Raw genomic sequence first — 57671 nt, 5'->3', positions numbered from 1 at the left:
TCATGATGACGCGGGGGCCTGAACCTTTTTATGACGCGCAGAATTGAGAAAAACCGCATGGTTTCGCGGTTTTTCCTGGAGTTTGTGACGATGTGCCGGTACTCGATGACCGGGCGTTACGCTGCTGGTGGCTCAGCCGAGCACTTCTACCCCGAAGCTGGCGACCACCGTGCGGACTTCTTGCAGGTAGCGCTGGGCCTGGTCGGTGAGCGGGATGGCGGCGTGGTCAATCCAGCCAATCTCGATGCGCTCCTCGATGGCCAGCGGGATGGCCACGATGGAGGGATCGAGCTCGTCGCTGATGATGCCGGTGGAGATCGTGTACCCGCCCAAGCCGATCATCAGGTTGAAGATGGTGGCGCGGTCCGAGACCTGGATTTCACGTTGGCTGGAGCGCGTGGAGAGCACCTCCTCGGCGAAGTAGAAGGAATTATTCGCGCCCTGGTCGAAAGTCAGCCGCGGAAGGTCTTCCAGGTCTTCGAGCGTGACCTGGGTCCGCGTGGACAGCGGGTTGCTGCGCGAGATGAAAATGTGCGGATCGGCCAGGAACAGCGGGTGGAAGACCAGCCGGGATTCGCGCAGCAGCTTGTCGATGACCTTCCGGTTGAAGTCGTTGCGGTACAGGATCCCGATGTCGCTGCGCAGCGTGCGCACGTCCTCGATGATTTCTTCGGTGCGGGTCTCGCGCAGCGAAAACTGGTACTCCTCGGCCCCGCTGGCCTGCACCATCCTCACGAAAGCGTCTACCGAGAAGGAGTAGTGCTGGGTGGAGACGCCCAGCAGCCGCCGGGCCGAGGGGCGGCCGAGATAGCGATGCTCAAGAAGCTCCACTTGCTCGAGCACCTGCCGGGCGTAGCCGAGGAATTCTGCGCCTTCGGCGGTGAGCGTCACTCCCCTGGCCGAACGCATCAGCAAGGTGCGCCCCACCCGTGATTCAAGCTCCTTCATCGCTGAGGACATGCTGGGCTGTGCGACGTAGATGAGGTCGGCGGCGGCCGAGATTGACCCCTCCGAGGCGACCGCCACAAAATAGCGAAGCTGCTGCAGTGTCAGACCATTCGTTCCCTGAACCATAGCCAGAGTCTATATGAATCCATAGTTATATCGAGTTACCCGATATCAAGAATCTCCCTGCATGATTGACGCATCGACTTCCCCTCGGCCCACCACGGCCCCCAAAGAAACAGATTGGCCATCATGGCAGACGCGTTGACCTTCAGCATTAGCACCACTAAATTCGATGAGAATTACACCCCCTCAGCAAATTCGCGAACCACCACGAACTTCGCCAATTTGGCACGTGGAGAGCGCCGCGCAGAGAACCTGAACAACGCTTTAACAATGATCAACCGCCGCTTCAATTCCTTGTCTCACTGGGACAATCCCCAGGGAGACCGCTATGCGTTGGAATTGGAAATCATTTCTGCCAATGTGCATTTCACTGCCGATAATATAGACCAGAAGTTTCCCCTTTTAGAAGTCCTTGAAACCACGATCGTGGATAAACTCCTAGGCACTCGAACCCAGGGAATAGTCGGCAATAATTTTTCGTCGTACGTCCGCGACTATGACTTCAGTGTGGTGCTTCCTGCCTCATGTAATGACAGCGGAGCTCCGGTGCTTTCAGAAGATTTTGGTGATCTCCATGGACAGCTCTTCCAACATTTTTTGAACTCACAGGCATACCGTGAACGTTTTGCCCAGCTGCCGGTGATCTGCATCAGCGTCTCGACTTCCAAGACCTATTTCCGCTCCGGCAACAGCCATCCGGTGCTCGGCTTGGAGTACCAGCAAGATGAAAATTCATTGACCGATGCGTACTTCGGGAAAATGGGCTTGCGCGTGCGTTATTTCATGCCGCCAGGTGCCGTGGCACCGCTGGCGTTCTACTTCCGCGGTGACCTGCTCAACGACTACACCAATCTGCAGCTGATCAGCCTGATCAGCACCATGGAGACCTTCCAGAAGATCTACCGCCCCGAGATCTATAATGCCAATTCTGTGGCTCCTGCCGTGTACCACCCGAGTCTCGGCGCCCAGGACTTCTCCCCTACCCGCGTTTTTTATGACCGCGAAGAACGAACCCAGCTAGGCAAGATCCAAGGGAAGTTCACCGAAGAGCATTTCATTATTCCGAACCGCGAGCTGCTCGATCAGTGGTCTTCCTCCTACCCGACTCCTGTCGCCTAAGAATCTGAAAGATAACTCATGACTTCTCTGATTATCCCCACATCGATTGTCGGCAGCCTGCCCAAGCCTTCATGGCTTGCCGAACCTGAAAAGCTTTGGTCCCCATGGAAGCTTGAGGGCGCGCAATTGCGCGAAGGCCAACAGGACGCCATGCGTGCTGCGGTCCTCGAACAGACCCAGCGCGGCATCGACATCATTTCCGATGGAGAGCAGTCCCGCCAGCACTTCGTCACGACGTTCATTGAGCACTTGAGCGGTGTCGACTTCGAGAAGCGCGAGACAGTGCGCATTCGCAACCGCTATGACGCCAGTGTCCCCACCGTCGTCGGTGCCGTTGAACGTGAAAAGCCGGTATTCGTTGAGGATGCGAAGTTCCTGCGCACGCTGACCGACCTGCAGATCAAGTGGACTCTTCCTGGCCCGATGACCATGGTTGATACCTTGTACGATGCGCACTACCGCAGCCGCGAGAAGCTGGCCTGGGAATTCGCGACCATCCTGAACCAGGAAGCCCGCGAACTTGAAGCCGCCGGGGTGGATGTCATTCAGTTCGACGAGCCTGCGTTCAACGTCTTCTTTGGCGAAGTGGCCGACTGGGGCATCGCCGCCTTGGAGCGGGCATGCGAGGGACTCAAAGCCGAGACCGTCGTTCATATCTGCTTTGGCTACGGCATCAAGGCGAACAATGATTGGAAGGCGACGCTCGGAGCCCAGTGGAGCCACTACGAGAAGTCTTTCCCGCTGTTGCAGGCTTCCTCCATCGACACCGTTTCGCTGGAATCCCACCATTCGAATGTCCCGCTTGAGGTCGTCGAAATGGTCCGCGGTAAGCGAGTGATGCTCGGGGCTATCGACGTGGCCAATGACGCCGTGGAGACCGCCGAAGAAGTTGCACAGACATTGCGCAATGCACTCGAATTTGTTGATGCCGACAAGCTAATTGCCAGCACCAACTGCGGCATGGCGCCGTTCCGCCGCGATGTGGCTCTGGCCAAGCTCAGCGCGCTCAGCGCAGGGGCTAGCATCCTGCGCGAGGAGCTTATTGGTGCCCGCCTCTGAAGTGACAGAATCGGCGACACCATCGTTGCCCGCGGAAGACTTCAAAGCGATCTTCCGCGGGCACCCCGGTGGCGTCAGCCTGATTACCGCCGATGCCGGTGACGGACCAGTTTCCCTCACGGCAACGTCCGTGGCTTCGATCAGTGTTGATCCGCCATTGCTCGTCTTCTCGATTTCTGCGCTGTCCTCAGCAGCAGAAGTACTGACCAAGGCAGCAACGCTGGTCGTTCAAAGCCTTGATGTGCACGACATCGAGGTAGCGAAACTCGGTGCAACCAGCGGCACTGACCGCTTTGCGCAAGCACCGACGTAGACCCGGTTGGCTTCCGGCGAACCGGTATTTGACGGAGTCCGTGCTTGGGTGCGCTGCGAGGTCATTCAACGAGTCCAGGCGGGCACATCCACCGTTTTTGTGGCCCGGGCGCTCCAGTCGCACATTGAACGCGACAGCGAACCTGGCCACCCCAGCGACGGTTTGGTGTATCACAACCGCTCCTGGCACCGGTTGGATGTAAATTCACAAATCAACAATTGAAAAAGTTCGGCCGCCGTCTCATAACGGCGATCGAACAAGTTCAGTTGGAATAACACCTCATCGCGTCAGTGCTTGGTCGACTTTCGACGGCCGAGAGCAACCACGAGCGCGCTGCCGAGGGCTAAGAGCAGTACCACCCCGGCTACCACGAAGCCGTCAAATTCGAGACCTGGTTCAACCGAAGAGGTCCACAAACAGCCTATGGTGGGTTGAATCCTCAGATGGTCTTGGACGCACATGAGAAGAGGATTTCCCATGCTGTCGCAGCTTGAAGGTATTGAGGAATATTCACTGATCGCGTCTCAGGAACTTGACCAGCTCGGTTGGCTGGTTTGCAGAATTTGGTACAGGCATTTCGGCCGCGCCATAGTATTGCGCGCTCTGATGTCTACCTAGTTATCTGGTAGTCCTTCCTTGCGGTTGCTGCTTCACAACACACGTATCTCCTAATCTGTCTCGTATTTTTGTTTCCGCGGGAAGTAGACATTACTCGGTAAAATACCAGCATGGGATCACGCTACATTTCAGAAACGTTTCGACGTTATACCCTCCGCACCACTGGCCAACAGTTGGCCAATTTTCTTCAGGCCATGCGCGATCTAGACGAAGTAAACCGCCTGGCCTTTATCGCCGACTCTACAAAGTATGAAAGAAACCATTTGAAGGAGCTCGAATCAGAGGCTGCGTCTCCAAAAACGCAATCGAATTCGTATGCTCAGAAAGCACTTCCCGAAGCTCGCAAGAGGTACGAAGAGGCAACCAGAATCGCAGAGGCTCGTTGCCAGATGTCCGCTACGCTGACAACGTCTCGCGGACGAGTTGTACGATACACGGGGACAGCTGTTGAAATCGTTGAGGAGAATATTTTCAGTAATTACTCATCGATCGATGTCAGGCCCAGTGGATCAATCTATCACCCAGCAATCACTGTCAAATTTAGTGATTTCTCCGGCATATCAGTTGAACTGGTTACTGGAAACATGCAACTCTACGACCAAGCAAGTTTAATCATTCCACGTGAACTATCGAGAGTCAGCAGTAGAACACATTGGACGCACTTTACATGGCTTCCCTTGCTCGTGTGGATTTTCGCCGGGGTAATAACCTTCGCGATCAATGGCGAGAATGCGACTAATCCTGTGGGTCGAGCCATCGAATATACCGTACTAGGCGTCGCTCTGGTCTACTCGATCTACAGATACCTATTATTTCCTACTCTACAAATCTCCGACGAACAAAATCGTCGAAGAATAATCAGGCGAAAACTTTCAAACGTCCTAGGATCATTAGCGATCGGCATTGTTGGAGCCTTCATTTTCGGATGGATTACGGGAACCCTCCCATAACGTTTCAGACTTTTCGCCCATGCCAGAGGACATAAATCCACGTTTGCACCTTGATCCAATGATCCGTCATATTGAAAGTCCCTGTCTAACCGTGGGTCCTGTTGTGTACGCTAATCGCTATGGAAGCACACGAGGAATTTCAAGTAGGGAGCGTAGCTAACGCGTCCCCTACCCTCGGTGTCCATTTGCGTGGTGACCCGGACAAAATCTCAGCAGAAGCCTTGGAAGCCGTAGCTCGTTCGCTTCATGACTTACTGAAGGCGTCCTCAAAAGCGTTACTTCCAGACGATGGCGAACCAGTTTGGGTGGTCGCTAGGCTCGCATTGAACAGTATTTCTGCCGGCTTCAAACCTCGGACAGACTGGGCCGACACCGGAAACCGAGTCATTGGCGAAGTCGCAGAAGGATTAGAGGCTTTCAAAAATGCGGGCGAAGTGCCTGACAGCTGGGATTACGACATGCTGTCGGCCCTTCGGAGAGTAACAAAGCTTGACCGAATCTCCGGTGCCGAAGGTGTTGATTTTTGGATTGGCGACACCGGCCACAAGTTGTCCGTCGACGAAGAATTTAGCCGAATCGTTGAGCGCGCATTGTCACAGGAACAGCCACTTTCACGAGGAAGCGTAACCGGCCATGTCGTTGGATGGAAAGATGACTTTGGCACTGAGATGCTCACCATTCAAGACGAATCTTCTAGGAATCGCGTGCAAGTCCGGCTAACATCGGACTCCGGCCTCACCATCCAAGAAGTTGCTGGGTCAAGACTACGCGTGTGGGGAGATCTGAAAAGGAATAAACAGGGCAAGAAGATCCTGCTTATCATGCATGACTTTGAGACCTTGCCAGACAGGGAAATCGTTAGCATCGAGCTGATCAAAGGCCTTTGGACCGATGATGAGCGGCGCGTTGACTCGGTAGATTTCCAGAGGAGGCTCCGCGATGAAGAGTAGGCAAGAACTTATTGTGATCGACACCTGCGTTTATGTTGATGCGCTGTATGCTGGTCATGCCCGTGCAGACAACGTCGATATGGACAGAGCTCGGCGAAGCGCTAGGCTGATTGAAGCTGTTGACCGTGGCGAGTACTTGGCTGGGCTGCTTCCAATTGTTCTTGTAGAGATTAATTCCTCAACGCAGTTGGGCGCGCATCTAGATTTCAATAAGCGCCAGGCGCGTAAGGAATGTATCGACAAGTACTTCAGAGGGCTTGGGCACGTAGTACTTGAGCATGATGAGCGGGTCGCGCTGCTCGGTGCGAAGTTGGCTCGGCAGGAACAGCGCAAAGCACCAGACATGTTGATAGTTGCCAGTGCAGCGATCCATGAAGCTTCGACTCTCTATTCATGGGACAGCGACGTGCTCAGCTTAGATGGTAATCCACTGGTTAACGGTCTCCGAATCTTAGAACCACCAACAGATGTGGCGACAAATTCAAGAACTCTATTCGACGTGCTCGCAGAAAATGAGAATGAAGAGAAGACGCGCGTCCTCAAAAAGTTCAATAATGACCTGCAGCAATATAAAGGTTAATGTTGCAGGGGTGTGTACAGACAAACACGAGAATTCTAATTACTAGGCAACAGTCGCCTTGAGTCTTGTTTTCCCCATAGACTCGTCGTCTGAGGCCACTATCCGCTGACGTAGATAGCCAATAAGGGAAGCACCCAATAATGCGAATATCCGGTGGTCATCTGGCATGCTTAACCCAATCACCGCTGATCGAAAGCCGAGGTTTGGCGAGCCGCGAACAAATGTTGCACGTTTTGCAAAACGGTGGGCTTACACGACTCGCAAAACGATGGTTCGCAATTGTTTCAAGCTGATTTCATGAAGATCTTTGGCGTTGACCATAAGCAAATCGTGATCTTTGAACATCACGCGCAACGCCTCATTAAGGGCCGAAAGGGCAGGCTTGACGTGTTCTGACCATGCGAATTTCTGATTGAGCAAGAGAGCCTCTGCAGGAACGTAGCAGATTCTACGAGCCCGGTTTTTGATTACCTCGACGGATTGGAGGCTCAATGAACTCGCCAATTGATCAATGCGCCTCCACACTCCCGCCGCGGAATTGAACCATGCGATGTTTTCGTTGCACTCGGCACTATGATCCATGAAAATGTGGCCGATCATCCGCCGATCTCAGTCATCTTCTTGCTCAAGGCCTCGTAACGGCAGATACTTTGTCACGCGATGCGAATGCACTCAAAGCGTGGAAGGACAAGATTTTGAAAGAGAGCCAGGGAAACTCACAGAAGCTGAATTGAGAAGAAGTAATCCTCGCCATTGGTAGTGAACCTGCACCTCATCGAGGCTGAAGGGCTCGGCGTCGTCGAAGCCGCAAGAACGGTTGGCTGGTCGAGAGTAACCTACTGCTTCCATCGGTCGGCGACACGTCCGAGAAGGACTCATTCTTGACCTGAACACGTGCCAACGAAGCATGGGTCCGGAAATGCGCGACAATGAAAATATGAGCAGTCAAATGAATCATTGGGGCCGCGGTCGCGGGCTAAGTCGCCTCCTTGCGCGGGAAACGAACATTTCGGATCTTATCCAGTTCCTCAGTGACCGCGACCCTTCTCCATGGGCCGGGCTCGTCGGCTTCATTCCCGGCGAGATTAAACGTGAGGGGTCCAAAAGCGAGAACTACGCGGATTTGGTGTTGATATCCGATTCTTACAATGCCGCCATCGAAGTTAAGCTCGGACACTCAATGAGCGAAGAGCAACAGGCTGCCTACGAGTCCCACCCAGGCCGATCCGCCTATCTCGCGGCACTTAGCTTCGATGAATCGCGCCTCACGGAAACCGACAAGGAGCTGTGGCAGTTCCTCAGTTTGAGCAATCTGATTGGCAAGTGGGAGCAATCCAAAGACGTTCTCGCACGACTCCTCTCCAGCGAGGCAGCCACAGTCCTGCGCGACTGGGACGACATGATTTCAGGAGTCTTCGAACCACCGACATCAAGTCAATCGTCGCCCTTGAGTGTTCTTGGCGAAAAGTTCTTGGCGAGAGTGGTCACTCGTAGAATTGCCCTCGACCTGAGAGCGACGGGGAATTGGGCCTGGGCTGGCGTCACTAGTGGTGGCGGCCTGCCGATAGTTCAGGCCTGGACTCCTATCCGCGGCGAGACCATTGACCGAGCGTTCATCGCAGAGATCCGCTGGAGTAGTAATCGGTTCCGTGGGGAGCTGCGGTTCGGCGTTGACTTCGATCCTCGGCCACAACAGTCCGAGGACGAGGAAGTGCGCAGAGCTGCGTACGATCTCGCCCACAGCATGGACGCAATCATCAACTACAAGTGTCTCGAAGATCATCTCGCCGAGGTTCAGCCGGGTCTAATTGACCTCTTGGTGCCTAAAAGGGGATCCGGTCGCCCCGAAGCCAAAGGTGATTGGGAAGATGTCATCAAGCATGGCTTCAAAGGTTCCTTTATGGGCAACGGCAAAAAGAATAATCGCAGGCGGACTACGCCTGGATTTTACGGTGATGGAGCCCTTCGATTTGAGGCAGCCGTTGACGTCGACTTCGAACACGCCTCAGCGCTTGATCTGATAGTTCTCATTGACGCGACTTTGGAGTATCTGGGTTCTAACCAGCCTGCACCGATTTAGAACGCTCGGCAAGGTCTTCGAACTCTTGTTCTGGTCCATAGAGCACGCCTCGGTGTCTCTTTTATCCCGAATCACCTGCGACAGATGCGAGACAGGCTCCTGAGACGCAACAATTGGTGCGATGACAAGGAATGACGCATGTCTCGCACAGGTGATGTTTACGAGACGAAGCAGCTATAACTCGAACAACAGAACGCGCTGGCACAAACGCTCGGACGGTTAGTTGGAGACTGTTGATGCTGCAAAGCTGTGTTAAGTTGCGATCTCGCGAGGTTCCCTACTAGGCCTTCACATCGTTAGTGCGGCCCGCTCAGAACGGGCCTCCGTAGCCACGAATCCGACCAACGGCTCCGCATCTTCGGCGAGAGCATCGAGTACCCTGGCCGGTGCACCAGGATTGAGCGCGATGAGAACTGCGAGGTCCACACTGCGACTTGCAAGCCGAACCAGCACCTCAACCGGAGTCGAACTATTGAAGGCAACGGCCTGACGCACTTCGACATCCCGGTCATCGGCGAGCGAAGCAAGCGCATTTGCGGGGGTATTCGGGTTCGCTGCGACGGCTCGTCTGACTCTCGCGCTGCGGCGTTCACCACCAAGCATGAACAAGACGTCACCAGGCGTGCGTGAGTCGTAGGCGACCTGCATGCGCACTTCTGCGCGCGTGCTCGCGACCATTTCGACGAGGTCTGCCCGACTTGGAGCGGACTCCCTCCATGCGCGTTGACGCTCGACATCCACGTCAACTTTGTCTTCGGGCCTGGTTGATGGATTTCTGTACGCGGCAGAACGCACACGGCGGTCGTCATCACGGAGAAGCTTTGATAGAAGCGAGGGGGCAAGCCGCGGGCTCTCGGCCGCGCTGGCACGAACAATAGGCTCGTCATCCTGTGCCAGCACCGTGAGCAAAATGACTTCAAGTGTCCCGTTGCCTGCGACCGACGCACGTACTGCCGGCTCTGAGTCGGCGGCCAACGACGAGAGCGTCTCTGCCGATGCACTGGGGTTCTTCGCCACGGCCCGGCGAACTAAATCGTCGGCGCTTCGAGATAGCCGGTTCAGCGTCCGGGGGCCCGTGCGCGCATCGTCGGCCACGATGCAGCGCATATGGGGATCGCGAAGGCGCGACTTCGACAGACGCTCGAGTGCATCAGCGATCAGTTCTGCCGGTAGCTCAAGGTCATCACGATCTTCAATAGCGCGGAGCGTGCGGAGCAGCTCTGCATCAATGGCGGAAACAAGAAGGGACCTAACGATGGGGGAAGCCAGGTCGACAGATGCCCCCGGGTTCACCGCGACGGCCAAGCGCACGAGCGGCTCCGGATCTTTGGCCAATCTCTCCAAAACTTCGCGCTGCACAACCGCGTTCCCCGCCAGCGCAGCGCGCACCCCAAGATCGCGATCTCCAAGGAGGACGTTTGCCACCGCCGGCGGGAGACTCGTCGAAGTAGCGAGCCGTTCACGAGACTCGTGAGACCTGATCGCCTTCACCCGAGGAATCAGTGCGGTGAGGCAGTCGGTCGTCAGCGCCGGGTTCTCCACGAGGGCCAGGAGAACATCAGGCAACTTCGAAGCCAACAGCCCAACGAGTGCGGCCTGCGGTGTAGAGGGATGGGATGCAACGAATGAAAGGGTTTCGCGTTCGTACTCGGCCGGGGTTCGATCATGCCCCTGACCCAAGCGTCCGCCGCCCTCTGTTCGGAATCGAATACGCTCTTGACGATCTGAGGCCAACTTACCGAGGATATCTGCGAGGGAATCGTCGGGCCAGTCAATCGTGCGCCGGAGCGCCGACCAACGGATCTCAGGATCAACGTCAGTCAGTAGCAGATCGCGCACGGCAGGATCGGAGACGGGAAGATCTTCTGCGACCGCACGACGTACCCAGGCCGGCCGGTGCGCGAGCATCAGGTCGTGTCTCACCTCTTCTGGCAGACCCGCTTTCAACCAGCCGGGAACCTCGAGAGAACGCACCTCCATCAAAGACCACCGCCTGCTCGCTTCTGGCAAGGGCAGACGAGGACTCTGCCCCCAGAGCAGCTCTCCGCGCGCAGCTGTGAGGAACTCGGCGAACCACCGCGTGTCCAATCCATCGTCTTCGCGGACCTGATCGATCCGCAGTGCCTCATTCGCGAGGACGGCAATGCCGGACCCTGCAGCGCAAGGTGCGTCGGTGTGGGATCGGCCCAGCTCTGCCTGCTCGGTTCGGTTATTTTTCGCCTGTTCTTTCAACGTGCGTGGGTTCGCGACAGCGGCGCTCCGGACTACGACACTCCTGTCTTTGGAGAGCGTCGCGAGCACATCGACTGGTGCGTGATCGTTCCTCGCAACGCCTTCGCGGGCCTTCGCGTACCGGTCCCGGGCGAGTTCCCGGACAGTATCTTCGGGGGTCGCGGCGTTCCGACCTACGCGGAAGCGAATGTCGACATCCTCGCTGGACGCCAGTTCGACGAGCATCCGACGCGGGGTGTGCTTGTTTTCCGCGAGGATCTGGTGCTTGCGGCGCTGCGTGGCCATTTCCCGTGCGGCAAGTTGCTTGCCTCCGGCGGCGGAGCGAAATCCTGCGCGCAGCTTCGGCAGCAGCTCTTCGGGGTTCCCGCCGATGAGCTGTTCAAGTGACCAAGTATGTGTTACCCCCTGTCTAGGCAGCCAGATGCCGACAGAGCGGATACCGAGAGCATCATCGAGGTCCAGCATGACGTACCCAAGGAGCTGACGGAGAAAACCCCGCAGGGAGCCCACAGTGAGCTTCGCGTAGGCCTTGCAGTCGATGAGCGCGTCACCCACGATCCAGTCCGCGTCAGCCCCGCCAACGAGAGCGGAACCGGAGAACAAGGGGTTCGGATCATACCGCTTGCCTGCGGCGATTTGAGCCCGCCACTCGTTGACCTGGCCGGAGTTGGCCGTCATCAGTGCACTGAGATCAGCCATTGAAGGACTGTCGATCGCCAAAGCGAAGGCCAGCCCGTCATCGGCTGCATCAAGCGCCTCGCCTAGGGAGCCAGCCAGAGCAGTGACACCAGCGCGGTACACCTGTTCACAGTGTGCAAGCACGAGGCAGGCACGGTCGATTTCACCTTTGTCCAAGGGTGCATCGAGGATCCGCACGGCCATCTCGAATGCTTCGGTGAGCACGCGCGCCCGGCGCTTGCCATTCTCTATCGAACCTTCATACAGCGGCAGCAAGGCCACACCTTGCGCCGCGACCGAGTCGTGAGGGTCGAATCCGCCGAGGTCGATGCGGACGCGGAAGTCGATCGCCGTGCCTGAGCGGGCCGCATCTACGCCGGGTACGGGCGGCACGCTTGTTTGACTGTTTGCCAGTCTAACGAGGCTGAGGGCCTGCGCCATGCTCCGAGCCGCGCGGGACGTCCCCTGTGTGTCAGCAAGCCACGGCGACAAGCCGTCAAGATAAGTGCGGACAGGCGAACCGACAGTCCTGAGGTGCTCTGTGAGACTCATTTGCCGGCGTATGTGGGTGCGAGGGCTGCGGTGCCATCAGACCGATAACACCGACGGAGAATTCTTGAGGAAGTCATCGATTCGAACATAACTCTAACAATATCCCCTATCACGAAAGAGGTTCCCGGCCTTATCGGCAATCGTTTCTTCAGTAGTGCCCGTATGTAGCCCGAACCTGATTTCTTCGCTTAGTTGCCGTCGTAGTTCGCTGATATCGATTTCTCCGATGGCCTGGTCGTCATAGTCGCAGCGTATTCAGATGGCTAGCACCTCGGCGGCCAGTCCACGACGCCTCCAAAATAAACTCACCGACTTCGCGCTATTGAGTTGCTTATGGGGACGTTGATGCTGTCCCGCGCCACGACCACGCCGTCCTTAAGAACGAAGCACTCAACGACGTGCTCGCCACGGAAGGAGGTGCGCTCGGTCCGAACACCGGGTTGACTCGAGCCGATGATCTGCCCTCGGATGATGTTCCGGCGCTCGGCTTCCGGGCCACGGTTCAGCACCTTCCATTTCACCTCGTAGGGGTGCGTGACCGTGCAGGACGTCACCTTGAACGTGAGGTCCTTATTCGGCATGAGCGGGGCTTTGCCGCGCAGCATTTCCCGCAGAGAAGCCGGTCGCCAGCCGGACTGCTCGACCTCGCAGTCGATGGTCACCGAGTGCACGATGTCGATGGGATACCCGTTCTCGATGAACTGCTCGGTGTCGTCGAACGAACGTGCAGACTCACTGGCCTTGAGCGGAACCGAGGTGCCGAACACCTCTCGCCACTTCCTGTTGGCCGAGGCCTTGCCCATATCCTCAATCGCCTCGAGACAGCGGTTGTAGGCCCTCGTAGCTTTCGGCTGGAATTTCGCTTTGACGTGAACCTTCTGTCTGCTTCCCAAGGCGAAGTAGTAGTCCTGTTCAGGCTCATCCTTCAGGAATGCGAAGAAGTCGCGCACCATCAGGTCGAAGGATCCGGTGCCGGCGGAGTCGTAGTCGCTGGTTTGGGAGAAGAACCTGTGCACGAGGGTGTCGATGAGCAGTCCGCCAATGTTGACGCCGTTTTGGTTCTTCCACGCCCGGGTCATCCGCGCCAAGTGGCGCATGTTCTTCGAGGTTCGGTCGTTGCTCTCCTTGGTGGCTACGATCTCCTCACGCGGTTTAGTGACTTTCCAGCTCGCGGCCTTCGTGTCCGGATAGGCGAAGCTGCCGTCGGATTTCTCGAATGCCGGCTGGACCTCGAACTTGAAGGCGTTGGTGGTGAACTGCACGCGCACGACACACTGATCGACCCGAACCGAGGTGTTTGGGTACCGCGTCTTCAATGCGTCGCGGACGCGCTCGAGCATTCTCCGTGAGCCCGTTTCACTGTCGTAGTCCGAGCGGATACCGGACGGGAGAATGAAGATCATGTCGAGGTCGGACACCCCCTTGATGGCTGTGTGTCGCCCGAAGGAGCCGATCATGAGCTTGTAGTCTGTGCAACCATCTTTACTTCGGAAGTCCTTGTTGAGCGCCTTGGCAATCTGGTCCCGGCGCGACGCGACGGTGCTGGCCGTGGCGCCAACCTTGAGGTTCTCGAGTAGCACATCGAAGATCTCTGACGTCTTCATGGTCATCCCTCGCCTTCGTCGAGCCGGAGGGTTTCCGGGAGGAACAGGTCGATTTCGCGGGGCGTGAAGGTCATTTCCTCGTTGTTCTTGAGCCCGTCTTGGGCACGAGCGAAGGCCTTCGAACTGGTCCTGGGCGCGTTAGAGTAGGCATCGCGAGACGCCTGCTGGAGTTCGTCGCGGCGTTCTCGGCCTTCGGTGCCGGAAACTGTACCGGACATCAAGTCGGCGATTAGCGAGATGTAGGACTCACGGACGTCCCAGAGTCGGGAGGCAATGCCCCGATGAGCGTCGGACTCGTCCGCGAATCGGAATGACTTAGCGCCCAGACTGATCCACGTCACCAAGAGGGCTATGAAAGAAGTCGCGAGACTCGTCACCACGGGGTCGCCGAGGAGTCCAACCACTGCGGCTAGGAAGGTACCGGAACTGAGCGCCGTGAGGCCGATGAGCACGCCCTGCTGCCACCGGTGCTTGGTGAAGCAAATATCTGCCTGCTTCTCGTGTGTCTTGTGGCTGTAGACCACGCGTCCGAACGACTCGCGCACCTGCGCGAGCAGGAACGAATCGAGGCTTGCCCTGAGCGTCTCTCCGCTTGTCATTTCACTCCGATCGTCGTCATTCAGGATCGGCGTCCTGTAGCGGACCTTCCGGCACCCGCCGACCGGAAGAGCAACCATGGGTGACGATCGCTGCGCTAATCAAAGTATGCAGGCAACTACCGACATTTAGGAACGTCCGGAATCTCCGACAGTCGGTCGCTGCTGATACCTCGCTCAGGCTTTATGTCAAGACAATTCAAAGAACAAGCTCGTTGGCACGCATTCCTCCCCCCTATCTCTCCACTGGAGTCACGGTTGCCAGGTTGGTAACCACAGTGGTGTCCTTACCAGGGCTCTGCAGGCGTACGTCCACGCGCATGGTCCACGAGCAGGCCCCCGGTTGCAGGACGGTGACGAGGCATAGGGCCAGTCAGGGACCATGTTGGGTTACCCGTTGCGGGCGTAGATGTGGCAGAACACCCGGTCCGGGGCGCACACTGCGTCAGGGCGCAGCCAGTTGGACAAGTCCACTGCCAATACGGTCTGCACGCTGCCGTTTTGCAGAGAAAAGGTGGGGACAGGCATCGTGATGACCAGCTTTCGCAGCTGCTCGGTCTCGATCTGCCCGTGGTTGATCGCATCGTAGAGGACTCCGTAGCCGCGGCGGTGCTCGGGCTCCAACGACAGGTAGGCCAGATCGGTGACTTTGCCCTGCGCGCACTACAGCATGTCGGTCAGTTCAAACAGCGTATCGGCCCGTGCGGTAAGGCAGCGGTAGTAACCTTGGCGGAACTCCCTGAATTGTTCCGTACCATCGGTAGATTGCGTGCGGCTCGGATGGTCGTGCATACTCTTGACTAGGATCCTTCTTCCCTGCTTCGTTTTGATAATTCAAAGCATCGGAACCAAGGGCCGATTTAGTATGCAGGACACTCCGCGGAACCCCGGACAATCAACGTTTCCCCGGGGCAAGGATAAATCTCAAGCTAAGGTGTCGATGGAGCGCCATCCCGACCCGCCAGGCAATATATGCGTAGAACGCAAGATTTCTGGAAACCGAGTTACACCGCCTTTAGCAGTCACCTTACCTCGTTCGGTATCATCGTTAGTGTTGGCCTGTCTGGGTCATTGAGCAGGGAGCACCAAAGCGGCTGAGCCTTGGCTGATCGTAGCCAACATCACTGGGCACCTCGGAGCCCCCAAAGGCGCGGTGTACACCTGAATTACCGGGTAGCGCATGACCGCCCATCGGGTCAGATGCCACTTGAAGTTCCAACCCAGTGAGATCGAGAATTGGGCGTACGAGATCGGTGGCCAGTGGCCAAGAGCTCGCACCCTCGGTGTCGGTGGTTGCTTCTACAATCATGACAACGACAAGCATGTGGAAGGCTGAAGATGAACCGGAGAGACTCCCAGAACTTGGTGAAGTCCAAGCAGCGCGTTGCCGATCACGGCGAAGTGTTCACGCCGGACTGGATGGTCGAGGACATGCTTGATCTCGTCAAGCACGAGTCTGCGCGGATCGACTCTCGCGTGCTCGAACCTGCTTGTGGCTCCGGAAACTTCCTCGTCCCGGTCCTGGCCCGCAAGCTCGTCACGGTCCAGCTTCGTCACGGCAAGAACGACTTCGAGAAGCGCCACTATGCACTATTCGCGCTCATGTGCACGTACGGCATCGAACTCCTCGCAGACAACGCCGAAGAGTGCCGCGACAATCTGGCCGAGCTCTTCAACACGTTTTTGGGCATCAACAACGATGACCAATGGGCGCAAGCTGCACGCGCGGTCCTAGCCGTGAACATCGTCCGAGGCGATGCCTTGACAATGACCGTGCCAGGCGGCCAACCGATCACCTTTGCTGAGTGGGGCTACCTCGGCAAGGGGAAGTTCCAGAGGCGCGACTTCCGTTACGACGACCTCACCCAGCGTGCCTCCTACGAGGGAACCCTGTTCGGCGAACTCGACGACGACGACCTATTCGTCCCCTCGCAGACCTATCCGACGATGACCTTTGGTCAGATCGCTGAGGCCGGCGCGTGACCCCTGCACCATTCACTCTTCGAGGCCACAACCCGGATGTCCTGACCTGCATCGCGAACCTCTCGAACGATGAGGTCTTCACCCCGCCAGAGTTCGCGAACCAGATGCTCGACACGCTTGCCGCCGCGTGGGCGGATGCCAACGATGGCGAAAACATCTGGGCCAACCCGACTGTCACGTTCCTTGATCCGTTCACCAAGTCCGGTGTGTTTCTTCGTGAAATCGTACGTCGGCTTACCGACGGCTTGATCTTGACGATCCCCGACCTCGCCGAGCGCGTAGATCACGTCCTCACCCGTCAAGTGTTCGGCATTGGAATCACGCAACTTACCGCGCTGCTCGCACGCCGGAGCGTCTACTGCTCGAAGTTTGCCAACGGCCCGCACTCAATCGCTAGGTCATTCACGACCGAGGACGGCAACATCTGGTTCGAGCGGACCGAGCACACCTGGGGCGCTGGTAAGCGCGAGTTTCGCGCCGATCCCGTCACTAGCGAAGATATCAAGGTCTACACCAACCGCAAGTGTGTCTACTGCGGGGCGGGCGAGGACGACTACGCCCGTGGCGACGACCTTGAGACTCACGCCTACGCCTTCATCCATACCGACGACATCAAAGCCCGTATCGCGGAGCTGTTCGGAGACAACATGCAGTTCGACGTCATCATCGGCAACCCTCCCTACCAGCTCAGTGACGGTGGCTACGGAACATCCGCTGCACCGATCTACCAGATGTTCGTAGACAAGGCGCTTGGACTCGACCCCCGCTTCGCCGTCTTTGTCACGCCGTCGCGCTGGTTTACAGGTGGCAAGGGCCTCGGTGAGTACCGCAAGCGGATGCTCTCCGATCACCGCATGCACGACATCGTCGACTACCCGAAGCTATATGAGGCCTTCCCGGGCGTGAAAATCAGAGGTGGTGTCTCGTACTTCCTTTGGGATCGTGAGTATGACGGACCTTGCGCCATCCAGACAATGTGGGATGGTCAGCCAGTGGGTGAACGGACAACTCGGTTCCTCGATGCCTACGATGTCCTGGTTCGACGCAACGAAGCTGTTCCAATCTTAGAGAAGGTCCGCGCGAAGCGAGAGCCAACGCTCGATACTCGCGTGTCTACCGGCAAGCCATTCGGTCTGCGCACCTTCTTTCATGGCAAGCCAGCCGCAAGCGGCCTGAAAGACCCGGTGCAGCTATTCGGTTCCCGCAAGATCACGTGGGTCGCCCGAAGTGAAATTCCGCTGAGCGACGGGTGGATTGACCAGTGGAAGGTCCTGATGACTGCTGTGCAGGGCACGAGCGCTGCGGTCGAGACGAAATTCCTCTCCATGCCAATCATTGCTGGTCCAGGCACGGCTTGCACGGAAACATACCTTGTCGCTGGAAGGTTTGATGCGAAGGAGGAAGCGACGCGGTACTCCGCGTACCTGCGCACCCGATTTGTTCGCTTCCTTGTGTCGCTCCGTAAATCCACTCAGCACGCCACCCGGGATGTGTACGCGTTTGTCCCAGATGTTCCACTTGACCGAGACTGGACGGATGCACTCCTCTACGAGCGATACGAATTGACCGACGACGAGATCTTCTTCATCGAATCCCAGGTCGCTCCACATGACGACACTCTCTTCGAGGAAGAGGGTTCCGACGATAGCGATGAGTAAGAGAATTGATGAGCTTCTCCCAAAGAAGCCCGAAGCGAGACTGCGCATCTACGCATGGTCGCCGAACGACCCACCAGTCGGCTACGCGGGGCTTCTCAAGGTAGGCCAGACGACGAAGACGGACGTGAACGCGCGCATCCGCGAGTCGCAGGGGCAGATGCAGCAGGCCTACACGCTGCACGTTGATGAACTCGCCGAACGTGACGACGGGTCGCTGTTCCGTGATTCTGATGTGCGTCAAAGGCTGATCGACAAGGGCTTTGAGAACCCGGTCTTCGGCTCAGCGCGAGAGTGGATGCGGTGCACCGCGGACGATGTACGCACGGTGATCACCGAGCTACGCACCGGCGTCAAACTCAGCGGCACCCATCATGAGACTTTCCCGATGCGTCCGGAGCAGGTCAGCGCAGTCGAGAAGACACAAGGCTACTTCGAGTCGATCTGGTCCGAGGATTCTCACGCAGTACCGCGGTACCTGTGGAACGCCAAGATGCGCTTCGGGAAGACCTTCGCCTCCTATCAGCTCTCGAAGCGGCTCGGGGCGAAGAGGGTCCTCGTGGTGACCTTCAAGCCCGCCGTTGAGGACGCCTGGCAGACTGATCTGGAGTCGCACGCCGACTTCGACGGCTGGCAGTACTTCTCCTCAGCGACCGGGGGTAGCCCGGACGATGCCGACAAGACCCGTCCGCTGGTCTACTTCGGATCGTTCCAGGACCTGCTCGGGCGGGACCGGAAAACCGGGCTCATCAAGGCGAAGAATGAGTGGGTCCACACCACCAACTGGGACCTCGTGATCTTCGACGAGTACCACTTCGGTGCTTGGCGAGAGTCCGCAAAGGAGCTGTTCGAGGGCGAGGACGAGAAAGTCAAGCAGAAAGAACTTGCCGCCGAGTACAACGACGGCCTCGTGGCCTTCGATGAAGAGCTTGACGAGCTCGGCAATGACGAGGACGACTTCCTGCCGATCACCACTCGCGCCTACTTATACCTGTCTGGCACGCCGTTCAAGGCGCTGGCAACCGGTGAGTTCATCGAGGAGCAAATCTTCAACTGGACCTACACCGACGAGCAGCGTGCCAAGGCCGAGTACGCAGTCGCGCATCCGGACGCGTGGAACCCGTACGGGGCACTCCCGGAGATGCGCCTGTTCACCTACCAGATGCCTGACGAGTTGATCGCCGTCGCGAACCAGGGGGAGTTCGACGAGTTCGACCTGAACGAGTTTTTCGAGGCAAAGGGCATCGGCAAGGACACCGAGTTCACGCACAAGACCGACGTTCAGAAGTGGCTCGATCTCATCCGCGGCGCCCACCTGCCCACACAGGTCGACGCCATGCGAATTGGCACCCGCCCGCCATTCCCATACTCCGATGTTCGAGTCCTGCCATACCTGCAGCACTCGTTCTGGTTCCTGCCCAACGTTGCAGCGTGCCAGGCGATGGCGAACCTGCTCGCGGAGAAGCAGAACGTGTTCTGGCACGACTACCAGGTCCTCGTCGTCGCTGGCACCGGCGCGGGCATCGGACTAGATGCTCTTCCACCGGTGCGGGCTGCGATCGGCGACGGCCACGACACGAAGACGATCACGCTGTCGTGTGGCAAGCTCACCACGGGTGTCACAGTCAAGCAATGGTCTTCGATCCTGATGCTGCGCAACCTCAACTCGCCCGAGACCTACTTCCAGGCAGCATTCCGCGTGCAGTCACCGTGGTCGATCAAGAACCCCGACGGAGATAACCCGAGCGCCGAAGCCGTCCTCAAGCCCGTGTGTTTCGTGTTCGACTTCGCGCCAACCCGCGCGCTGCGGCAGATCGCCGACTACGGTGCAGGCCTGTCACCGGAGACCCCGAACCCGGAGCAGGCGGTTGAGGAGCTCGTGAAGTTCCTCCCCGTGTTGGCCTACGACGGGTCGAACATGACCCAGGTCGATGCCGGCGGCATCCTCGACATCGCGATGTCGGGCACGTCGGCGACGCTTCTTGCCCGCAAGTGGGAGTCCGCGATCCTCGTCAACGTCGACAACGACACCCTGCGCAAGATCATGAATACCCCGGATGCCCTGAATGCCATCATGAACATCGAAGGCTTCCGTGCGCTCGGCAACGACATCTTCGAGACCGTAGTGAACAAGAGCGACGCCGTGAAGAGGGCCAAGAAGGAGAAGCGTGACGACATCACTCCTGCGGAGAAGAAGGAACTGACAGCGGAGGAGAAGGAATACAAGTCCAAGCGGAAGCAGATACAGGACAAACTAATCAAGTTCGCCACCCGAATCCCGGCGTTCATGTACCTGACAGACTTCCGAGAGAACACCCTTCAGGACGTAATCACCAAGCTTGAACCGAGCTTGTTCCGCACCGTCACCGGGCTGACCGTCGACGATTTCCATCTGCTCGTGAATCTGGGCGTCTTCAACGCGACCCATATGAACCAGGCAGTCTTCGCCTTCCGGCGCTACGAAGACTCGTCCCTGTCCTACACCGGCCTCGAGTCGCACAAGGGGCTGCGGCACTACGGCCTCTACGACACTGTGGTCGCCATCGACGACAACGCCACCAGATAGTTTGGGTAGCATCACGGGCCAACGCCGATATCAGAGGAAAGGAACGCCACATGAGTAAGGCAGAGTACAAGGTCAGCACACTCGTTGACATGATCGAGTCCGGGGAGCTGCAACTACCTGAGATGCAGCGCCAGTACGTGTGGACGCAAGTCAAAGTTCGAGACCTACTGGACTCGCTCTACCGGGGTTATCCATCGGGTATCATCCTTGCGTGGAAGGCCCCACAAGACTCCGATGTCGAAACCCGGGCATTTGCTGTCGCTGCGAACCGGGATGATGCAGCATCCCTGCTCCTGCTTGACGGTCAGCAGAGATTGACGTCCTTGTCGTCGATACTTCGTGGCGAACCCGTGCACGTTAAGGGTCGCAAGACGCCGGTGGAGATTCTGTTCAACCTTGACCATCCTGACGAGCTGACGTTCATTACCGAGGTCAACGAGGATGTGGAAAGCGATGACGACCTTGGCGGCGATGATGAGGCAGACCTCGATCCGAAGGAGCGGGTCAACAAGCGGGCTTTCCACGTGTGGAATAAGGCGATCGGCTCTCTGCCGAACTGGGTCAAGGTGACTGATGTTTTTTCCAAGACAGATGCGGAGCTCTTCACGTCAGCGGGCGTCACTGGTTTCGACGATCCCCGCTATGCGCGCTATTCAGAACGCTTGAAACAACTACGCAGCGTCAGAGACTACGTGTACCGCGCCGAGATTCTGGAGCGGGAGAAGTCCTACGAGGAAGTAACCGAGATTTTCGTCCGCGTGAATTCACTCGGTGCGAAACTCCGTGGCTCGGATCTGGCTCTGGCCCAGATCACTGCCCGTTGGAAGGGTTCGTTGAGTCTGTTCACTCAGTACCAGAATCGCGTGCGCGACCTTGGGTTCGACCTAGATCTAGGCGTTCACCTGCGCGCATTGATAGCCGTGATTACCGGGCAGTCGAAGTTCTTGACCGTGGGTTCACTAAGCAAGGACCGCCTCGAACAGGGGTGGGCAAGAACTCAGCGAGTGTTCGACTTCGCGGTCGATTTCGTGGTGAAGAACCTTCACATCAACAGCCGCACGCTGCTGTCCTCACCGCTGTTGCTGATCACGACGGCGTACTGGGCCGACCGTCGCGACCTGCGCATTGACCCAGAAGAGGCCGCTGCCTTTCGCACCTGGTTCTTGATCGCGAACGCAAAGGGACGATACTCCCGTGGCTCGTCGGAATCGGTGCTCGATCAAGATCTGGCAATCCTTCGCAATGGCGCTGGTGCCGCCGAGTTGCTGCAGCGCCTCGAGCAGCAGTTCGGCCGCCTTGACTTCATGCCCAACGACCTCGTCGGACGCAACACCCGCAGCGGCATCTTCAAGACCATGTTTCTGTTGTTTGCCGAGCAGGGCGCAGAGGACTGGGCCACTTCGCTGCACATCAGCCCCAAGCATGCGAACAGTGCGGATAAGATCGAGTTCCATCACATCTTCCCGAAGGCATACCTCAGACGGGAACGGCGAGACCTAAATGATTCGGAGATCAACGATATTGCGAACTACGCTTTTATCGGATCGCAAACGAACAAGCAGATTAGCGACAAGACTCCAACCACATACCGAGCGAACTACCCGGCCGAGCGGATGGAAGCACAACTCGTGTACTTCGATTCCTGGGGCGCCGACGCTGGCGAGTTCGAGGGGTTCATAGGTGAGCGCCGCGATGCGATCGCGGCGGCACTGAACGCTTTCGTCGGCCTTGGAAAAGAAGCCTCGATGCTCGCTAAGCACGACCTGCATCCTGTCACCAGCCCGGCGGACTAACTGCAGCCGCTGATATTGTCGAGGATTCCCGGGCTGCGATAGCGCAGTACGCCACCGCAGTGATCGTTGCCACGGACCGACGAATGGGACGTCTGATTGACAGATAGGTATTAGCGCGAGGTCCCGCCGAGTCCGGCAAACAGTTTCTTGCGACACCGTGGCAAGAATTTACCTGGTCGCACATCCGTGAACTTCTCCCGCTCAAGTCGGACGAAGCGAGGGCGTTCTGCGCGACAGAGGTGGCGGCGAAGCACCTCGGGTGCTGACCAAGGCTTTAACGATCTAAATGTGAGTGTGTAGATGGCAACATACAGGCGCAAAGGTCATATGCGGCGAGGTAAAAATGGGAGACTGCATTATGTATCGTCCCATAATGTCAAACGTGGCAGCGGAGGGCGTTATAAAGCTTTGAATTCGCGTCCGTTGTATTTCCGCGATATGCAGCCGAGGGTGAAATTGCCGAGCGTTGATTTGTGGGCGCGCCGGTTAGGGCTTGTTGCGTGGCCAGTCTCTAGTGAGACCCGCAATGCCAAATGTCCTGTTTGCGGGGCATCAGTTTGGTTCTTTCGGGATAGAAACGGTGGCTGCGCCTATTTTGATGCGCTGGGCAAACCGTGGCCTAAACACCCTTGCATCGAATTTGCCAGAAGTGAACTTTCTGGTCAAAAGTCGATGTTGGAGACGAGATCAACGGCACAATACTGGACAGACGACCGGGTGCTTGATAATTGGCCTGTCGACGTCACTTCTCCGAATGCACGCTGCCCCACGTGCGATGTTCCCATGCTTCTGTTTAAAGACAAGGCAGGCAGAAAAGCGTTCTTCAACGTCGGAGTAGGTCAGTTATCGGGCCACTCTTGTGTCAACGAGGGAACTAGTTCGGAACTTTTGCATCATGCTGCGGTGTTGACTTCGAGATTTGGGTTGTCGTCAGTAGAGTCAATTATCGAGGAGATCGCGAATAACCAAGAACGCGAGTTGATGGATCCAGCGCTGCATAAGACCATAGTGGCTGGACCGAGTCCTTGGGATGGAAATGCCGAATCGACTAGTCAGACGTTGGGATGCGGGATCTGCGCTGCGGTGTTTTCGCTGGTCTTGCTAATAATTGTCTTGATCGCTTCATTTTAGACTTGATTGAGAGAATCTTGCGATAAAAAGAATTCGCAACTCGCCGAAAATCTGGTCACCCAGGGAAGGATGCGTCCGCGCGGACAGGAAGAAAACGACAAGATGAAAGTCGACGGCCGGTGGGATCGCGCTCACCAGGGGCAGGCAACGGCCCAGGTTCCTGAGGACCTGCAACGTGCGCTGGATGCCGAGCCGGCGGCCCAGGCTGCTTATGAGGCGCTGAAGTCCCAGCCGCGCCATCACATTCTCCACCAATTGATGATCGCCAAGACGAAGAAAACCAGAGCTGCTCGTATTGCCCGTTTCATCGCCCAGTTGAACGAGGAAGCTGGAGAATCCGATAGCAGGTGAGCACCATTTCCGCTAGTCAATCAAGGATAATCTTCCGCTGGGACTGCGCTCCCCGAGCGCTTCGTGCTGCGGTAGACTCCGGAATGACGTCGGGTAATCGGCGCCTGGACCATGGCGGTTCCGGTACCGCCGAAGGGAGAATTTCATGCAGCTTGAGAACAAGGTCGTCATTGTCACCGGTGGCGCATCCGGCATTGGCGGAGCAATCTCGCGAGTCCTGGCTCGCCGCGGAGCCAAGGTCGTGGATGTGGATCTGAATGCCGAGGCCGGTACCGCGCTGGCAGAAGAATTCGGCGACTCGGTGATCTTCATCGCCGGCGATGTCAGCAAGCAGGAAACCGCAGATGCTGCAGTAGCCGCAGCCGTGGAGAACTTCGGCGGACTGAACGGCCTGGTGAACAACGCCCACGCTTCGCGCCAGGCACCGTTCACCGATCTGGACCAGGCTGCCTGGGATCTGTCCTTCAACACCGGCTTCGTAGCAACCCGCCAGTTCATGCTCGCCGCCTACCCGCACCTGAAGGACAATGGCGGCTCGATTGTGAACTTCGGCTCCGGCTCGGCCATGGTCGGCCAGCCGACCCAGGCCGCCTACGCTTCGGCCAAGGAAGCCATCCGCGGCCTGTCCCGCGTGACCGCCAACGAATGGGCCGCCGACAACATCCGCGTCAACGTGGTCTCCCCCATGGCGCTGACCGACGGCGTCAAGGCCTGGAGCGAGGCCTTCCCGGACCTGTACAACCAGTCGCTGGCCAAGGTGCCGCTGGGCCGCTTCGGCGATCCGGAAGCCGACGTCGCACCGGTGGTTGCTTTCCTGCTCTCGGATGACGCCAAGTACGTCACTGGCCAGACCCTCATGGCAGATGGCGGCGCCAACAAGCTCTACTAGTCTCCGGAGCTCTTTCCTGCACTCCAAGTCCGGGATATTGCCCCGGGCTCTGGATTGCTCTAGCGCCCTCCGACTAACGCTTTCGCGCCCGCATCCCCATGTGCACGATGTCGATTATTGACTACTCTCGGTGGGGTCGCCAATGGCTCTGACTGACAGGGGCAAAGCCTGGAGCCAGGCTTTCCCAGAACTGTACGAGCAGTCGTTGGCCAAGGTCCTGCTAACTGTAGTTCCCCGGGACATTGTTGATACTAGAGAATGAAGAAAACCTCCGGCAGGATGCGGGTTACCGCATTCACCATCGTGCACGGGGGTCTTCATGTCCCACGGAGCTACAGCGCCTGGCCTCGCCACCATGAGCATCGTCGGCCCCACACCGGGAACAGTGGCCTTGCTCCGTCAGATCGTTTCACAACCCCACGGGGAACGGCGTCAAGACCAGTGCGGCCTGCAGTTCCTTGGCTGCCTGTGCCGGGTCGGCGGCGGAGTAGATGGCACCGCCGGCCACGGCTACCTGCGCGCCGGACTTCTGGACGTCGGCGATCGTGCTGATACTGACACCTCCAGCCACCGAGAACGGCACCTGGGATGCCGTGCCTGCGCTCAGCAGCACATCCAAGTCGTAGCCTGGCTGCGCCTGCTCGTCCAGGCCCGCATGGAATTCGACGAATTGGACACCCAGCGCAGCAACCTCCCGGGCACGGGCTGGCTTGTCAGCGATGCCGATCAGATCCACGACGATGCCCTTGCCGCGCTCGGTGGCGGCCTTGACCGCGCCGGAGATCGTGGAATTGTCGGCGGCCCCGAGAATGGAGACCAGATCCGCGCCAGCGGCGAAGGCGATATCCGCTTCCAGTTCCCCGGCGTCCATGGTCTTCATATCCGCGAAGACGGTCTTGTCCGGGTGGGCCTGCTTGATGGCGGTGATCACCGACAGCCCTTCGGCCTTGATCAGTGGGGTGCCCAGCTCGATGATGTCGACATACGGGGCGACTTTTCCAGCCAGCTCCAGCGCTTCGGCAGTGCTGAGCAGATCGATGACAACTTGGATTTTCATGATGTTCCCTTTCCGGGGCTATTGATGGTGGGTTGATACTGGCGCCAAGGCGCCGGTCTACTCCAGATTCGCGTGGCGCTGCCACAGCTGCTGCGCGGTGGCGTCTTCCGCGCTCCAGAGCGCGTGGAACACGATTTCGGTGATCAGGAACAGCGCCTGCTCGAACTGGCTGCCGGAGTATTGGCGGGTGATGGACGATCCGTGGTCAGTTTTCCCGGCGGCCGGGACTTCCACGAGAACGTGAGCGGCCGACCCGATGGGGCTGGATGGATCGGTGGTGATGGCCGCGATCCGGGCACCGACCCGCTGGGCGGTGCGGACGCTCTGGACCACGCCCGTGTTGGTTCCGGATCCGGATGCCACGAGCAGCAGGTCCCCGTCGGCGATGGCCGGCGTGTTGACATCCCCGGAGACGGCCGGAGACTGGAGGGTTTCGACGTACCCGATCACGGGAAATGGCGCCAATGGCTCCAGCCCCGGCCGCAATCCACCGGATAAGCAATGGCAGGAATCATCCCGACGGACGGTCGAGGCTCTAGCAACTACTGGCAACGAGGTGCAGGATAGGTTGCATGGATCCTCAAGATGCTTTGATTCTTCCTGATGTCACCGCTTGGCGCGCTTGGCTCGACGAGCACGAAGAAACCAGCGATGGCGTTTGGCTGGTAGTGGCAAAGAAGGGAACGACTTCCCCAACCTCGCTCACTGTCGCACAAGCCTTGCCCGAGGCGCTCTGCAGCGGATGGATCGATGCCATCCGCCTCAAACGCGATGAGACGACCTTCCTCCAGCGCTACACTCCCCGCCGAAAGACCTCTGTCTGGTCACAGAAAAACACTGAATTCGCCCAAGAATTGATCGACCAAGGACGCATGCGTCCACGGGGCTTCGCGGAAATCGAGAAAGCCAAGGAAGATGGACGGTGGGAGCGTGCCTACCAGGGCCAGGCGACCGCCCAGGTTCCTCCAGATCTGCAAGAAGCGCTGGATCGCTCGACCGTGGCGGCCAAGAACTTTGCTGCTTTGAAATCCCAACCGCGCTATCACATACTGCATCAGCTGATGATCGCCCGAACAGAGAAAACGAGAACTGCCCGCTTGGCACGGTTCATTGCAGAACTTGAGCAGGATACAGATGGCTGATCCTTGGTCCGGTACAGCACTACGCGGACGATGCTGCTGAGCGCTAGCTTCTGGAACGGTAAATCGCTTCGGTGATCATTGCTCCAGCTTGCAGGATCGCTGCCGCGAGAATAAGCAGCGCCGCTGCAGTCGCTCCTCCAAGAATCAGCATGATTACTCCGACAAGGCCCAAGGTCCACGCGATGAACATTGTTCCTGTAGTCATACCCAGTCCGGCCTGTTGAGTTTTCTTCACACTCTGAGTCATATCGCCAGTTTAGACGGAGGGCCAAGTTCTCAGGAAAATGATTCCGTGAACTGCTCCGCTTTCTAAATCAGGTTGGACACGGAACTGATCATTTCATTCAGCACCTTGGTACGGTGGAATTCAAAGCCCGGGCCACCCCGGCAATATCTCATCTCAAGATTGGATTCATGGTTTGCGTGTATTAGTTCCGTGGCAGAGCTTGGTCGACAGCATGCAGGTTCCCGGGGTCGAACCCGTCTTGTGGAATATCAATGATGGCGAGCCGCCAGCAGCCGACGTCCTTGTTACCGAGCGACCGCTGGATCCATCGCACCGAACGCGGGTGGGCAGAATTGCTGGATTGAAGCACGTCCATCTGCTATCCATCGGCTACGAATGGGTGCTGGATCATTTGCCCGAGGATGTGGCGCTTTCAAACTCCAAGGGCGCGGTTGAAGACTCAACTGCGGAGCATTGCCTGGCATTGATTCTTGCTTCACTGCGCGAACTTCCCAGGGCTTATCTGCTCCAGAAGGAAGAATCCTGGTCGCGGCTTTGGACCTCATCACTGCACGGATCGAATGTTGTAGTACTTGGCGTTGGAGGCGTGGGCACAGCCATTATCGAACGACTCAAGCCATTCAAGCCTGCACAGATCACGGGAGTTGCCAGCAGCTCGCGCACCCTTAACTGCGAGATCGACGTTGTCTCCTTTGAAAACGTGCATCAACTATTGCCATCAGCGGATATAGTCATCTGCGCTTTGCCCCACACGCCCCAAACCCAAGGACTGATTAACAAGGAGTTCATGGATCGGATGCGCGACGGTGCTCTATTGGTCAATGTTGGGCGAGGACCAATCATTGCCACGGCAGCTCTGATTAAAGAGCTGGAGTCCGGGCGACTGCGTGCCGCATTGGACGTTACCGACCCAGAACCGCTGCCTGTTGGCCACGCACTGTGGAACGCCCCGGGATGCATCATCACCCCGCATATGGCTGGTGATACAGGACAGTTCGTGGAATTGGTTTCAGAACTAGCAATTCGACAGGTTCAGTTGCTTTCTTCGGGTCGGACACCACTGAATCTCGTTCGCTGATCTTATTGCCCTCATTAGGCGCCTTATTTCAGTAGGAACCCGCGGATAGGATTGGTGGTAGAGGCAGTTCCGCTAAAGAACTCGCATGACAATCCCGTGGTATCTCGCGACCTTTCGCCTAGGCTAGTTCATACGATGGAAACTAGAGCACAGACGCATCAAACTGGCGGCCGCGACCGCGCTATCTTCGAGCGGAATCGCACCGGTGAAGATGAGTTCCGCATTGATATTGAGCGCATCCGCTTCTCCCCATATTTCTCCCGCTTGTCCTCGGTGACGCAGGTGATTCCCCAGGCTGGTTCAGGGACCTTGGTCCATAACCGCTTGACCCATTCGCTCAAGGTCTCCGCTGTGGCGCGTTCCATCGCGATCAGCCTCAGAAGGAGTGACGAACCGACTAGGCGACTTATCTCCGATTTGGGAGGGTGCGACCCGGTAGTCGTCCAGGCGGCGGCAGCGGCCCACGATCTGGGCCACCCGCCCTTCGGCCATCTGGGAGAGCAGGAACTCGACCGGGTTGCCCGCGATACCTTGGGGCTTCCTGATGGATTCGAAGGCAACGCGCAGACCTTCCGGATCCTCACCGCCCTCGATAGCTGCGATGCCACACCGCGTGGCATGAACCTGACTCGCGCGGTTCGCGCGGCTGTGCTCAAATACCCCTGGACGCGCAATGAATGGCGCAGCCAGGCCCCGGTCGCTCCGGAGCTGCTCCCCCGCGGCGTCGGTGCGAATCCGGCTGCTGGCGCCATGAAGTATTCGGCCTACGATATCGAGGCCGTGGAAATGGACGATGTCCTTTCGGTCTTCCCGGGCATCGGAAAATACCAGCAGACGCTGGAAAGCTCGGTTATGGATATCGCAGACGATATCGCCTACGCGGTTCATGACCTCGATGATTTCTATCGAGCCGGCATTCTGCAATACACCAGCGTCTCCGCTGAACTGCGAGCGTGGCTGGACAACTCCGTCCGCTTCCAAGCCCTGAAGGCTCCAGAACTGGACCAACGGCAGCCGGGCCATGCACTGGAAATTACGTGGCGCCATGTCCTGGCCAAGGATCCCTGGATTGCCAATCCTGAAGCATTCCGCGCCTCGGTGCAACGGGTCGGCCATGACCTCGTCGATGGCTTGCTCGCGGTTCCCTACGACGGCGGCCTGCAGGCAGACCGCGCGGTTACCGCCTTCACGCGGCGATGGATTGACCGCTTGCAGGAATCCATCACCGTTGAACGCACGCCTAATGTGCGCAGCGGCCATATCCGCTTGAGCGATGAAGCGTGGCATGACGTCGTAGTACTCAAGTTCGTCCATGCCCGCTTCGTCTTGGATCGTTCAGACCTGGCGGTATACCAGCGCGGGCAAACGCGAATTATCCGTTCCCTGGCAGAAGGCTTCAACACCTGGCTCAATGATCCGGAGGATGCAGGGCGTGCACCGCGACGGTTGCTGGACTCGGTGGAAGCTACCACCGAGGAATACCGCCAGCTGCGCGAGAGCACCCCAGAGCTGTTCTCGCAGTCCGGCCCGCAAGAGATCCAAAGGCTGGGCCAAGCCCGGGCCATCGTCGATTACATTGCTTCCTTCACCGATGCTCAAGCCGTCTCGCTGAATTCGCTGCTAACCGGCACCTCGGACAATCTCTGGGAAGCCGGGCGGGGGCTGTAGGATGATCGTCGTTCGGACGCTGAATCCTGTCATCCGGACGGGAATGCAGCTCAGGAATAGGCTAGCGGTTGCAATACTGTGACGATGACGCGAGCGAACCGGAACACCGTCAGCAGCCACGCATTGTGTCATGCTCTCGCCCCTGCTACCGCGCAGCATCAGCCTTGACGAAGCACGCCAGCGCCGACGAGCATCCGCCCCCAGAGAAGCACCGTGGCGGTAGAGGTGACCCTGGGGCGCTAAGTCCCATGAAGATCAGTGGTCTGGTGCTCCCGTCTGTGGCTCCCCAGACAATCTGGAACAGGCGACCTTTCTCTGCCCACGTAGGGAGGGGACGTGAATCGTGGAGTGGGAAATCAGCATGTCCGTCATTGCGGCCACCAAGGTCGCCGCCGCGGGAACCGCTAGGCCCCGGCCGAGGTCTTGGGTTGCGGGGCATGGCCGTCCAACTTCATTGCCAACGGCAATACTAGAGCAGTGAAGCTCCCGTGAACGCGCACCGTGCTCCTCCTGACCTGCTCCTGCGATTCGGATTGATCATCGCTTCGGTTTCTTCTGCTTCCTTTCGGCGACTAATGAAATCAGCGGCTTTGCCACGGTGCCAACCCGAGCCAAGGTGGTGCGCCTTCGCCACAGCCAGCTGACGAGCGACGGCGCATGGAGCCAAGCCTGCGGCAGTAAAACCGTGGCAATTGGATGGCGGCCGCTCACGCCTTTTCGCCGGGGCGATGTGACACGATGTGTCACCGACTGAAAAGTGCACCTCCTTGAACGATGAAGAAGCACGTGAACATATCGCGACAACTGCTAGTTGGCGATGCACGTCCTATCCGGACTAGTCGTCCAACGGTCTACCCGACCTACACACGAACAGGTCCAGGGTGCCCAACTGCGGGAACCAAACCGATCTTTCTATATCTGCAATTACCGACGTATCAAGAGGACACGGGCGACGCGTTTGAACAGTAGGAGATCGACTTAACACTCGTCCACACTGCTGAGAGCTGATGGACGAGTACATTAGCAACCATTAAGCAATGCCTTCGACCGTCAAGACTCGAAAAGGGTGACCTAAGCTCAACGCTCATACTCGGGCAAGTTAAAATCCCGGCTTTAGTTTTCTGGAATGTTGATCGAACAATCAAGATTACTACGCAATACATCGAGTGCATCGCTGACTGTTAAACAGCATGTGTTCGATTTCGTTCTCGTCAGGACTCCACAGATGCACCGCCTCCTGCAACGGCCGGAGCCAAACGGGTAAGGAGAATCAAGGAATTACTTGACGATGTAGAGACAGACTATACGAGTGAACGCCAACAGGTGCCTAAACGGCAACTTGCCGGGACCGGATTCCTTCATGGCGGCATGTGCCACTTTGGGTGGATGCAGGTTCCCAGAGTGACGGCAGCGACGGTACCTACTGGAATCAGGTCGGTACCTCACCCCGTGGATCATCAGGCTACGATGGCTGCCTCAGATGTGATGCGGAAGTGCAAGAGTTTGGTCCAAATTGGCGGTGTTGGAAAGAAAGATAAGGATTCACTACGGATTCGTGTGCGTACGACCAGAATGGTGTTATCCGACGTAGTGTACATGCCCCTTTCAAGGGATTCTCAGACAAATACGACCGCTCGGGGTAACATCAGAGACACACAGAGTCGAGGTGCAGTTTGTTTTTGAAGACATTTAGAGTCGAAAACTTTCGACGTCTGAAAAGCGTCCGAGTGGATCTAGAAGAAACAGAGTCCATTTTTGTTGGAGCAAACAACAGCGGGAAGACTTCAGCGACCCAAATATTTCGCTTGTTCTTAAATCCCAGCAAGCATAAATTTCGAGTCTTCGACTTTAGCGCGGATTGCTGGAACGCATTAAACGCCATTGACCCTAACTCCGCAGATGCTGCCGACGACTTGCCACATATAGTACTCGATCTATGGTTCGAAGTTGATGATCTAAACCTCCATCGCGTATTGGGAATTCTGCCTAGTCTCGACTGGAATGGTAAGCCCGTTGGCATACGCTTGTCTTACCAACCACGAGATCCAGCCCGGTTGCTCGCAAACTATGTTGAGTCACAGGTGATTAATGATGACGGTGGGGACAAAAACGCCAAGTCGATGTGGCCGACAGATCTAACTGACTACCTTCAGCGAACTCTGACTCAGGAATACGAAATCAAGTACTCCGTTCTCGATGCCGCGAAGTGCGACTCGGATGGTGTGCCTGCCGGGGACTATCGGCCATTCCGCATCGAGTCCGCAAAAGACGGCGAAGGACTAGTCAGTTCGTTAATCCGCGTGGACTTTCTTGATGCGCAACGCCATCTTTCTGATTCGAGTGGACCTGGTCGCCACGAGGATCTGTCAACCCGACTTAGTCGCTTCTACGAGCGAAACCTCGAGAAGCACGAGCTCGACCTGACGACGGTGAATGCAATCGCCAATTCTGAGCAGTCACTCAACACGCACTTTGCCGAAGTTTTCAAACCTACGCTTGAGAGCCTTAAGAGGTTGGGCTACCCCGGTCTCGCGAATCCTGATCTGATCGTCAAAGCGACCCTCGATGCACAAAGTATTTTGAGTTCGAATGCACGGGTTCATTATGCGCTACCGACCGCTGATGGTACTCCGGGGGAACCATCAGCAATGACGTTGCCTGACCAGTACAACGGACTCGGATTGAAAAACCTCATATACATGGTTGTGGAGATCCTTGATTTTCACCAACGGTGGATTGATGATGAAGCACAACGGCCACCAGTGCACCTGATCATGATTGAAGAACCGGAAGCACACTTGCACGCTCAATTACAGCAAGTGTTCGTGAATCAAATCTTTGATCTCGTCAAAAGCGATCACCAGGCGTTCCATTCACAACTGGTTATTACAACGCATTCTTCACACGTTCTCTACGAAAGCGGTTTCAAGCCGATTAGATACTTCTCTCGCAAGTCGAAGGGCGCGTCTGCGCTCCGTACTGAAGTGAAGGATCTGTCGACGTTCTATGACACCGAGGAAGAGCCAACGCGAAATTTCCTTCAGCGGTATCTGAAATTGACACATTGTGATCTTTTCTTTTCAGACGGCGTCGTACTCGTCGAGGGAAACGTCGAAAGACTACTATTACCGCTCATTATTGAGAAGGATGTAAAAGACCTACGGAGATGCCATCTCACCATCCTCGAAGTTGGAGGAGCCTTTGCTCATAAGTTTGAAAAGCTAGTCGCTTTTCTTGAGATACCGACTTTGGTAATCACCGACATCGACAGCACTGCGCCAAGAACGCCAGGCAAGACCAAGGCTGAAGATGATGAAAACGTTGAAAATGCGGATGAGATTCCATCGACGCAACAACCTGGAAAATCATGCATCACGACCTTCGAGGGTGCCATAACCAGTAATGAGACACTGAGGCAATGGTTGCCAAAAGTCACCGTAGTTTCTGAACTTCTTGATCTCCCAGATTCTGCAAAAGTCCCAGACGACGATTGCGTGCGCGTCGCCTATCAAACTCGTCAACTAACATCATGGAACAATGTCGAGGAGCCGCTCGCAGGTCGAACGCTCGAAGAAGCATTCGCGTTACAGAACCTTGAGTGGTCGCAACATTCCGATCAGACGGATCTCGGTCTCAAAATCCGCAAATCGGAAGACCTCGATCTCAGCGCGATTCACGAAAAGATTTTCAAGAAGGTGAATTCGAAGGCTTTTGACAAAACAAGGTTTGCGCTAGAACTAATTGCCAGAAGTGATCAAGCATGGACTTCTCCGACTTACATAGTTGACGGACTACTTTGGCTCCATCGACGCCTCGTCCCGAAGATGAATCTGCTAGAACTGCCGAATACAACGGAGGTTGGCGAATGACCTCCCGTGTGGACAAACCTGACACTGACGCTGACGAGGCTATCCGTGCGGCTTTAGATCAAGAAGTGCGACCAGCATTTGTCGTCGTCGCGGGCGCGGGCTCAGGGAAAACGACGTCGCTCGTGAAAGCTCTTGCCCATGTAGTGGCCAAGCAAGGACATGAGCTCAGGGCTCGAACACAACAAGTGGCTTGTATCACTTACACCGATGTAGCCGCGCGCGAAATTCACACCGACGTCGGCAACGATCCCTTAGTGATGGTCTCTACCATCCATAGCTTTCTCTGGACTTTGGTCAAACCATTTCAAACGGACATCAAGCAGTGGGTCACTGCGCATATCGAGAGTAAAATAAACGATCTTGAAGTGAAGATCGCGAATTACGGGCCGCGAGTTCAGGCCAAGACGAAGGAGAAGGATGCCGCCACGCTATCGAAGTATCGGTCTCAGCGTGCAAGCGTCTTTAAGGTTTCTCGATTCGTTTATAGCACTGGTAGCGACTACGGCAACGGGATACTTGGTCACGAAGACGTGGTGGCCCTGGTACCCGAACTCCTCATGACTCGACCTCTTCTAACCAAGATTGCATCTAGGAAGTTCCCATTCATCTTCGTTGACGAAAGCCAGGACACCTTTCCTAACGTCGTGGAGTGTCTGAAGCATATTCACTCATCATCAGACGGCACGGTCAGCCTTGGTTTCTTCGGTGATCCGATGCAACAGATTTATCAGCGAGGAGCGGGTGCAATCGAGCTGGAAGAAGGGTGGATTCAGGTCCCAAAACCAGAAAACTTCCGGAGTTCGAATCGAGTACTCGAAATTGTGAATGCTGTCCGCGCAGACGGCGATTCACTCGTGCAGACACCTGGGCGATCGCAAGAAAAACAGGACGAAGGAGAAGTGTTCTTCTTCGTCCTTCCTGCAGACGCCGACCGAACAATCAATCTCGAACGTGCGCGTGAATGGCTCGACAACAATGGGGCCGGTGCGTGTTGGACACAAAGCAATCCGGACGACGAGACGAAGATTCTGACAATCATGCATCGGATGGCTGCACGTCGGCTTGGCTTCGAGAACCTGTATGCAGCATTCAACGACAATAAATCGAATCTTGGCGAAGACTTTACCGAGGGAAAAGCATGGCCGCTCCGTGCTTTCGATCAGGTAGTACTACCAATCATCGACGCGGAATCTGGCGATGAAGGTAAAGCTATTGACGCGATCCGCAAACATGGCGTGTTACTAGCTGAGGACCTACCTCCGTCTTCGGTAAAGGCAGCACTCGCAAAGGGGCAGGATGCTGCTCGCCAACTACGACAAATTGCTAAGGAAGACGCCGCAGGCTCGATTGGAACTGCTCTGACTTTGGCAGCCTCTGAAGGTTTACTCAAACCCGACCCTCGCCTCGCTGTTTTTTTGAATCCAGACGACGATCATATCGATGTGGAGATATCTGATTCGACTTGTTCGGTCCTTTCCGACATGGTGAAGTGCAGGATCAGCGAGGTCCGAAACTACCGCAAATATGTCGAGCTCAGCTCACCTTATTCGACTCAGCACGGCACAAAAGGTTCGGAATTCGACAAAGTCATCGTTGTCATAGATGACGAAGAAGGACGACCATACAATCTCTACTCGTACGAGAAGTATCTCGGACTTAAAGAGCTATCAAACACGGATCTCCAGAATCAAGCCGAAGGATCGACTTCGGTCGTCGATCGTACGCGTCGCTTGTTCTATGTTTGCGTTTCACGCGCCGAAAAATCTCTAGCAGTCGTAATGTTCACCGAGGATGCAGAAAGAGCCAAACAGATGCTGCACGACTCAGGCCTGACCGGTTCAGCCCCAATTCTAACGCTGGCTGATCTCTAGCCTCCGCAAAATAGCAGCAGAGGCCGATAGTGGTTTGCCACAACGATGACTTGCGATTGGCTTTCAGCCAACAACTTGCCCATGCCCTTTTCAGATTCTCTGCTGTCCACTGTTGCGCGGAACTACCGGGCAGCTAGTACGACGGAAAATACTTGAGGCGTACTTTCGATTTTGTGCTGCGGGTACGGACTTCATTCCACAGCAAGAACCGCCGCATACGCGTGGTTTCCCCTCAGAATGCTCGAAGTGGTCGGGTGAAATTGGGAAAGAGAACTGCATAAATAATGCAGCGGGCTCGAAACTGGGTTGAGGCGACAAACTCTGCTTGACGTCACCCTCGTGCTATCGACCTGAGTCAGTAGTGCCTCCCAGTTCCGGACAATAGACCTTTGACTGGCTGCGCGGCGATCCGTCTCTGAAGAACGGCAAACGCAAGGCGTTGCCGGTTGATGGCTATTTCGAAGAGCTGGGCCTGGTGGTGGAGTACCACGAGCGGCAGCATTCGGAAGCCGTCCCGTTCTTCGACAACAAGTTAACTTCCACCGGCATGCTGCGCGGACCACAGCGCACGCTCTACGATGCCCGCAAGGCGGCGATGATTCCGCAGCACGGGGTGACGCTGCTGGTCATCGTCTACCGCGACTTCTGCCATAAGAAGGGCAAGATCATGCGTGATCCGGCGCGGGACCGACAGATCGTGGCGGCGCTGCTTGCGCGGGCCGCCGAACGCACCGACCCCGGGGTCATCACGAACTTCCCAACTGTCCTGGCGGAAACGCCCGCGGACCGTTGAAGAACCCTTATAACAGGCAGGTGACGCCATTTTTGGGCGACGCCTGCCTGTTCAACGCTGCGACCTACTTGGTCAGCAGTTCCAGAGCCCTGTTCAGCTTGACGTTCGGGTGCATCAGGGTCGAGGTCTTAGCCTCGTCCGGACGGCAGTAGCCAGCCAGGTCGACGCTTATGTCTGGACCTCGGCGAGCCACGATGGCCTGCTCGTTCCAGTCCTGCGCCTTCGCGACCTCGGCGAATGCGGAAGCAATTCAACGCTTTGCTGACCGGCACCGCCGGCAACTTGTGGGAGGCCGGCCGGGGTCTCTAGTCTGCCGGCCATTTTGTCCGTGGCGCATGGCAAAATCAGGTCCATGAATGGCAGAGTTCAATTTCATGGATATCGCCGCTCGGCAAGGAAACGCCGAGCGCCAAACTTGTGGGATCAGGAACCCGAGAAAGTACTGTCCAATCAACTGCGCGAATGGACCTACATCCAGATCCTGGGCGGCATCTTATGTGGGGCGTTCGTGATACTTTCGTTCGCCATGGGGTCCCTGGTTCGCTTGGAATCGGCCGAGACCACTCCGGCAATGGTTCTCGACGCTGTGCAGATCCGGAAAGACACAGTCCTTGCCGCGTTGGCGATCTTGGCAACATTGATAGTTGCGTTGGCGCTGAGCACGCGCTCGTTGGCAGACTCCGCGCATGATGCGCGGGAAGAGACTCGCAGACGTGAACGTCTGTACCTCTCCACCGCGATCTGCGGGAGCCTGTCAGCCATGTTTGGGCTGCTCTACGTTGCCGCGTTCCTGGCCAAGAGCTCTTCGGGGCCCGAAGACGCGACCGACGCTTTGATCATTGTGTGCCTTTCGCAGACACTTGCCTACGTCGCATCAACTTTCCGCCTATCAGCAAGCGAGCAACTTTCGGCGGTCCAAGATCAGCTTCCGGAGCTCCTCTCCAAGCACCTTCGTGCGACTGAAGTGTCATTTCGCCGATGGTACTTCACTCCGCGAGACTCGATTCGGGTGCCCAAGCTGGTGCTATCACAGGCGGTCGCGCTCCTGCTGCTGATTGGGTTTGCCGTGACTATGTTTGCCACTCCACGAAACGTGTTGGGCGCAGACCAGGCCCGCTATGTCGAGACCATAGTTGATCTCTGGAGCATGCTCTTGCTGCTGGTGCTGCTTGCCTGCGCCTTCGGCGTCCTGTTGTTGTTGCCGCAGAATCGCTCTGGGCTGGCTGCGGTAGTGATGCTAGTGCCTCTGGGCGCAAGCATTGCGTTCCTGGTGATCCTCACTGTCGCATTATTGGGGAGTGATGAATACGCGGGGACCGAAATGACGACGGCAATGATCATTGCGGCCCTTGCCGCCTCGTCGCTCTGCAGCTGCTTGCTGGTGCTGCCTCTGGCATTGACTCGCTATCCCCGGTCGCCGAGGCTCAGATCGGCCTACGTCAGGTTATGCTCTCCCGCACATATTCTCCGCTATGCAATATTGGCTAACGAGCGGACTAGGCGTCGGCAAGAAATCCGTATTGCGCAACGCCGCATGCAGGCTCTGGTGTCGCTCGCGCTTCCCGAACAGAACAACGAGCATCAAACTACGAAGAGTGGCGCAAGCCCGCGGTGAATCATGGAGAACAGTCTGCGCCCTAGGTGCAGCTAGCAGGCGATCCGGCGGCCTCGTACGCCTCCAGGACGTCCGCGTAGTACTGCGCCCCGCCTCATCTAAAGGCAGCACCGAACAAATTCCCCGGTACTGTCCGAGCACTGCTTCAATGCTCCTCGCCAGCGCCATCTTACGGCTCCATCCGGCAGCCTGCGCACACCAGAGAGCTGCTCGGCGAGTGTCCCTGAAGTGATTACAACGTCCCCCGTGAGCGACGCGAGCCGGTCGATATCGCGCGCCTCCGGCGGGGCCAGAAGTTCTCTGAGATGGCTTCTATGTCGACGACGATTACCCGCAACCGAGCGACCGTGCAATGTCATCACCCACTGGAACCGGCAGCTCCTATACAGTGCCAACCTCGTGAACCGCAGTCAGCAACGCCATGCCGATATGCGGCTGACGAGCCGCCCTGGTGAGGATATCGCGGACTTCGGTTTCCATGGACCGGCCGTATTACTTCGCCTGGTAGCCAGCGCCGGTCTCGAACAGGCCGACGCGAGCCAGCAGCAGGTCGATCGACAGGATCTTGGCCGAGGTGGCCAGTTCCACGATCGGGAGCAGGTCTGCCAGGTAGTCGCGCAGCGCGAAACATATTGAATAATGGATTCTTTTGCCAAAAGGATTCATTGAGGAATACTCCCCGCAAGTCGAACTCCCGATCCGGCATATCCGTTCAAGCAAGGCATTGATTTGCCGTGTTAAATTCATTGATCGCCACTCATTTTCACGAGTGGCGATCAATGGCATCGATTCAATGACCGAGGTCTGAAGCTTAGAGACCCAGGCTGCGGATAAGTTCTACCAAGGCTGCAAGAAGTTCGCTCAACATCAAATTACCTCATTCATTTTCGTCTTATCTATGTTTCGTGTTGGTACGAGTGACTCGTTCCGACACGTATAACACTAACTCAACATAGTTCTGACAAGAGCAAATTTAGAGAATATTAGAAACTTTTTACACGGAAGCAATGTACGATTTACATTAGAATTCTTGACTGCCGTACCAGCGACTGCTACTTGCCGGTTGGTAACCAGCTCGCATTGCCTCCGACTTGCCCTATGGATACGGGCCTGCCGCCAGAATTCATGCAATTACTCCCCTCGCCTTAATGGCCCGGGCAATTTCCTGATAACGGAATTAACCTGTCCACTGTCAGCTCCAGGGAATTCAGGAATCACCGGGAAATCGCAAGTTGCTGCCGCGCTAGTGGAACAACCAGCGAGGAACTGACGGCCGAGGCTTCATCGCGCGTTAAAGCAGCTGGCCCCAATCCTCAACGAGGATTGGGGCCAGCTGATTGGCTGCAGGGACTACTTGGTCAGCAGTTCAAGAGCCTTGTTCAGGGTTGCGCTTGGGCGCATGGCCGCTGCGGTCTTGGCTTCGTCTGGGCGGTAGTAGCCACCCAGCTCGACAGCCTTGCCCTGCACCTCGGCCAGCTCGGCAACGATGGCTTCTTCATTCTCGCCCAGTGCCTTGGCAACTGCGGAGAAGGCCTCGGCCAGTTCTGCGTCCTTGTCCTGCTTTGACAGCTCTTCAGCCCAGAACTTGGCCAGGTAGAAGTGGCTGCCGCGGTTATCCAGCTCGCCCACCTTGCGCTTAGGCGACTTGTCTTCCAACAGGAAGGTGCCGGTTGCAGCGTCGAGGGTATCGGCCAGCACCTGGGCGCGGGCGTTGCCGGTGGTCACTGCCAGGTGCTCGAAGGAAGCGCCCAGTGCCATGAACTCGCCCAGCGAATCCCAGCGCAGGTGGTTCTCGTTCACCAGCTGCTGCACGTGCTTCGGAGCCGAGCCGCCGGCACCGGTCTCGAACAGGCCACCGCCAGCCAGCAGCGGAACGATCGAGAGCATCTTGGCCGAAGTGCCCAGTTCCAGGATCGGGAACAGGTCGGTCAGGTAGTCGCGCAGCACGTTGCCGGTCACCGAGATGGTGTCCTCGCCCTTGCGGATGCGGTCGATCGAGTACTGGGTCGCTTCGACCGGGGACAGGATCTCGATGGTCAGGCCCTCGGTGTCGTGCTCCTTGAGGTACTCGTTGACCTTGGCGATCAGCACTGCGTCATGGGCGCGGTTCTCATCGAGCCAGAAGACAGCCGGGGTCTGGGAGGCGCGGGCACGGTTCACTGCCAGCTTCACCCAGTCGCGGATGGCTACATCCTTGGTCTGGCAGGCGCGCCAGATGTCGCCAGCGAAGACCTGGTGCTCGATGAGCACTGCATCATTCTCGTCGACGATCTGCACGTGGCCGTTGCCAGCGATTTCGAAGGTCTTGTCGTGCGAGCCGTACTCCTCGGCCTTCTGCGCCATCAGGCCGACGTTCGGCACGGTGCCCATGGTGGTCGGGTCGAACGCGCCGTTGGCACGGCAGTCGTCGATGGCGACCTGGTAGATGCCTGCGTAGGAGGAATCCGGGAGCACAGCCAGGGTGTCTGCGGTGTTGCCCTTGGCATCCCACATCTTGCCGCCCAGGCGGATCATGGCCGGCATCGAAGCGTCGACAATCACGTCCGATGGAACGTGCAGGTTGGTGATGCCCTTGTCGGAATCGACCATGGCAACTGCCGGGCCTTCTTCCAGGCCCTTGGCGATCAGCTTCTCGACGCCGGCGCGCACCTCGTCGGACAGCTCGTCCAGGCCGCCGAGGATGGCTGCCAGGCCGTTGTTCGGGTTCAGGCCGGCTGCTGCCAGCTCGTCGCCGTAGGTTTCGAACAGCTCGGAGAAGTAGGCCTTCACCACGTGGCCGAAGATGATCGGGTCGGAGACCTTCATCATGGTGGCCTTCAGGTGCGCCGAGAACAGCACGCCCTCTTCCTTGGCGCGGGCCACGGAGTTCTTCAGGAACTCGGACAGGGCCGCGGCGTGCATGACGGTGCCGTCGATGACTTCGCCGGCCAGCACGTCGAAAGGCTTCTTCAGGACCTTGACTTCGCCGTCTTCGCCGACGAAGCGGATCGAGATCTTCTTGTCCGCGTCGATGACTACGGACTTCTCGTTGGCCGCGAAGTCGTCAACGCCCATGGTGGCCACGTTGGTCTTCGAATCAGCGGCCCACTCGCCCATGGAGTGCGGGTACTTGCGAGCGTAGTTCTTCACGCTCAGTGGTGCACGGCGGTCCGAGTTGCCCTCGCGCAGGACCGGGTTCACAGCCGAACCCTTGATCTTGTCGTAGCGTGCGCGGACGTCGGTCTCTTCATCCGAGGTCGGGTTATCCGGGTAGTCAGGCAGTGCGTAGCCGGCAGCCTGCAGCTCGGCGATGGCAGCCTTCAGCTGCGGAATCGAAGCCGAGATGTTCGGCAGCTTGATGATGTTTGCATCCGGGGTCTTGGCCAGGTCGCCAAGTTCTGCCAGAGCATCACCGATGCGCTGCTCTTCGGTGACATAATCCGGGAAGGTAGCGATGATGCGACCAGCCAGCGAGATATCGCGGGTCTCAAGTTCCACACCGGCGGTCGAGGCGAAGGCCTCCACGATTGGCAGGAACGAGTGGGTCGCCAGCATAGGCGCTTCGTCGGTGTGGGTGTAAATAATCTTTGCCATAGGTGTGGCGTCTCCCTGAACGTCGTGCGGAAGCGGTGTTACCGCCCTGAACTCAACGTTCCAAATCTACCTGATTTTGCTCTGCACCACACTTTGCGGCAGCGGGAAATACGCGCGGCAACGCCGTTTATTCACCGAAATGCCGGGCTGGACAACCTGCAAGCAGTTCGTCACATTTAAGTTAATCAGCGATAACTCAACAGAGTTATTCGCTATTCGGCTCTTCCGCCGGCCAGCGCTTCGAGATTCGCCATGGCCTCATCGAAGAGCTCAACTGGATCTGCAGGCTCCCCGGCGCGTTCCGCCTGGCCGAAGCTCTGCCAGGCCACGCGCCAGAGGGCGGCCAAGGCTTCGCCAATCATCAAGGCGGGCATGGCCGGCACCAGCCCGCGGCGGCGCAGCTCCTGCGAGGTGGCAGCGCAGAAGGCTTGATCTTGCCGGGTGATGGCCAATAGCAGCTTCGGCTCCGTGGCAATCAACCGGGAAATGCGGCGGTATTCATTGCCGCGGATCTCGGCAACAAGGATCCGGCGGCATTCGTTGGCCAGCAGCCGGAAAATCTGCGCGCTCGTGGAGCCGTCAGCGATGGGGCATTCGGTCACGGCCTGGATCAATTCATGCTGCGCCGGCACCATGGCCGCTTCCCTGGATTCGCAGTAGCGGAAGAAGGTCCGCTCGGAAATGCCGGCCCGGGCAGCGATCTGCCCCACCGTCACCGATTCCAGGCCATGGAGTTCCACCAGATCCAGGGTTGCTGCCCGGATGGACTGGATCGTTGCCTCTTTGCGTTCCTCGCGAATCCCCATGGCGCTCTCCGATGCTCCGGACTGCCTGTGCTGCGCAGGCGTCGTCCACCAAAATTGTTTCCTGTCACAGTCTGACAGATTCGCTTACGAAAAAGTGGCAGAGTGTGACAGTATTTAGCGGTTGACACTCCACAGGAAGAAGACTTCGTGACTACAAATCCCCCTAGAACCAGCGCCAAGCCAGGCGCGGCGCCCGCCGGGCAACTCTCCGCCAAAACCCTGACAGGCATCATCGCCTCGCTGGCCCTGGCCGCTTTCATGATGATCCTGAACGAAACCGTGCTCACGGTGGCGCTGCCCGGCATCATGCAGGACATGGGCATTTCGGCGTCCACCGGCCAGTGGCTCACCACCGGATTCCTGCTGACCCTGTCGGTCGTCATCCCCACCACCGGTTTCCTGCTGCAGCGCTTCGCGCACCGGTCGCTGTTCTTCTTCGCCATCATCAGCTTCATCCTCGGCACCGTCATCGCGGTGCTGGCGCCGAGCTTCGGCTTCTTGCTGCTGGCACGCGTTATCCAGGCCGTCGGCACGGCCATCGTCCTGCCCTTGCTGATGACCACCACCTTGACGCTGGTGCCCGTCCACCAGCGCGGCACCATCATGGGCCTGAACTCGATCGTCATCGGCGTCGGCCCGGCTATCGGGCCTACCGCCTCGGGGGTCATCGTGCACGCCTTGGGCTGGCACTACATCTTCATCCTGATGCTGCCAATCGCCGTGGCGGTCCTGGTACTGGGCGCCATCTTCTTCAAGATCCCTTCCAGTGCACGCAAGATCAAGGTGGATTCCGCTTCGGTCCTGCTATCCGCCTTGGCCTTCGGGTTCCTGGTGTACGGCATTTCCAGCATCGAGCATGCCGCGGATAACGCCACGATGATGATCGCCAGCTTCGCCATCGGCCTGGTGGCCCTGGCACTGTTCATCATCCGCCAGGTCAAGCTGGCCGCCAGCGGCCGCGAACTGCTGAACCTGACCCCGTTTGCCTCGCGCAGCTTCAGCTTCGCGATCGCGATGATCATGATTGCCTTCGGCACCCTGCTCGGTTCGCTGATGATCGTGCCGATCCTGCTGGAATCCGGGCAGGGCGTCGACTCGCTGCAGATCGGCATCATGCTGCTTCCCGGCGGACTGGCACAGGCCATCGCCTCGCCGATTTTCGGGCGGATCTACGACAAGCGCGGTCCGCGCCCGGTCCTGATCCCCGGCGCCGTGTTCCTGGCCGCCGGGCAGTGGATGTACGCGACTGTGACCGCGCAGACCGAATTGTGGATGTTCATGCTCTGCCACATCATCTTCTCCATCGGCTTGGCGCTGCTGATGACCGGTCTGATGTCCTCGGCGATGGCTTCGGTGGATCCGCGCCTGTTCGGCCACGGTTCGGCAATCTTCAATACCGCGCAGCAGCTGGGCGGTGCCATCGGCACCACGGTCTTCGTGACCGTGATGTCGCTGCTGTCAAAGGTCCAGCTGGACGCCGGGTCCGAGCTGGCCGAGGCCTTGTTCTCTGGCGCGCATATCTCGTTCATCGTCGGCGCCGTGCTGGCCACGATCGGGATCGTCTTCGCCTTCATGATCAAGGGCGAGAAGCCGCACGCGAATCACTAACGCACTACCCCCGGCGCAGCACGCCAGGAAGGTCTGAAATCGCGCGGGCGCTGGTATCCAGAAGAGCGGCAGGCAGCACGGATAAGACTGCGATCAGCCCGAGCGGAGGAATTCCTCCGCTCGGGCTTCACTTGTCCTTGGAGGCACCTCGGACTGCAGGCCGCTTCCTTGCCCGTTGGGTTCTGGGCAGTTGCATGGCTACAACGACGTCATAAGTTCCCCAAACGCAAGGCTGGCCAGGAAACCGCCTGGTCCGCGATTCATGTTGGGAAGCACACAGTTGCCTAGGCGCTTCTACTGGGCACCGGAAAGGGAACCCGATACCACATACGTCATAATCTGCTACCGACACTCGACGGCCACATTCTTTGCACACCTGGGTGCATACTGCCACGGACGCCGCCCGATTCCGCGCCGTTCATTAGCGAGCAGCGGCAGGTCATTGATCGTTTTCCAACTCATTTATCCCAATAGCAGCTGAATTCTCACTCAACTGTCGGATCTGCCGAGACCAACTTTCCAGCGAACAGCCCTATTTCCCGGTAGGCAAGTGCACCCTTTAAGCGAAAGCTCTCTCCTTCTCACAAAAAACCCCACTGCATCGGGTTTAAACCATTACTATTTATTATAGCGACTCATACTGGGCTGAGTAGGGACTTTCGGACAATCCCGTGTCCGGAGTGCTGCCCTGGATGCATTTGCATCTGACTTGAATGCAAAGTCGCTGGATATTCCTAGGCATGCCACAACCATGCACCCGGTATTCACCTGGCGCATAGGAAAGAAGAAAATGAATAGCACTTTGTTCCGCCGGACTCGTTCTCGGCTCCTATCGGCGATAGCCATCGCCTGCGCAGTCTCTGTAGCTGCATCGTCAGCCAGCCTCGCGGACCCCTCCGAGCCGAGCCAAGTAACGACACAAGAGCTCCTGTCGGATGCTTTAGCGGCAGCGGGAGAAACTGAAGCCAATTTAGTTGAACCGACGCTGAACTCTGAAGTTCTGGAGTTCGGCACCGGCGAGGGCGCGGTATTCGTCCAAGCAACTGAAGAAGGTAAATCGCTTGCAATTGGCGCAGAGAATGTGGAACGAGAGTTCAGCTTCGGACTACCCATTGAGAGTGCGCCAAGTGATGTGCAAATGCTCGACGATGGCACTGCTGTATTCAGCGATGATGAAATAGATCTTGCACTGCAGACTCATGACGATGGAGCTATACGTGCACAGACAATTATTCACGATGCCGATGCGCCTCATGAGTTCCGGTATGAACTGGGGCTACCGGAAGGGTCATTCGCTGAGATTGCCCAAGATGGCGGAGTAGACGTCTTTCAATCTTTCCCCGATGAAAACGAATCCGTCCTGACCAGTCGATTTGAACCTGCATGGGCAGTTGATGCAAGTGGCGAAACAGTCAGAACTTGGTATGAGCTTCACGATGGTGACTTGGTCCAAAAAGTAGACATTGGGGAAGACCATGAATACCCAGTCGTAGCTGATCCGTTTTGGATCCCAGCAATTATTATCGCTATCAGGGTTACCAGCATCGTAATCAAGGTAGGCTCCAAAACCGTCAAGTACGCTAAGGCTCCCGCTTCACGAGTTGTCAACGCGTTGTCTTCCTTCAAGACCCTTTCTTACAGAACGGGTTCACATACGTTCAAACTTGATAAGAGCGGAATGAAGCATATTCTTCAGCGGCATCATCCAAAATATTGGGATGGTTCTTCTAAGAGTAGCCAAACATTTTTCAATCCGAAGATGTCAATCAGCGATGTACGAAATCTGGTTCATGGCGCCATGAAGCAGAACCAAAGTAAACTGAAAAGCGGTGGAACCAACAAGCGAATACAGCTCGAAGGAACCTATAACAACGTGAAGTACAAGATGGTCATTGACAGAGGCCGAGTTGTCCAATTCTACCCGCGATAAGAATCAAGGTGAGATGAAAGAACAAGCCGTACATAGCGAACCATACATTCTGGTTCCGCACACGGTCACGGATATCGAGGATTTCGTCGCTAATCCCGAAAACTACTTGGTAAGCATGTTTCAGGAACCCGAACGGGCTGCCGAGATGTGGCGGAATCGACTCAAAGAAAATCCCTACGGCAGTGAAGGTTTTCTTTCTCTGTCTTACTACGGGATCGATTTGATCTCGGGTGACCTGTGGGATGAAGTTACAGGAATCTGGTTTGAGCTCCTTGAGCTGGTAGAAGAGTTCATGGAGAAAGGGTCAGCTGAAAGGCTGTTTCCTGGCCAGCCAGTGCCCCTTCGACTGGAAGTGAAAGGACGATCTACACTTTTCACTGTTAATCGCCAAACAAACATTGTTGATCCCGACGACTTTATTCCGGGAATCCTGGATGAAGCTTACCGCTACTACTCATGGGTCGAAGAAAACATTGGAACCGACGAAAGCCAAGCCCTCCAGTCCGTGAATTCGTTGCGTCATCAGTTCCTTGAACGGAAGCATTCAAGCTAACGGATCCTCCGCTCTCTCAAGCTGGGTCGCTACCAAGGGTGGCGACCCAGCTTTTGCTTTAACGAGGCACGGAAGGCAAACTAGAAAATCTAGGTAGAAATCTATATAGTTTTCATATGACTACTTTGAGCATCACCGAAGCATCACGCGCGGGGCTCTCTGCGCTTGTCGCCGCCGCCGAAGAGGGCCGGGATACCCCTTTGTCGCGCCATGGCAAGGTCGTGGCCGAAGTCGTTTCCGCCAAGGAAATCGCTCAGCTGCGTCATGACCGGGACACTCTTCGCGATGCTGCGCTGGTGATGGCACGCTTTGCCACTGATAGCGGCGTGCGCACGACGCTCGACCAAGCGATGGAATTCTTCAATTTGAACCGCGCAGAACTTGAGGCGGAAAATGTCGAAGAAGCCCAGTCTGATAATTCGTGAATCAGCCTCAAGACCGCCTGTGCATCGTCCGGCTAACTGAAGACGCAGTATCTGACCTACATCGTCTTCACAAAAAGGATCCGCAGATCGTGCGATCCGTTTTCAAGAAGATGCTGCTGCTCGAAAAATCTCCTGAGGCTGGCGAGCCCTTGCTCGGTGCGCTAGTCGGTTTCCGCAAGTTAGTCGTTGGCGATCGCGACTGGAGAATCGTATGGCGCATTACCGAAGACGCGTCCGGCCGCCCAATTCTTGATATTTCTGAGGTCTGGGCTGTTGGAGCTCGTTCGGATGGCGAGGTTTACGATGAGCTCACCTCACGGGTCGCACGCATGGGCGATGACCCGAAGATTCAATCGCTCAAAGACGTCATTGTCCAGATGGGACGGCTCTACGAATCCGTTGAAGCTCAACCTGAACCCGCACGGGGATCTGTCTTGCCCGAGTGGATGGAAGCTGCGCTCGTAGAACAACTTCATCTGTCCACACAAGAGATTTCAGGATTGAGCGAACAGCAAGCCCAGCAAAGACTCATGCAGCATTGGTCCCGCAGCGCTGACAGCTAAACCTTCCGCCGGCACCGCCGAGCTCAGCGGCAACCGCACGGATCCGAACGTCTGAAGATTTCCGGTGATGCTCTCCCATCGGCAATGAATTATCGTTGCCCGCACTACTCGAATTCCAGGCTGCCTCGTCGCAAACCCGCACTGTTCACTATGTTGTATCAACATTCGCGGTGATGAACTTGCGCAGCGATGCCGACGAAGCATCAGGGATAATTGCCAGTCAGGCTCGGCCCCACCCATCATCTGAAATCTCAATAGCACCCGCCACCAGAGTCTTTCCGGACGCACCACGTCCTGTACGACCGGGGCGGGGGCCCCGAAAAGGCTCTCGTCTACTTCGACTCGTCCGGAGAGCAACGTGCTCTAATAGTTCATGGCAGCTCAGTCGTAAGGTTTTCAGTTGATCCTCGAATCACGTTATCGCTTCACCACTCTTCACTGCATCATTCCGCTTGGATCCGACAATCCGGAAACACTATGTCCGGGAACGTGAGCGCGGCAAACGTCCTAACCAAGCGCTCATCGTGTTGACCATCCGACGCCTATCAAGATTGCTTGCAATGACGCCTCACAGCTGGTTCTGTGCCGTTTCGGAGCTGAGAATCGCTGGCTTCAATAGAGGGGCACCTTCTCCGTGAAATGTGGAACAGGTATTGTTACCACTTCGCCAGGCCCGGCTCGGGTAGACACCGATCCATGTTCTGCCCGGTGCAGCCTTCTCGCCTCGCCTGCAAGGTGATAGCTTGAAGGCCAATCAGGGAAAACCAGGAGCCTTGGTCTTCCTCATCCCCGGGTCACCGGGCAGCCAGATAGGGGAGGCAACATGGCAGCAGTGCCGGAAACCGATATGAGCGATCTGGCCATTGCCTCGCGGGCAGTGCTCAGGCCGATCTCCCAGATTGCCGAAGCGGCCGGAATCCCGGAAGACGCGCTAGAGCCCTACGGCAAGTACAAGGCCAAAATTGATCCTGCCCTGCTGCCGGCCAACGGAAGCCGACCCGGAAAAGTCGTCCTGGTCAGCGGCATGTCCCCGACACCGGCAGGGGAAGGCAAATCCACCATGGTGGTGGGCCTGGGCGACGCGCTGGCGGCCACCGGGACCAAGACCATGATCGCGTTGCGCGAGCCCTCAGTCGGCCCGAGCTTCGGGATGAAGGGCGGAGCCACCGGTGGAGGCCAATCCCAGGTGCTGCCCATGGACGAGATCAATCTGCATTTCACCGGGGATTTCCACGCCATCACCAGTGCGAACAACCTGCTCATGGCCATGCTCGACAACCACCTGCAGCAGGGCAACGAGCTGGGCATCGACCCGCGATCCATCACCTTCAAGCGGGTGCTGGACATGAACGACCGCGCATTGCGCCACGTGGTGATCGGCCTTGGCGGTTCCTCCAACGGGGTCCCCCGCGAAACGGGTTTCGAAATCACTGCCGCATCCGAAGTCATGGCAGTGTTCTGCCTGGCCACCGGGCTGGCGGACCTGCGCGCCCGGCTGGGCAAGATCACCTTCGGATACACCTACGCCAAAGCCCCGGTCACGGTCGATGACCTCGGAGCGGCGGGCGCGATGGCGCTGCTGCTCAAGGAAGCCATCAAGCCCAACCTGGTGCAGAGCATCGGGGGCACTCCCGCGCTCATCCACGGCGGGCCCTTTGCCAACATCGCCCACGGCTGCAACTCGGCCATCGCCACCAACACCGCCCGCGCACTGGCCGACGTGGTGGTGACCGAAGCCGGCTTCGGCACCGATCTGGGCGCCGAGAAATTCATGGACATCAAGGCCCGCTACGCCGGGTGCCCGCCGGACACGGTGGTCATTGTCGCCACCGTCCGCGCACTGAAGATGCATGGTTCGGTGCCCAAGGATGAGCTGGGGGAAGAAAACGTCGAGGCCGTGCGGGCCGGGCTGCCGAACCTGGAACGCCACGCCTCGATCGTCTCGAAGTTCGGCATCCAGCCAGTGATCGGCATCAACCGCTTCACTACGGATACCGATGCCGAGCTGGAAGCGGTCACCGGCTGGGCAAAACAGCAGGGCATTGCCTGCGCCATCGCCGATGTCTGGGGCCAGGGCGGCTCCGGAGCAGGCGAGCTGGCCGACATGGTACTGCGGACCATCGGGGAACCGGGCAATTTTGCCCCGCTGTACGAGCTGCAGCAGCCGGTCGAGGACAAGATCCTGGCCCTGGTGCGGGGCGTCTACGGGGGCGAAGGCGTCGAGTACTCCCCCAAGGCCCGGCGGATGCTCCAGCAGATCCACGACAACGGCTGGTCGCATCTGCCGGTCTGCATCGCCAAAACCCAGTACTCCTTCTCCGATGACCCCCAGCTGCTAGGCGCCGCCAGCGGCTTCACCGTGCAGGTCCGCGAGCTGATCCCCAAGACCGGTGCCGGATTCATCGTGGCCATCACCGGGGCGCTCACCACGATGCCGGGACTTCCGCGGGTGCCAGCGGCCCTGCACATGGATGTCGACGAGCACGGCAACGCCATCGGACTGTCCTAGCGGCCAGGCAAGGCCGCGGGGATCGCCAGCGTGCCGGGATTCCACGGCGGGCGAACATGGTAATTCCCTGATCGCACCGCTTTTCGCCACGATTCACGGCTAGGCTATGTGAACCAGCACCCGATAGCTGGCAACCAAGCAAGGCGCGGATGAAGGGAAATAACCATGGGAACCGAAAACCACGACGAAACCACAGGTCCAGCTCAGACTCCGGACCCAGAGGGCGAGAACACTACTGTCCCTGATCCGGATGCGGCCCAGAACGCGCCTATTCCGTTCGGGCATGAAGATTCCGACGGCGAAGAAGGCCAGTAGCCGCACCGCCAGCCACAAGACCTGCCCGAGGCCAGGATTCCGCAAGGATTCCTGGCCTCGGGCTTTAGTATTCCACGTGCAAAACGCCTGATCAGATGACAGATGGGAACACCGCTCCAGCAGAATTCCGGGAAGCGATGCTCAAAAACCCTGCCAAGATTGTTGAACAATTACCGAAAGTGGGGCATTCTTTTACCAAGAGGTTTTCACGAGACGGGGATCACAATGCCATACATGGACCTGAATTCAGACGTAGGCGAGTCGTTCGGCAACTGGACGATGGGCGACGACGCCGCCATCTTCACCTCCGTGTCTTCGGCCAATGTAGCTTGCGGGTTCCACGCTGGAGACCCCAGCACCATCGCCCAGACCTGCCGCGATGCGGTCAGCGCCAACGTCACCATCGGAGCCCATGTGGGCTACCGCGACCTGGCCGGTTTCGGCCGCCGCTTCCTGGACTGCTCGGCCACCGAATTGGCCGATGACATCCTCTACCAGCTTGGAGCCCTGCAAGCCCTGGCACGCGCCGCAGGCAGCGAAATCAAGTACGTCAAGCCGCACGGCGCCCTGTACAACACCATCGTGCACCACCAGGTGCATGCCCAGGCCGTCATCGATGCCATCAAGGCCTTCGGCACCGACCTGCCGGTCCTGCTGCTGCCAGGTTCTCTCGCCCTGCAAAAGGCCGAAGCCGCTGGCCTGCGCGGCGTCGCAGAAGCCTTCGCCGACCGCAACTACACCCCCGAGGGCACCTTGGTCTCCCGCCGCGAATCCAACGCCGTATTGCACGACCCCGCGCAGGTCACCGCGAACATGGTCCGCCTGGCCACCGAAGGCACCATTGTTGCCGTGGACGGCAGCACCATCAAGATGGAAGCCGAGAGCATCTGCCTGCACGGCGATACTGCCGGTGCAGTGGCCATGGCCAGCGCCGTGCGCGCAGGACTGGAACATGCCGGCGTGCAGATCCGGAGCTTCGCGTGAGCATCCGCGCCATTCACCGGGCAGGCTCCCATGACCTGCTCATCGACCTGGACTCGCTCGATGCTGTCTTGGCGCTCAACGCCGCCTTGGAAACCTCTCCCCTGTCCGGACAGCGCGACCTCTTGGCCGCCGCGCAAACGGTTCTGCTGAAATTCGATTCCGCGCAGAGCGCCGAACGGGCCATGGCAGCACTGCCAGAACTTGAAGTAGCCTCTGCACTCCACGCTGCGGGCAAGCTGGTTGAAGTACCAGTGAATTACGATGGCGAAGACCTCGCCGCCGTGGCCGAGCTGACCGGGCTGAGCACCGAGGCTGTGATCAATGCGCACACCAGCCAGAGGTGGCGTGCAGTATTTGGCGGATTCGCTCCCGGCTTCGCCTATCTGCTCGGCGAAAACCAGGACTTGCAAGTCCCGCGCAGAGACTCCCCGCGCACCAAGGTGCCCGCCGGAGCGGTGGCGCTCGCCGGTGAGTACTCGGCCGTCTATCCGCGCCAATCCCCCGGAGGCTGGCAGCTGATTGGGCATACCGATCTGCAAATGTGGGATTTGCAGCGCGAAAATCCTGCATTGATCCGGCCGCAGGATACCGTGCAGTTCGTCCGGGCCACCCGGAAAATATCGGTGAGCCAAGCACCCGCCGCACAAGACGAAGCATCAGAGCAGGCACTTGCCGGTGGCCTGAAAATCATCGACGCCGGACTGCAGTCCCTGCTCCAGGATGCCGGACGCATCGGCTACGGCAACCTCGGAGTTGGCGTCGCAGGAGCCGCAGACCCGGCCGCCTTCCACCAGGCCAACCGCCTGGTGGGCAACCAACCAGGCCAGGCCGTGATCGAGAACCTCGGCAGCCGCATCACCGTTGAAGCCGAGCAAGACCAGGTGCTGGCGCTTACCGGCGCCGAAGCAGAACTCTGGATCACCCCGGCCGAAGACGACCAGGTCCGCACCCCGCGCCAGGCCGCGGCCAATGCACCGTTCGCGCTGCTGCACGGCGAGCGCCTGGAGGTTGAACCCGCCGGCCGCGGGCTGCGCAGCTACCTTGCGGTGCGCGGCACCATCGAGCAGGAACCGGTCCTCGGCTCACTGTCCACCGACACCCTCTCCGGCGTCGGTCCCCAGCCTCTGCAAGCCGGCGGCATGCTGCCGGTGAACCGCCCGCAGCTGGGCCACATCGTTGGCAACAGCGAACCGAGCACCCTGCCGGTCCCAGACGATAACGGCGTGTACACGCTGCGCGCCATGCCCGGTCCGCGTGCCGATTGGTTTGGCCAGGCGGGCCTGGACCAGCTCGCCGCCCAGATTTGGGATGTCACCAGCGAATCCAACCGCGTGGGTGTACGCCTGGATACCGGGCAGCAGCCGCTGCAGCGCGTCCGCTCCGGGGAACTGGCCAGTGAAGGCGTAGCCCGCGGATCCTTGCAGGTGCCGCCCTCCGGCCTGCCGGTGCTGTTCCTCGCAGATCATCCGGTCACCGGCGGCTATCCGGTGATCGCCACCGTCATTGCCGAAGACCTCAGCGCAGCCGCGCAGCTTCCGCCCGGAAGCAGAATTCGATTCGAACTCCATCCCGCTGCCGGCCACGCGGCATCAGACGCCTAAGGAATTGCCATGAAAAAAGTTCTCATCGCCAACCGAGGCGAAATCGCGGTCCGCATTGCCCGGGCGGCCACCGACGCAAATATTTCGTCGGTAGCCATCTACTCGGACCCGGATGCCGACGCCCTGCACGTGCGCCGCGCAGATGAAGCGTACCCGCTGCATGGTTCCACCGGCGCGGACACCTACCTGGATATCGAGAAGATCATCGAGATTGCCAAGCGCTGCGGCGCCGATGCGGTGCACCCCGGCTACGGTTTCCTCTCGGAGAACGCGAACTTCGCCGCCGCCGTCATCGAAGCCGGCATGAGCTGGATTGGTCCGCCCCCCGCGGCCATCGAGGCACTGGGCAACAAGGTCACGGCCCGGCAGATCGCGGTGCGCGCAGGTGCGCCGCTGGCCCCGGGCACCGACGGCCCGGCAGCGGACGCCGGCGAGGTGCGGGCCTTCGCTGAAGAGTACGGCGTGCCGGTCGCCATCAAGGCGGCCTTCGGCGGCGGTGGCCGCGGCATCAAGATCGCCTACTCGCTCGATGAGATCTCCGATGCTTTCGAGTCCGCCACCCGCGAAGCCACCGTGGCCTTTGGCCGTGGCGAATGCTTCGTGGAACGTTTCCTGGCCAAGCCGCGCCACGTCGAGGCCCAGGTGCTGGCCGATACCCACGGCAATGTGGTGGTCGTCGGCACCCGCGACTGCTCCTTGCAGCGCCGCCACCAGAAGCTGGTGGAAGAGGCGCCTGCCCCGTTCTTGACCGATGAGCAGCGGACCCGGATCCACGAGTCCGCGAAGGCGATCTGCAAGGAAGCCGGATATGTCGGGGCCGGCACCGTGGAATACCTGGTGGCCCAGGACGGTCTGATCTCCTTCTTGGAAGTCAATACCCGTTTGCAGGTGGAGCACCCGATCACCGAGGAGACTTCCGGCGTTGATCTGGTGGCCGAGCAGTTCCGCATTGCCGATGGCCTGCCGTTGTCCATTACCGAGGACCCGCAGCCTACCGGCCATGCCATCGAATTCCGCATCAATGCCGAGGACCCGGCTCGCGGCTTCCTGCCTGCGCCCGGCACCGTGGAGCGGTTCGAAGCGCCAACCGGCGCCGGCGTGCGCGTGGACTCAGGGGTCCGCAGCGGCTCGGTCATTCCGCCGTTCTACGACTCGATGATCGCCAAGCTGATTGTGCGCGGTGCCGACCGGAACCAGGCGTTGCGCCGTGCCCGCCTGGCGCTGGAAGAAATCAGCATTGCCGGTGTACCCACGGTCCTGCCATTCCACCGCGCCGTCATCGAGCACGAAGCGTTCAACGGCGAATCCCTGGGCGTCTACACCACATGGATCGAGGACGAGTTCCTCAACGAGGTGGAGGCCAGCGACGAGATGGATCTGGACCAGCGCGATACCAGCCGTGAAACCATCACCATAGAGCTCGATGGCAAGGCCGTCCAGCTGGGTCTTCCCGCTGCACTGACCAACGCGTTGCGCAATACCCCCGGAGCCGGCACCGCCGCCGCCACCCAGGATGATGCTGCCGGCCAGGTCGATGCCGCCGCGGTACGCAGCACCATGGACGGGAACCTCGTCCGCTTCGCCGCGGAAGATGGCAGTGCAGTCGCCGAAGGGCAGAGCATTGCCATCGTCGAGGCGATGAAGATGGAATCCACCATCACCGCGCACCGTGATGGCATCTTCCGCGCAGCGGACTTGAGCGCAGGGTCAGCCGTACGCCGCGGCGACACCTTGGGCACCATCGGCTAGCGTCCAGGCCATGGAGTCCGTACCCGCAAGCCAGTTGGGATAAATTGGAAGCATGAAAGCCACCAGCAGCACCTCGCATCCGACCAAGGCCCCACACGCGCACAGCGGGCTCTGGGCTGCCAATGAGCTGCGCCGCCGCATTGCCGAAGGCGAGCTATTGCCCGGTGACAAGCTTTCCGAGCAGGCCCTGGCTGAATCGTTGGGGCTCTCGCGCAATACCTTGCGCGAGAGCTTCACCTTGCTCAATAGCGAGCTGATCATCACCCGGATCCCCAACCGGGGTGTTTTCGTGGCTTCTCCGGATGCGGATGATGTGCGGGAAATCTATGCGGTGCGCCGTACCGTCGAGCCGGCATGCCTGGCGTGGGGCCAAGACATCGACCTGGACCGGTTGGGCAAGATCATCGAAGAGGCTCGCACAGGTCTGGCTGCCGGCGACGTGCCGCGGATGGCCAATGCCAATCAGGCCTTCCACAAGCAGCTGGTCGCCTCCTCCGACAGCGAACTGCTCCAGGAGCTGATGAGCCGCGTGCTGGCCCGCATGCGCCTGGTCTTCCACGCCATGAGCGACGCCCCGGATTTCCATTCGCACTATGTAGAGCGCAATGCGAATCTGTTGGCCATGCTCCGCGCCGGAAAGCGCCTGGAAGCCGCCCAGACCCTGCGCGGCTATCTCGACACCGCTGAAGCTGAGTTGCTCAGCCACATCGCCCAACGCCCGGAGTAGGCATGGAGCAGGGCCTTGGCCCATTCCGCTTGCGATTTCCATCTCATCCGCGCCGTGCATTCCTCACTGCTCTGCGGCAAATGCCAGCCTCCAGCGCTTGCCTCATCGGGTTGTGCACCCTCGTTTTCCACGGATGCCGCAGAGGCCAAATCCGGGCTTGCCCCGCGGAATTTCCACTGCGATCACCGGTTTTTCCGGATCCTTGATGCTATCGCCGCCGCCTGCCTGCCGGTGCGGGCAGCCGCAAGCCCAGCTCCCTGCGGGTTTCCTCGACGCACGGACAAGCCAAGCAAGCACATAGATAGCCAACGTATGGTTTAACGAAACCATTGCGCGCCACTGCCGTTTCATCACGGCCTAGGCCCTCGTCCCCTGCTTGGAAGGTCGCACCACCCGTGAAATTGCCTGTAGCCGAATTGCACATCCACCTTGAGGGAACGCTGGAGCCAGAAATGATCATGGCGCTGGCGGCAAAAAACGGTGTTGAGCTGCCCTATGCCACCGTTGACCAGCTGCGTGCCAAGTACCAGTTCAGCAATCTGCAGTCCTTCCTCGACCTGTTCTATGCGAATATGGCGGTATTGCGCACCGCTGGAGACTTCCGTGAAATCACCGTGGCCTACCTGCAGCGCGCCCATGACTCCGGCGTGCGCCATGTGGAATTGTTCTTCGATCCGCAGGCTCACATCCAGCGCGGACTGGGCCTGGGCGAGGTCATCGCCGGCATCCGTTCCGGCCTGGCCGAGGGCGCAGAACGCTGGGGGATCTCCCACAAGCTCATCGCGTGCTTCTGGCGCCATGCCCCAGCGGAAGAAGCGATGGACTTGATGAAGGTGCTGGTCGCCGAGAAGCACGATATCGATGGCATCGGACTGGATTCCTCGGAGGTGGGTTTCCCGCCCGAGCTGTTCCAGGAAGTCTTTGCCTATGCCCGCGCCCACGGCCTGCACGTCGTTGCCCATGCGGGCGAGGAAGGCCCTGCTGACTACATTTGGCAGGCGCTGGACTTGCTGGAGGTTGAGCGCGTGGACCACGGCATCCGTTGCCTGGACGACCCGACGCTGGTTCAGCGCTTGGTCGACGAGCAGATGCCTTTGACTGTCTGCCCGCTATCCAACATCCGCTTGCGTGCGGTGGACACCATGGCCGATCATCCGTTGCCGCAGATGCTCGAAAAGGGCTTGAAGGTTTCGGTGCATTCCGATGATCCTGCCTATTTCGGCGGATACATGGATGCCAATTTTGCCTCGCTCATGGCAAGCTTCAACTTCAGCACCGGGCAGCTGGCTACGCTGGCAAGGAATTCCTTTGAATCCGCATTCCTGGATGAAGAATCCAAGCAGGTACTGCTTGCCGAAGTCCAGGCCTGGGTTCAGCGGCAAAGCCTTTAGACATGGGAACGCGGCGGCCTCTTGGGGGAAGGCCACCGCGTTCGATCCAGGGCCAAAGGCTCTGGCGGGAACTTGGCGGCCCCCTTGGGGTGAGGCCGCCTCGTTCGGTCTATGGGCTAGGGAACCTGGTATTGGGAATCCCTGATATCCGTGATGAGCATGTGCCCCGGTGCGTGGCCGATGGCCAAGGCCGGGCGGGACTCCATCACTGCTGCCTGCGGCGTGACGCCGCAGGCCCAGAACACCGGAATCGTCCCTTCCGGGATCTGCACTGCATCTCCGAAGTCAGGTGACCCCAGATCTGCTATGCCCAGCTCTTGGGGGTTCCCGATATGCACTGGAGCCCCGTGCACAGCTGGATAGCGCGAGGTAATGCGTACCGCGTCGGCAACCTGCGAGGCAGGAATCGGACGCATGGAGACCACCATCGGACCGGACATCGCTCCGGCCGACTGCGAGCGGATATTGGTCTTGTACATTGGCACGTTCACGCCCTGGTCGATATGCGCGATGGAAATGCCGCTTTCCATCAGTGCGCTCTCGAAGGTGAACGAGCAGCCGACAATGAAGGTCACCAGATCATCCCGCCAGTACTCTGACAGGTCGGTGGGCTCATCCACCTTGACCCCGTTTTCGTAAACCATGTACTTCGGCACGTCGGTGCGGATATCTCCGCCTGCCAGCAATTCATTGCTGGTTTGCCCCGCCTCCAGGACACCGAGGATCGGGCAGGACTTGGGATTGCGCTGGGCAAAGAGCAGCACATCGAAGGCCAGCTCCTGGGGAACGATGATCAGATTTGCCTGCGCATATCCAGCGCTGATCCC

At 58.3% G+C, this 57671-nt stretch carries 46 protein-coding genes and 3 pseudogenes (1 of these 49 only partly in view); 34 read left to right on the top strand and 15 right to left on the bottom strand.

Annotated features, from left to right (window positions below):
- Positions 1 to 132: 132 nt before the first annotated feature.
- Positions 133 to 1074, bottom strand: coding sequence for a LysR family transcriptional regulator (locus tag ACFVHU_RS14945; protein WP_388025098.1), 942 nt, complete (start codon positions 1072 to 1074; stop codon positions 133 to 135).
- A 123-nt stretch (positions 1075 to 1197) separates the two neighbouring features.
- On the opposite strand from ACFVHU_RS14945, the gene ACFVHU_RS14940 reads away from it, so the two are divergent.
- The 6 genes and pseudogenes from ACFVHU_RS14940 to ACFVHU_RS14915 all read left to right on the top strand — a co-directional run bounded on the left by ACFVHU_RS14940 (position 1198) and on the right by ACFVHU_RS14915 (position 6660).
- Positions 1198 to 2190 (top strand): DUF1852 domain-containing protein, encoded by a 993-nt coding sequence (locus ACFVHU_RS14940; RefSeq protein WP_388025096.1) that lies wholly within the window; start codon positions 1198 to 1200, stop codon positions 2188 to 2190.
- An 18-nt stretch (positions 2191 to 2208) separates the two neighbouring features.
- Positions 2209 to 3249 (top strand): methionine synthase, encoded by a 1041-nt coding sequence (locus ACFVHU_RS14935; RefSeq protein ID WP_388025094.1) that lies wholly within the window; start codon positions 2209 to 2211, stop codon positions 3247 to 3249.
- Positions 3233 to 3784, top strand: a pseudogene (locus ACFVHU_RS14930) (flavin reductase family protein). The gene ACFVHU_RS14935 and the pseudogene ACFVHU_RS14930 overlap by 17 nt, the downstream one beginning before the upstream one ends.
- 506 nt (positions 3785 to 4290) lie before the next feature.
- A complete protein-coding gene (locus ACFVHU_RS14925) occupies positions 4291 to 5130 on the top strand; it encodes a hypothetical protein (RefSeq protein WP_388025092.1) in 840 nt (279 codons plus the stop codon).
- Positions 5131 to 5249: 119 nt separating this feature from the next.
- Positions 5250 to 6080, top strand: coding sequence for a hypothetical protein (locus tag ACFVHU_RS14920; RefSeq protein WP_388025090.1), 831 nt, complete (start codon positions 5250 to 5252; stop codon positions 6078 to 6080).
- Positions 6070 to 6660, top strand: coding sequence for a type II toxin-antitoxin system VapC family toxin (locus ACFVHU_RS14915; protein ID WP_388025088.1), 591 nt, complete (start codon positions 6070 to 6072; stop codon positions 6658 to 6660). The genes ACFVHU_RS14920 and ACFVHU_RS14915 overlap by 11 nt, the downstream gene beginning before the upstream one ends.
- A gap of 249 nt (positions 6661 to 6909) precedes the next feature.
- Here ACFVHU_RS14915 and ACFVHU_RS14910 read toward each other — a convergent pair whose 3' ends face one another.
- The gene (locus ACFVHU_RS14910) at positions 6910 to 7260 is read right to left on the bottom strand and encodes a hypothetical protein (protein ID WP_388025086.1); all 351 of its coding nucleotides are present in this window, start codon (positions 7258 to 7260) and stop codon (positions 6910 to 6912) included.
- Between the two features lie 47 nt (positions 7261 to 7307).
- Between ACFVHU_RS14910 and ACFVHU_RS14905 the strand changes: the two are divergent.
- Both ACFVHU_RS14905 and ACFVHU_RS14900 read left to right on the top strand, forming a co-directional pair.
- Positions 7308 to 7394 (top strand): annotated as a pseudogene (locus ACFVHU_RS14905) (hypothetical protein); the annotation flags it as partial.
- A 185-nt stretch (positions 7395 to 7579) separates the two neighbouring features.
- Positions 7580 to 8740: a hypothetical protein gene (locus tag ACFVHU_RS14900; RefSeq protein WP_388025085.1), complete on the top strand. Its 1161-nt coding sequence runs from the start codon at positions 7580 to 7582 to the stop codon at positions 8738 to 8740.
- A gap of 288 nt (positions 8741 to 9028) precedes the next feature.
- Here the strand turns inward: ACFVHU_RS14900 and ACFVHU_RS14895 are convergent, their stop codons facing one another.
- The 4 genes from ACFVHU_RS14895 to ACFVHU_RS14880 form a co-directional block, all read right to left on the bottom strand.
- The gene (locus tag ACFVHU_RS14895) at positions 9029 to 12091 is read right to left on the bottom strand and encodes a hypothetical protein (protein WP_388025083.1); all 3063 of its coding nucleotides are present in this window, start codon (positions 12089 to 12091) and stop codon (positions 9029 to 9031) included.
- Between the two features lie 416 nt (positions 12092 to 12507).
- Positions 12508 to 13812, bottom strand: a complete 1305-nt coding sequence (locus tag ACFVHU_RS14890) for a nucleotidyltransferase (RefSeq protein WP_388025081.1) — start codon at positions 13810 to 13812, stop codon at positions 12508 to 12510.
- A complete protein-coding gene (locus tag ACFVHU_RS14885; protein WP_388025079.1) occupies positions 13809 to 14405 on the bottom strand; it encodes an SLATT domain-containing protein in 597 nt (198 codons plus the stop codon). The genes ACFVHU_RS14890 and ACFVHU_RS14885 overlap by 4 nt, the downstream gene beginning before the upstream one ends.
- 387 nt (positions 14406 to 14792) lie before the next feature.
- A complete protein-coding gene (locus ACFVHU_RS14880; protein ID WP_388025077.1) occupies positions 14793 to 15026 on the bottom strand; it encodes a transposase in 234 nt (77 codons plus the stop codon).
- A 714-nt stretch (positions 15027 to 15740) separates the two neighbouring features.
- On the opposite strand from ACFVHU_RS14880, the gene ACFVHU_RS14875 reads away from it, so the two are divergent.
- The 7 genes from ACFVHU_RS14875 to ACFVHU_RS14845 all read left to right on the top strand — a co-directional run bounded on the left by ACFVHU_RS14875 (position 15741) and on the right by ACFVHU_RS14845 (position 24770).
- Entirely contained in the window at positions 15741 to 16385 is a 645-nt protein-coding gene (locus tag ACFVHU_RS14875) for an N-6 DNA methylase (RefSeq protein ID WP_388025075.1), read from the top strand.
- A complete protein-coding gene (locus ACFVHU_RS14870) occupies positions 16382 to 18043 on the top strand; it encodes an Eco57I restriction-modification methylase domain-containing protein (RefSeq protein ID WP_388025073.1) in 1662 nt (553 codons plus the stop codon). The genes ACFVHU_RS14875 and ACFVHU_RS14870 overlap by 4 nt, the downstream gene beginning before the upstream one ends.
- On the top strand, positions 18036 to 20606 hold the full coding sequence (locus tag ACFVHU_RS14865) for a DEAD/DEAH box helicase family protein (protein WP_388025071.1): 2571 nt from the start codon (positions 18036 to 18038) through the stop codon (positions 20604 to 20606). Before ACFVHU_RS14870 ends, ACFVHU_RS14865 begins: the two co-directional genes overlap by 8 nt.
- 50 nt (positions 20607 to 20656) lie before the next feature.
- Positions 20657 to 22399 carry a DUF262 domain-containing protein gene (locus ACFVHU_RS14860; protein ID WP_388025069.1) on the top strand — a complete coding sequence of 581 codons (1743 nt, stop codon included), beginning with the start codon at positions 20657 to 20659 and terminating at the stop codon, positions 22397 to 22399.
- Positions 22400 to 22699: 300 nt separating this feature from the next.
- Positions 22700 to 23530 carry a hypothetical protein gene (locus tag ACFVHU_RS14855; RefSeq protein ID WP_388025067.1) on the top strand — a complete coding sequence of 277 codons (831 nt, stop codon included), beginning with the start codon at positions 22700 to 22702 and terminating at the stop codon, positions 23528 to 23530.
- A 69-nt stretch (positions 23531 to 23599) separates the two neighbouring features.
- Positions 23600 to 23881: a YdeI family protein gene (locus tag ACFVHU_RS14850; protein ID WP_388025065.1), complete on the top strand. Its 282-nt coding sequence runs from the start codon at positions 23600 to 23602 to the stop codon at positions 23879 to 23881.
- 145 nt (positions 23882 to 24026) lie between these two features.
- Positions 24027 to 24770, top strand: coding sequence for an SDR family NAD(P)-dependent oxidoreductase (locus ACFVHU_RS14845; protein WP_388025064.1), 744 nt, complete (start codon positions 24027 to 24029; stop codon positions 24768 to 24770).
- Positions 24771 to 25179: 409 nt separating this feature from the next.
- Here the strand turns inward: ACFVHU_RS14845 and hxlA are convergent, their stop codons facing one another.
- Positions 25180 to 25827 (bottom strand): 3-hexulose-6-phosphate synthase, encoded by a 648-nt coding sequence (gene hxlA / locus ACFVHU_RS14840; protein WP_388025062.1) that lies wholly within the window; start codon positions 25825 to 25827, stop codon positions 25180 to 25182.
- A gap of 57 nt (positions 25828 to 25884) precedes the next feature.
- Positions 25885 to 26277: an SIS domain-containing protein gene (locus tag ACFVHU_RS14835; protein WP_388025060.1), complete on the bottom strand. Its 393-nt coding sequence runs from the start codon at positions 26275 to 26277 to the stop codon at positions 25885 to 25887.
- Between the two features lie 122 nt (positions 26278 to 26399).
- Here ACFVHU_RS14835 and ACFVHU_RS14830 point away from each other — a divergent pair, with 122 nt between their 5' ends.
- Complete coding sequence (locus ACFVHU_RS14830) at positions 26400 to 26969, top strand: YdeI family protein (protein ID WP_388025058.1); 570 nt, start codon at positions 26400 to 26402, stop codon at positions 26967 to 26969.
- Positions 26970 to 27012: 43 nt separating this feature from the next.
- Here ACFVHU_RS14830 and ACFVHU_RS14825 read toward each other — a convergent pair whose 3' ends face one another.
- Complete coding sequence (locus ACFVHU_RS14825) at positions 27013 to 27174, bottom strand: hypothetical protein (RefSeq protein ID WP_388025056.1); 162 nt, start codon at positions 27172 to 27174, stop codon at positions 27013 to 27015.
- Between the two features lie 421 nt (positions 27175 to 27595).
- Here ACFVHU_RS14825 and ACFVHU_RS14820 point away from each other — a divergent pair, with 421 nt between their 5' ends.
- From ACFVHU_RS14820 to ACFVHU_RS14800, 5 genes are all read left to right on the top strand, one after another.
- Positions 27596 to 28294, top strand: a complete 699-nt coding sequence (locus ACFVHU_RS14820) for an NAD(P)-dependent oxidoreductase (protein WP_388025055.1) — start codon at positions 27596 to 27598, stop codon at positions 28292 to 28294.
- Positions 28295 to 28429: 135 nt separating this feature from the next.
- Complete coding sequence (locus tag ACFVHU_RS14815) at positions 28430 to 29962, top strand: deoxyguanosinetriphosphate triphosphohydrolase family protein (protein ID WP_388025053.1); 1533 nt, start codon at positions 28430 to 28432, stop codon at positions 29960 to 29962.
- Positions 29963 to 31635: 1673 nt separating this feature from the next.
- A complete protein-coding gene (locus ACFVHU_RS14810; protein ID WP_388025052.1) occupies positions 31636 to 33831 on the top strand; it encodes an ATP-dependent endonuclease in 2196 nt (731 codons plus the stop codon).
- Entirely contained in the window at positions 33828 to 35702 is a 1875-nt protein-coding gene (locus tag ACFVHU_RS14805; RefSeq protein WP_388025050.1) for a UvrD-helicase domain-containing protein, read from the top strand. The genes ACFVHU_RS14810 and ACFVHU_RS14805 overlap by 4 nt, the downstream gene beginning before the upstream one ends.
- Positions 35703 to 36141: 439 nt before the next feature.
- A complete protein-coding gene (locus ACFVHU_RS14800; RefSeq protein ID WP_388025049.1) occupies positions 36142 to 36495 on the top strand; it encodes a hypothetical protein in 354 nt (117 codons plus the stop codon).
- A gap of 64 nt (positions 36496 to 36559) precedes the next feature.
- On the opposite strand, the gene ACFVHU_RS14795 is transcribed toward ACFVHU_RS14800, so the two are convergent.
- Positions 36560 to 36688 carry a hypothetical protein gene (locus ACFVHU_RS14795; RefSeq protein WP_388025047.1) on the bottom strand — a complete coding sequence of 43 codons (129 nt, stop codon included), beginning with the start codon at positions 36686 to 36688 and terminating at the stop codon, positions 36560 to 36562.
- Between the two features lie 159 nt (positions 36689 to 36847).
- Between ACFVHU_RS14795 and ACFVHU_RS14790 the strand changes: the two genes are divergently transcribed.
- The gene (locus tag ACFVHU_RS14790) at positions 36848 to 38110 is read left to right on the top strand and encodes a hypothetical protein (protein WP_388025045.1); all 1263 of its coding nucleotides are present in this window, start codon (positions 36848 to 36850) and stop codon (positions 38108 to 38110) included.
- A 492-nt stretch (positions 38111 to 38602) separates the two neighbouring features.
- Here ACFVHU_RS14790 and ACFVHU_RS14785 read toward each other — a convergent pair whose 3' ends face one another.
- The 3 genes from ACFVHU_RS14785 to ACFVHU_RS14775 all read right to left on the bottom strand — a co-directional run bounded on the left by ACFVHU_RS14785 (position 38603) and on the right by ACFVHU_RS14775 (position 42489).
- Entirely contained in the window at positions 38603 to 38776 is a 174-nt protein-coding gene (locus ACFVHU_RS14785) for an NADP-dependent isocitrate dehydrogenase (RefSeq protein WP_388025043.1), read from the bottom strand.
- Between the two features lie 684 nt (positions 38777 to 39460).
- Positions 39461 to 41683, bottom strand: a complete 2223-nt coding sequence (locus ACFVHU_RS14780; protein WP_388025041.1) for an NADP-dependent isocitrate dehydrogenase — start codon at positions 41681 to 41683, stop codon at positions 39461 to 39463.
- 212 nt (positions 41684 to 41895) lie between these two features.
- Positions 41896 to 42489 (bottom strand): TetR/AcrR family transcriptional regulator, encoded by a 594-nt coding sequence (locus ACFVHU_RS14775; protein ID WP_105661653.1) that lies wholly within the window; start codon positions 42487 to 42489, stop codon positions 41896 to 41898.
- A gap of 147 nt (positions 42490 to 42636) precedes the next feature.
- Here ACFVHU_RS14775 and ACFVHU_RS14770 point away from each other — a divergent pair, with 147 nt between their 5' ends.
- The 5 genes from ACFVHU_RS14770 (at position 42637) to ACFVHU_RS14750 (ending at position 47568) form a co-directional block, all read left to right on the top strand.
- The gene (locus ACFVHU_RS14770; RefSeq protein ID WP_388025040.1) at positions 42637 to 44097 is read left to right on the top strand and encodes an MDR family MFS transporter; all 1461 of its coding nucleotides are present in this window, start codon (positions 42637 to 42639) and stop codon (positions 44095 to 44097) included.
- A gap of 790 nt (positions 44098 to 44887) precedes the next feature.
- Positions 44888 to 46027 carry a hypothetical protein gene (locus ACFVHU_RS14765; RefSeq protein ID WP_166650679.1) on the top strand — a complete coding sequence of 380 codons (1140 nt, stop codon included), beginning with the start codon at positions 44888 to 44890 and terminating at the stop codon, positions 46025 to 46027.
- Between the two features lie 13 nt (positions 46028 to 46040).
- The gene (locus ACFVHU_RS14760; protein WP_133833179.1) at positions 46041 to 46580 is read left to right on the top strand and encodes a hypothetical protein; all 540 of its coding nucleotides are present in this window, start codon (positions 46041 to 46043) and stop codon (positions 46578 to 46580) included.
- Between the two features lie 116 nt (positions 46581 to 46696).
- Positions 46697 to 47005, top strand: coding sequence for a type II toxin-antitoxin system Phd/YefM family antitoxin (locus tag ACFVHU_RS14755; RefSeq protein WP_133833180.1), 309 nt, complete (start codon positions 46697 to 46699; stop codon positions 47003 to 47005).
- A complete protein-coding gene (locus ACFVHU_RS14750) occupies positions 47002 to 47568 on the top strand; it encodes a type II toxin-antitoxin system RelE/ParE family toxin (protein WP_208294216.1) in 567 nt (188 codons plus the stop codon). The genes ACFVHU_RS14755 and ACFVHU_RS14750 overlap by 4 nt, the downstream gene beginning before the upstream one ends.
- Before the next feature lie 160 nt (positions 47569 to 47728).
- Here the strand turns inward: ACFVHU_RS14750 and ACFVHU_RS14745 are convergent.
- Positions 47729 to 47931: pseudogene (locus ACFVHU_RS14745) on the bottom strand (transposase); the annotation flags it as partial.
- Positions 47932 to 48391: 460 nt separating this feature from the next.
- Between ACFVHU_RS14745 and ACFVHU_RS14740 the strand changes: the two are divergent.
- The 7 genes from ACFVHU_RS14740 (at position 48392) to ACFVHU_RS14710 (ending at position 56844) form a co-directional block, all read left to right on the top strand.
- Positions 48392 to 50077: a formate--tetrahydrofolate ligase gene (locus tag ACFVHU_RS14740; RefSeq protein ID WP_388025037.1), complete on the top strand. Its 1686-nt coding sequence runs from the start codon at positions 48392 to 48394 to the stop codon at positions 50075 to 50077.
- Positions 50078 to 50242: 165 nt separating this feature from the next.
- Positions 50243 to 50392 (top strand): hypothetical protein, encoded by a 150-nt coding sequence (locus ACFVHU_RS14735; protein WP_166650680.1) that lies wholly within the window; start codon positions 50243 to 50245, stop codon positions 50390 to 50392.
- Positions 50393 to 50617: 225 nt separating this feature from the next.
- Positions 50618 to 51376: a LamB/YcsF family protein gene (locus ACFVHU_RS14730; protein WP_388025036.1), complete on the top strand. Its 759-nt coding sequence runs from the start codon at positions 50618 to 50620 to the stop codon at positions 51374 to 51376.
- Positions 51373 to 52977 (top strand): carboxyltransferase domain-containing protein, encoded by a 1605-nt coding sequence (locus ACFVHU_RS14725; protein WP_388025035.1) that lies wholly within the window; start codon positions 51373 to 51375, stop codon positions 52975 to 52977. Before ACFVHU_RS14730 ends, ACFVHU_RS14725 begins: the two co-directional genes overlap by 4 nt.
- A 9-nt stretch (positions 52978 to 52986) precedes the next feature.
- Positions 52987 to 54726 carry an acetyl/propionyl/methylcrotonyl-CoA carboxylase subunit alpha gene (locus ACFVHU_RS14720; RefSeq protein ID WP_388025033.1) on the top strand — a complete coding sequence of 580 codons (1740 nt, stop codon included), beginning with the start codon at positions 52987 to 52989 and terminating at the stop codon, positions 54724 to 54726.
- Between the two features lie 52 nt (positions 54727 to 54778).
- Entirely contained in the window at positions 54779 to 55453 is a 675-nt protein-coding gene (locus ACFVHU_RS14715) for a GntR family transcriptional regulator (RefSeq protein WP_388025032.1), read from the top strand.
- A gap of 395 nt (positions 55454 to 55848) precedes the next feature.
- Positions 55849 to 56844 (top strand): adenosine deaminase, encoded by a 996-nt coding sequence (locus ACFVHU_RS14710; RefSeq protein WP_388025030.1) that lies wholly within the window; start codon positions 55849 to 55851, stop codon positions 56842 to 56844.
- A gap of 116 nt (positions 56845 to 56960) precedes the next feature.
- On the opposite strand, the gene ACFVHU_RS14705 is transcribed toward ACFVHU_RS14710, so the two are convergent.
- Positions 56961 to 57671 carry the 3' portion of a putative hydro-lyase gene (locus ACFVHU_RS14705; RefSeq protein WP_133833187.1) on the bottom strand. The gene runs 99 nt beyond the window's last position, so the window shows 711 of its 810 coding nt (coding positions 100-810); its start codon lies beyond the right edge, outside the window; the stop codon is at positions 56961 to 56963.

It is taken from the genome of Glutamicibacter sp. NPDC127525, assembly GCF_042672105.1.
Lineage (GTDB): Bacteria > Actinomycetota > Actinomycetes > Actinomycetales > Micrococcaceae > Glutamicibacter.
The sequence above is the reverse complement of the archived record's forward strand: the minus strand, read 5'-3'. Positions and strand labels throughout refer to the sequence as shown.

What these genes read in the sequence shown, in the direction of transcription:
- ACFVHU_RS14760 (WP_133833179.1), top strand. Translation starts at nt 46,041, where the DNA reads ATGAAAGAACAAGCCGTACATAGCGAACCATACATTCTGGTTCCGCAC.
- ACFVHU_RS14940 (WP_388025096.1), top strand. Translation starts at nt 1,198, where the DNA reads ATGGCAGACGCGTTGACCTTCAGCATTAGCACCACTAAATTCGATGAG.
- ACFVHU_RS14715 (WP_388025032.1), top strand. Translation starts at nt 54,779, where the DNA reads ATGAAAGCCACCAGCAGCACCTCGCATCCGACCAAGGCCCCACACGCG.
- ACFVHU_RS14860 (WP_388025069.1), top strand. Translation starts at nt 20,657, where the DNA reads ATGAGTAAGGCAGAGTACAAGGTCAGCACACTCGTTGACATGATCGAG.
- ACFVHU_RS14735 (WP_166650680.1), top strand. Translation starts at nt 50,243, where the DNA reads ATGGGAACCGAAAACCACGACGAAACCACAGGTCCAGCTCAGACTCCG.
- ACFVHU_RS14915 (WP_388025088.1), top strand. Translation starts at nt 6,070, where the DNA reads ATGAAGAGTAGGCAAGAACTTATTGTGATCGACACCTGCGTTTATGTT.
- ACFVHU_RS14910 (WP_388025086.1), bottom strand. Translation starts at nt 7,260, where the DNA reads ATGATCGGCCACATTTTCATGGATCATAGTGCCGAGTGCAACGAAAAC.
- ACFVHU_RS14875 (WP_388025075.1), top strand. Translation starts at nt 15,741, where the DNA reads ATGAACCGGAGAGACTCCCAGAACTTGGTGAAGTCCAAGCAGCGCGTT.
- ACFVHU_RS14925 (WP_388025092.1), top strand. Translation starts at nt 4,291, where the DNA reads ATGGGATCACGCTACATTTCAGAAACGTTTCGACGTTATACCCTCCGC.
- ACFVHU_RS14845 (WP_388025064.1), top strand. Translation starts at nt 24,027, where the DNA reads ATGCAGCTTGAGAACAAGGTCGTCATTGTCACCGGTGGCGCATCCGGC.
- ACFVHU_RS14945 (WP_388025098.1), bottom strand. Translation starts at nt 1,074, where the DNA reads ATGGTTCAGGGAACGAATGGTCTGACACTGCAGCAGCTTCGCTATTTT.
- ACFVHU_RS14790 (WP_388025045.1), top strand. Translation starts at nt 36,848, where the DNA reads ATGAATGGCAGAGTTCAATTTCATGGATATCGCCGCTCGGCAAGGAAA.
- ACFVHU_RS14730 (WP_388025036.1), top strand. Translation starts at nt 50,618, where the DNA reads ATGCCATACATGGACCTGAATTCAGACGTAGGCGAGTCGTTCGGCAAC.
- ACFVHU_RS14885 (WP_388025079.1), bottom strand. Translation starts at nt 14,405, where the DNA reads ATGACAAGCGGAGAGACGCTCAGGGCAAGCCTCGATTCGTTCCTGCTC.
- ACFVHU_RS14890 (WP_388025081.1), bottom strand. Translation starts at nt 13,812, where the DNA reads ATGACCATGAAGACGTCAGAGATCTTCGATGTGCTACTCGAGAACCTC.
- ACFVHU_RS14805 (WP_388025050.1), top strand. Translation starts at nt 33,828, where the DNA reads ATGACCTCCCGTGTGGACAAACCTGACACTGACGCTGACGAGGCTATC.
- ACFVHU_RS14780 (WP_388025041.1), bottom strand. Translation starts at nt 41,683, where the DNA reads ATGGCAAAGATTATTTACACCCACACCGACGAAGCGCCTATGCTGGCG.
- ACFVHU_RS14900 (WP_388025085.1), top strand. Translation starts at nt 7,580, where the DNA reads ATGCGCGACAATGAAAATATGAGCAGTCAAATGAATCATTGGGGCCGC.
- ACFVHU_RS14765 (WP_166650679.1), top strand. Translation starts at nt 44,888, where the DNA reads ATGAATAGCACTTTGTTCCGCCGGACTCGTTCTCGGCTCCTATCGGCG.
- ACFVHU_RS14815 (WP_388025053.1), top strand. Translation starts at nt 28,430, where the DNA reads ATGGAAACTAGAGCACAGACGCATCAAACTGGCGGCCGCGACCGCGCT.
- ACFVHU_RS14855 (WP_388025067.1), top strand. Translation starts at nt 22,700, where the DNA reads ATGGCAACATACAGGCGCAAAGGTCATATGCGGCGAGGTAAAAATGGG.
- ACFVHU_RS14830 (WP_388025058.1), top strand. Translation starts at nt 26,400, where the DNA reads ATGGATCCTCAAGATGCTTTGATTCTTCCTGATGTCACCGCTTGGCGC.
- ACFVHU_RS14740 (WP_388025037.1), top strand. Translation starts at nt 48,392, where the DNA reads ATGGCAGCAGTGCCGGAAACCGATATGAGCGATCTGGCCATTGCCTCG.
- ACFVHU_RS14920 (WP_388025090.1), top strand. Translation starts at nt 5,250, where the DNA reads ATGGAAGCACACGAGGAATTTCAAGTAGGGAGCGTAGCTAACGCGTCC.
- hxlA (WP_388025062.1), bottom strand. Translation starts at nt 25,827, where the DNA reads ATGAAAATCCAAGTTGTCATCGATCTGCTCAGCACTGCCGAAGCGCTG.
- ACFVHU_RS14865 (WP_388025071.1), top strand. Translation starts at nt 18,036, where the DNA reads ATGAGTAAGAGAATTGATGAGCTTCTCCCAAAGAAGCCCGAAGCGAGA.
- ACFVHU_RS14775 (WP_105661653.1), bottom strand. Translation starts at nt 42,489, where the DNA reads ATGGGGATTCGCGAGGAACGCAAAGAGGCAACGATCCAGTCCATCCGG.
- ACFVHU_RS14850 (WP_388025065.1), top strand. Translation starts at nt 23,600, where the DNA reads ATGCGTCCGCGCGGACAGGAAGAAAACGACAAGATGAAAGTCGACGGC.
- ACFVHU_RS14895 (WP_388025083.1), bottom strand. Translation starts at nt 12,091, where the DNA reads ATGGCGCAGGCCCTCAGCCTCGTTAGACTGGCAAACAGTCAAACAAGC.
- ACFVHU_RS14720 (WP_388025033.1), top strand. Translation starts at nt 52,987, where the DNA reads ATGAAAAAAGTTCTCATCGCCAACCGAGGCGAAATCGCGGTCCGCATT.
- ACFVHU_RS14785 (WP_388025043.1), bottom strand. Translation starts at nt 38,776, where the DNA reads ATGAATCCTTTTGGCAAAAGAATCCATTATTCAATATGTTTCGCGCTG.
- ACFVHU_RS14825 (WP_388025056.1), bottom strand. Translation starts at nt 27,174, where the DNA reads ATGACTACAGGAACAATGTTCATCGCGTGGACCTTGGGCCTTGTCGGA.
- ACFVHU_RS14935 (WP_388025094.1), top strand. Translation starts at nt 2,209, where the DNA reads ATGACTTCTCTGATTATCCCCACATCGATTGTCGGCAGCCTGCCCAAG.
- ACFVHU_RS14755 (WP_133833180.1), top strand. Translation starts at nt 46,697, where the DNA reads ATGACTACTTTGAGCATCACCGAAGCATCACGCGCGGGGCTCTCTGCG.